The organism is Hydrogenophaga sp. A37 (genome assembly GCF_002001205.1).
Classification (GTDB): Bacteria; Pseudomonadota; Gammaproteobacteria; order Burkholderiales; family Burkholderiaceae_C; genus Hydrogenophaga.
Genome location: NZ_MUNZ01000084.1, coordinates 1 through 55,168 on the forward strand (window position 1 = coordinate 1; position 55,168 = coordinate 55,168).

A 55,168-nucleotide genomic window follows, 5' to 3' on the forward strand; every position below is an offset into this window, starting at 1 on the left:
GGCGGTGGTGCGGGCTCGGGCGAGACGCCAGAGGGTGAGCGGGCGGGCGGCGAACAGGCCGCTGAATGCGCCGTAGGCGGCGGCCAGGCCGAGGGCGAACGTCGCTTCGTGGCGCAGCCCCGGCTGCATGGCCAGCTCCATGCCCACGCCGTACTTCACGAAGAAGATCGAGAGGATGGTGAGCAGGGGAACCACGCTGCCCGGCAGCTGAAAGCGCCCGGTGGTGGCGTCGTAGCGGGTGCCGGCGCGGGGTGCCCGCAGCGAACCGACGACCAGCATGGCGCTGGCGGCCAGCAGCCACACCACCAGCGCCAGGCCCGCCGAGGGGCTGGCCGACAGGTCGGCGCCGAGGCTGACCGCCGAAAACAGCGCCAGGCCCAGCGAAGGCAACGCGGCGCGGCGCCAGCCGATCTCGCGCTGGCGCAGCTGGATCAGTCCGAGCAGCACCAGACCAGCGAACAAGCCCCAGACCCACACCGGCGTGCGCTGCACGATGGTCAGGGCGGCGGTGGGCTGTTGGAGCAGCAGTTGGATCAGCATGTCGGGTCTCCTGGGGCGGTGTCGATGGGGTGCACTGTGCCGGCCGTGGGCGGACCTCGCCACGGGCCTGCGATGGATTGCGGATTTCCGGGCGCGAAACGCGGCTGTGGGGGAGCGAGCGGTGGGCGCTCCGCGCGCTTCCTACAATGCATCGGCACGCCAGCGCCACGCTTGGCTTTCCGCTTCATGTCATGAGGACCCTCCCACCATGCACACCCCGAACACCGCCCGCCGGCGTTTTGCCGCCGGCTCTTTGTTGCTCATTGCGCTGACCGGCTGCGGCCTGATGCAGCCCGGGCCGCGCCAGATCGACGTTTCCGAGGCCCAGTTGCAGAGCCGCATCGCCAGCCAGTTCCCGGTCAAACAGCGCCAGCTCGGGCTGTTCGACGTGACGCTGGAGCAGCCGCGCCTGCGCCTGCTGCCCGAAGAAAACCGGGTGGTGACCGAGATGACCTACGCCGTGGGCGTGGCGCTGACCGGTGTGGCGCCGGTGAAGGGCCAGCTGGAGCTGAGCTACGGCCTGCGCTACGAGCCCAGCGACAGCACCGTGCGCCTGCACCAGGTGCGGGTCGAGCGGTTGGGGGTGGACGGCCTGTCGGCCGCGCAGGCGGCCCAGGTGAAGAAGATCGGCGGGCTGATGGCCGAAGACTTGCTTAAAGAAGCCGTGGTGCACCGCGTGAAGCCCGAAGACCTGCAGTCACTCTCCGGGCGCGGTTACCAGCCGGGAGTGCTGAAGGTGGTGCCGGGCGGGCTGCGCTTGCAACTCGATCCTCTGGACACGAAGTAGATCGCCCCCGCGCTGACTGAAGTTTGTTGAAAACAGGAATCTGAAATGGACGTTGTGTTGTTGATCAAGGCCGCCATCATGGGCGTGGTGGAGGGCCTGACGGAGTTTTTGCCGATCTCTTCGACCGGTCACCTGATCCTGGCCGGGAGCCTGCTGGGCTTTCACGACGAGCGGGCCAAGGTGTTCGAGATCGCGATCCAGACCGGCGCGATCTTCGCGGTGATCATCGTGTACTGGCAGCGGCTGCGCACCACGCTGCTGGGGCTGAGCTCGCAGCCCACGGCGCAGCGTTTCACCCTGAATGTGGTCATCGGCTGCCTGCCCGCTGTGGTTCTGGGCTTGCTGCTGGGCAAGGTCATCAAGGCCCACCTGTTCACGCCGACCGTGGTGGCCACCGCGTTCATCCTGGGGGCCTTCGTCATCCTCTGGGCGGAGCGGCGCCAGCAGGCCAGCGTGCGTGTGCACGATCTGGACGACATGACCCCGATGGACGCGCTGAAGGTGGGGCTGGCGCAGTGTTTCGGCCTGATCCCCGGCACCAGCCGCTCGGGCTCCACCATCATCGGCGGCATGCTGTTTGGCCTGTCGCGCAAGGTGGCGACCGATTTCAGTTTTTTCCTGGGCATCCCGATCCTCATGGGTGCCGGCGCCTACAGCCTCTACAAGGCACGCGACATGCTCTCAGTGGCCGATCTGCCGCTGTTTGCCGTGGGCCTGCTGTTCGCGTTTCTCAGCGCCTGGGTCTGCATCCGCTGGCTGCTGCGCTACGTGGCCAGCCACAGCTTCGTGCCGTTCGCCTGGTACCGCATCGCCTTCGGTGCGCTGATCTTGCTGACGGCCCACTTCGGCTGGGTGGAATGGGTGGCTTGACGGCGCCTATTCAACGCCGTCGGGCAGCGTGAAGCAGAAGGTGGCGCCCTGACCGGGGACGCCTTCGGCGCGCATGGTGCCACCGTGTCGCTGCACGATGCGGCGCGCCGTGGCCAGCCCGATGCCCAGGCCCGAGAACTCGTGGGGCTGGTGCAGGCGCTGGAAGGGCTGGAACAGTTTGGTGGCACGTGCCATGTCGAAGCCAGCGCCGTTGTCGTTGACGCAGTAGTGCCGCTGGCCATGGGCGTCCTCCGTGAAGACGCGGATGTGCGCGTCGGGCACCTCGGCCGTGTACTTCCAGGCGTTGTGCAGCAGGTTCTGCATCACGGCCTCGATCAGGGCGGGGTCGGCCAGGACCTCCAGGTCGGGCTCCACCGTCCACGTCACCCGACGCCCTGGGTCGGAGGCGGCCAGCTCTTCCAGTTGCCGGGTGGCGATGCCGCTCAGGTGCACGGGAACCCGCTGCACCTCACCGCGCGTGTATTGCGAGAGCTTGAGCAGGCCGTCGATCAGCTCGCCCATTTTTTTGCTGGCGGCCATGATGCGTTGCAGGTGGGTGCGGCCGGTGGCGTCCAGCGCCGGGTGGTCTTCCTGCAGGGCCTGGGCAAAGCCGTTGATGATGCGCAGCGGTGAGCGCAGGTCGTGCGCCACGGCGTAGGAATAGCTCTCCAACTCGTCGTAGGCGCCCCGCAAGGCCTGGGTGCGCTGCCGGATGCGCTGCTCCAGCGAGGCATTGAGGCGCTGGATTTCGAGCTCGGTGTGTTTGCGTTCGGTCACGTCCTGCGTGACGCCCAGTGCGCGCACGGCGCGACCCTGTGCGTCGCGCTCGAATTCGGCCTGTACCGTGTGCCAGCGCTCCTGTCCGCCGATCAACACCCGGTATTCGACGTTGTAGGGCAGCTTGCCCTTGACCGCCAACGGCCATTGCCGCTGCACCAGCGGGCGGTCTTCCGGGTGGATGATGGCCATCAGATCTTCGGCGCCGTAGTCGGTGGAGGGCATGTCGAGAAACTCGGGCGCTTGCGACACGGTGGTGTAGCGCCCTGTGGCCATGTCGGCCTGCCAGGGTGCCAGACGTGCCATGTGCTGCGCCTGACGCAACAACTGTTCGCTGTCGCGCAAGGCCACCTCGATGGCCTTGCGGTCGCTCACGTCCTGCACCACCGCGATCAGGTAGTCGGGTTCCCCCGCGGGCGTGTGCACCAAGGACAGCGTGAGGTGCACCCAGACGGTGTGGCCCCGTTTGTGGACGTAGCGCTTCTCGATGCTGTAGTGGTCGACCTCGCCCGACAAGGTGCGCGCCAGCAGCTCCAGGTCCAGCCCCAGGTCGTCCGGGTGGGTGAAGTCCCGGAAGCTCATGGTCTCCATTTCCTGCCGGGTGTAGCCGACCAGATCGCAGTAGGTCTGGTTGACCCGGATCCAGCTCCCGTCCAGCCGGCTGTGGGCCATGCCGGTGGCGCTGTGCTCGAAGGTGTCTTCCAGTTGCCGGATGCCCCGTTTCACCGTTTCATTGGCTTCGCGCCACAGGCGGTTTTGCCGCTGCTTGAGCGCGATGGCCCCCACCACCACCAGTTGGGTGATGAAGTGCCAGAGATTGAGCCAGATCGCTTCGCGCAGGCCTTGAAACGCCAGCGACCCAGAAGGGCTGACCGGGAAGAAATTGACCAGCACCATGCCCAGCAGGGTGCTGAGCATGCCGGCCTGGAACCCGCCGTACAGCGCCGAGAGGGCCACCGCCAGGGAGAGGGTGATGAATCGCCCACCCGATTCGGCCGGCGCCAGGGCCAGTCGCAACCCGGCGGCCGCCAGCGTGATGACCACGGCGACGGCGCAGCGCCTCCAGAGGCTGTGGCGGTCGGGCTGCCAACCCGCGACCTGCCGCCAGAGGCGATGAATCGGGTTCGACGGCGTGTCGATGTAGGGCATGGGTGCTTGGGGGCAGGGTCCGGGGGTGGATGACCACTCCCGTCCGTTATACCGGAGGAAGCCCCAGGCCGGTGGCTCGAACAAGCGCAGGAATCCCTGCGTGTTTCACTTCAGCGCGACAGGCCGTGCAGTGCCCGTTCGATGGCCGCAGCCGTTTCCTGGGGGTTTTCCATCGGAAACAGGTGGCTGCCTTTCACCATGATCAGTCGCTCGGGGTGGTCCCGCCCCACGAGCCGGTGTGTCATGGTCATGCCAACCTGCTTCATCTCCTGCGACTCGGTGCCGCCCAGAAAGGCCACCGGGCATTGCAGCGGGTGGCGCCGCAGCAGGCGGTCGAGGTTGTGGGGCAGGGTGTTGTAGATCGCGGTTTCCACCTCGCGGTCGAACCCGAGCACGCGGCGCACGCCCTGCGCGGTGGCTTCGTCGTGCGTTCCGTGGGTGATGTAGTCGCGCAGCACCTGCGGGTCCCAGCAAGCGAAGGCCTTCTTGCGGGCGAAGTGCTCGTGTGCGGCGGTGGCGTCGGGCCAGGCGTTGCGGCGCTGGCGGCTGATCTTGCCCGGCGAGATCGAGCCCACGAGTTGGGTGCGCTTGACCAGCTCCACCGTGCGCGCGCGCCACCCACCGAGCACCGGCGAGTCGATCAGCAACACCCCTTTGACGGCGTGGCCACCGAGCTGCGGGTGGCGGGCGGCACACATGAGACTCAGAAATCCGCCCAGCGAATGCCCGACCAGCCAGGCGCCCTCGCCATGGCGTTCGATTTCGGGCGCGGCGAAGTCGGCCAGCTGCTGCACCAGATGCGGCCAGTTGCTGGTAACGGGGTACTTCGGGTCATGGCCGAACTTCTCCAGCGCCCGCACCGCATAGCCGCGGGCGCGCAGCGACTTGAACAGCACGCCGTAGGTGCTGGCGGGGAAGCTGTTGGCGTGGGAGAAGATGATTAAAGACATGCTGGAGGGATATTCAACGCAAACAGCTCCGGCGCGAGGTGTCCAACCAAGGACACCGCCGGGCCGGCTTTGCCGGACGGCCAGTGTCGCCCCCTGGGGGGTGACGCCACAGGCGGCGCGGGGGGGTTAAATCAACTTCTCTTTGGCGTTGGAAATCTTCCGAATGGGCTGGTTGCGCCCCGTGGTGCAGATCAGTGGCACTTCGGTGTGGGCGCCGTCCCAGGTCGGGTGTTCGATGCTGTCGAACACCTCGCGCAGCTTCTGGCCCCAGGTGTTGTGCACCATGCGAAAGTAGGGGTTGTTGTCGTCGATGCAGGTGATTTTGTCGCTCTGAAGCTGGTCGACCTCGTACACCGCCAGGTCCAGCGGCAGGCCCACCGAGAGGTTGGACTTGAGCGTGGAGTCCATGGACACGAGCACGCATTTGGCGGCCTCGTTGAGCGGGGTGTTGGGCGTGATCACGCGGTCGAGCACCGGCTTGCCGTATTTCGATTCACCGACCTGGAAGAACGGCGTCTCGGCCGTGGCCTCGATGAAGTTGCCCGCCGAATAGACCTGGAACAGGCGCATGCCTTCGCCCTTGATCTGTCCGCCAAAGATCATGGAGACGTTGAAGTCCACGCCCGCACGCTTGAGTGATTCGCCGTCGCGCTCGTACACATGGCGCACCGCCGAGCCGAGCACACGCGCGGCGTCGAACATGCTCTTGGCGTTCCAGATGGTGATGGGTTCACTGCCTTCGTGGTCCTCGACCTGCTCGATCTGCAGGATTTCGCGGATGGACTGGGAAATGCTCAGGTTGCCGGCGGACAGCAGGCACATGAAGCGCTCACCCGGCTTCTCGTAGACGATCATTTTGCGGAAGGTGCTGATCTGGTCCAGGCCCGCGTTGGTGCGCGAGTCGGACAGGAAAACCAGCCCGGCGTTGAGTTTGACGGCGACGCAGTAGGTCATGGTTGCAGGCTGAGTTTCTTGAGTTGGTAGAGCTGGTCCAGCGCTTCGCGCGGGGTCAGTGCGTCGGGGTCGATGCCTTGCAGCGCGGTTTGCAAGGGGTGGGCTTCGGGTTCGGCGCTCGGTGGCGGTGGAGCAAACAGGTCGACCTGGCTGCGGCTTTGTTCGCTGTGGTTCTCCAGCGCGGCCAATGCGTGGCGCGCGTGCTGCACCACCGCCGCCGGCACGCCGGCAAGCCTTGCAACTTGTATGCCGTAGCTGCGGCTGGCCGGGCCGGGTTCGATCTGGTGCAAGAACACGATGCCACTCTTGCCTCCGCCTTCGACTGCGCTCACATGCACGTTCACCGCGGCGTGGTGGCCGGCAGGGAACTCGGTGAGCTCGAAATAGTGGGTGGCGAACAGGGTGAAGGCCCGGGCCTTGTCGTGCAGGTGCGCGGCAATGCCGCCGGCCAGCGCGAGGCCGTCAAAGGTGGAGGTGCCGCGGCCGATCTCGTCCATCAGCACCAGACTTTGTGGCGTGGCGGCGTTCAGTATTTGAGCGGCCTCGGTCATCTCGACCATGAAGGTGGACTGCGCGTTGGCCAAGTCGTCGGCCGCGCCGATGCGGGTGTGGATGGCGTCGATCGGCCCGAGGCGGCAGGTCGTTGCTGGCACGTAGCTGCCCACGCTGGCGAGCAGCACGATCACCGCCACCTGGCGCATGTAGGTGCTCTTGCCGCCCATGTTGGGGCCGGTGATGACCTGCATGCGCTGTTTGGTGCCCATCAGCGTGTCGTTGGCGATGAAGCTGCCTCCGCTGGTCTCATTCAAGCGCGCTTCCACCACCGGGTGGCGCCCGCCGCGAATCTCGATGCAGGGCTCGGCCACGAATTGCGGCGCGCTCCAGTTGAGCGTGAGCGAGCGTTCGGCCAGGGCGCAGAGCGCGTCCAGTGCGGCCAGCGCGCGGGCCAGGCGGGTGAGCGGGTCGATGTGGGCCTGCAGTTGATCGAGCAGCTGCTCAAACAGCAATTTCTCGCGCGCCAGCGCACGTTCCTGCGCGCTGAGCGCCTTGTCTTCGAAGGCCTTGAGCTCGGGCGTGATGAAGCGCTCGGCGTTCTTCAGCGTCTGGCGGCGGCGGTAGTCGTCGGGCACCTTGTCGATCTGGCCCTGCGTGACCTCGATGTAGAAGCCGTGCACCTTGTTGAACTGCACGCGCAGGTTGGCAATGCCGGTGCGTGCGCGCTCGCGGGTTTCGAGGTCGATCAGGAAACCATCGCAGTTGGTCTGGATGCCGCGCAGCTCGTCGAGGTCGGCATCAAAACCGTTGTTGATGACGCCACCGTCGCGCACCAGGGCCGCCGGCTCGGGCAGCAGCGCGGCCAGCAACAGGTCGGCGCAGCCGGCGGGTGGCGTCAGGTCGGCGGCGATCTGCAACAACCGCGCCGGGCCGCCCGCGGGCAGGCCGTGTTGCAGTGCCTGGGCGAGTTGCTGCGCTCGGCCCAGCGTCTGGCCCAGGCCCACGAGTTCGCGCGGGCGCACCTGGCGCAGCGCGGTGCGCGCGGTGATGCGTTCCACGTCGCTCGCGCCTTTGAGCGCATTTCGCAGTGTCTGACCCAGGCCGTTGCGCAGCAGGCCGATGGCGTCGAGCCGTGCTCGCGCTTCCGTGCGCTCACGTTGGGGCTCCAGCAGCCAGCTGCGCAACGCACGGCTGCCCATGCCGGTCTGGCAGACGTCGAGCAGGGAGAGCAGCGTGGGGCTGGTCTCGCCGCGCAGTGTGTGGGTGAGTTCGAGGTTGCGCCGCGTGGTGATGGGCAGGTCGATCAGCTCGTCGCTGCGCGCCACGCGCAGGCTCTTCACATGGCTGAGCGCACGGCCCTGCGTGTGTTCGGCGTAGTCGAGCAGGGCGGCGGCGGCGGCGTGTGCGTCGCTCAGGCCCTGTGCGTCCCAGGCGGCGAGACTGGCTGCGCCCAATTGTTCGAGCAGCTTGCGTTCGCCCAGAGGGCCGTCAAACGCCCAGGCGGGCCGCAGCACGGCGACGGTGCGCTGGCCGTTCGCCAGCGGCTGGGCCGCGAGCGCCTGCAGGTTTTTCTCAAACGCAGGGGTGACTTCGGCGCTGTAGAGCAGTTCGCCGGGTGCGGTGCGCGCGATCCAGTCGGCCAGCTCGTCGCTGGCGCACTGGGCCAGGAACACGATGCCCTGCGTGACCGACATCCAGGCCAGGCCGACGCCGGTGCGCGCGCCCGCGTGCACGGCCATCAACACGGCCTCGGTCTTGTCGGAGAGCAGCTCGCTGTCGGTCAGCGTGCCGGGCGTGACCACTCGCACCACCTTGCGCTCCACCGGCCCTTTGGCCGTGGCCACGTCGCCCACCTGCTCGCAGATGGCGGCCGATTCACCGAGCTTGATGAGGCGCGCGAGGTAGTTGTCGATGGAGTGGAACGGCACGCCGGCCATCACCACCGGCTCGCCGGCCGACTGGCCGCGCTGGGTGAGGGTGATGTCGAGCAGGCGGGCGGCTTTTTCGGCGTCGCCGAAGAACAGCTCGTAGAAGTCGCCCATGCGGTAGAACACCAGCGTGTGTGGGTACCCGGCCTTGATGGCAAGGTACTGCTGCATCATGGGGGTGTGTTTGTCCAGCGGGGCGTTCAAGGCGGGCACGTGGGGTGTTTTGAAGACAGCCGGCTACTTTATCAGGCTGTTTTTGGTGGATCGAACCACCCTACCATGCCCCACAATCCTGCGTTTGCACCTCCACCGCTTGTATCCCCACGCATGGCATCAGCCGACTCCCATCCCGAGCCCCTCACCGGTGCCACCTTGCCCTGGGAGGCGATGTTCAATGGGTCCCCTGCGCCGACCAGCCTGAGCCGGGTGCGCGACGGCTGTTTGCTCGCCGTCAACGACGCCTGGCTGGGCACGGTGGGCCTGACACGGGAGCAGACGCTGGGCCGCACCACGGTGGAGCTCGGCCATTGGCCCAACGAGGCCGCCCGCCAGCGGTTCCTGGAGAGCCTTGGCCAAGGGCCGACCTACCAGATGCTGTGCCTGAGCGAAGGCCAGACGCTCCGCGTGCGCCTTCAGTCCACGGTGTTGGCGGTGGAGCCCGAGCCGCTGTTGCTGGTGGTCTTGAGCGAGATCTCCCATGAATACGAGGCTGAGCAGGTCTTGCAGCAGGTCAATCTGGAGTTGCAACAGCAGGTGGAGCTGCACGGGGAGATTGAAAAGCTGGCCCGTGTGGGCCACTGGACCCATGCGGCCAACGATCATGATGTGTTGTGGTCGGCCGGTCTGTCCGAGCTGACGGGGCTGCCACTTCAGTCAACGATCAGCCGTGACCGGGCGCGCAGTGGCATTCATGTCGAGGATCGACCCGCATGGCTCGCTGCGCGCGAGGCCATGGACGGGCGCACGGTGGAGTTCCGCTGGCTGCGACCCGACGGTGAACAACGCTGGTTGCGCACGCGCATGGGGCGCACCGCCGTGGCGGGCAACACGCAGACCGACTTCGGCGTGGTGCAGGACATCACGGCCGAGAAGCAGGCCACCCTGGCTCTGGCGGGTCAGCTCGAATTCATCCACAACATCACCGCGCGGGTTCCGGGCATCGTGTACCAGGCCCGGTTGCGGCCCGACGGCAGCAGCACGTTCCCCTATCTGAGCCAGGCCGCGGCCGACATGCTGGAAATCGATCCGGCGGCGTTGCAGAACGATGGCAAGCTGCTGTTCTCGCGCGTGCACCCTGACGACAAGAAGGCCATGGCTGCTTCGCTGGCGGAGTCGGCACGCGAGCTCTCCTTTTGGCGCCGGGTGTACCGCGTGGCGTTGCCGCGCCAAGGGGTGCGCTGGTACAGCGTGGAGGCGCTGCCGCAGCGTGAGGCCGACGGTTCGACGCTGTGGCATGGATTCACCAACGATGTGACCGAATCCAGGCTCGCTGAACAGGAGTTGGCGCGGCAGCACCGCCTGCTCGAAGCCGTGCAGCAGGCGCAGTCGGCGTTCATCGAGTCCGATGACCGGCATCAGGCCTTCGAGGGCCTGCTCGCCACCCTGCTGCGGGTGACCGGCAGCGAATACGGATTTGTGGGTGAGGTGCTGTACGACATGCACGACCAGCCCTATCTGAAGACACATGCCATCACCAACATCGCCTGGGACGAAACCACCCGCCGCATGCACGATGAACAGGTCAGCACCGGCATGGAGTTCCGCAACACACGCACGCTGTTTGGCCATGCCCTGCTCACCCACGAAACGGTGATCTCCAACGATCCCCGCAACGATCCGCGTGCGGGTGGTCGCCCGAGCGGACATCCGGGCATGTCGGCCTTTTTGGGCATACCGTTGGCGGTGGGCGACCGGCTGGTGGCCATGGTCGGCCTGGCCAACCAGCCGGGTGGTTACAGCGAATCCGATGTCGAATTCCTGCGGCCCTTGCTGGGCGCGGTGCGCCAGCTGGTTCTGGCCTGGCGTGGTCACGCCGAACGCCAGCGCGCGCGAGAGCAGTTCGAGGCCACCAGCGCCTTGCTGGCCGAAAAAAGCGCTGCACTGCAGGTGACGTTTGACAGCATGAGCCAGGGCCTGACCATGGTGGATGCCAATGGCATCGTGCGCTTCTACAACCGGCGCTTTCTGGAGCTGCTGGACCTGCCGGAGGCTTTGCTGGCGAGCCAGCCCGAGCACCGTGATGTGGTGACCTTTCAGCGCGACCGCGGCGACTTTGGCGAGAACTTCAACCTCATCGATTCTTCGGTTCGCGCTTATATAGGGCAGGAGCCGGCGGTGCTGCCGCCCGAGCGTTACCTGCGGCGGACCCGCGATGGCCGTGTGCTGGAGGTCCACACCCGGGTGCTGGCAGAGAGCGGCATGGTGCGCACCTACACCGACGTTTCCTCCTATGTGCAGGCAGAAGAAGCCTTGCGCGATGAGCGTCAGCGCCTGCAGTGGGTGCTGGAGGCCACACGCCCGGGCATCTGGGAGACCAATGTCGAGACCGGTTCGATGGCGATCAACGACCGTTGGGCCGAGATGCTCGGCTACACCGTGGCCGAGCTGCAACCCACCACTTTCGACACCTGGCGCCGGCTGGTACACCCGCAGGATCTGGAGCGCGCCGAGCGCGTGCTGCAGCGGCACTGGGCAGGTGAGCAGCCGTTCTATGAGTGCGACATCCGCATGCGTCACAAGGACGGTCGCTGGATATGGATCAACGACCGTGGCCGCGTGCACCGTCGAGGCACCGGTGGCGAGGCGCTGTACATGTCGGGCACCCATCTGGACATCCACGACCGTGTGGCCGCGCAAGAGCAGGTGCGCGCGCTCAACGCCAGCCTGGAGCGGCGTGTGGCGGAGCGCACCGCCGAGCTGGAGCGGTCGATGAAAGACATGGAGGCCATCTCCTACTCGATTGCCCATGACCTGCGCGCGCCGCTGCGTTCGGTCAATGGCTTTGCGGCGCTGGTGGCAGAGACAGATGGTGATCGCCTGAGTCCCGAGGGACTGCAGATGTTCGAGCGCATCACCCGCTCGTCGCGCAACATGGGGCAGATGATTTCGGACATGCTGGAGTTGCTGCGCGTGGTGCGCGTGGAGATCGATGCGGTGCCGGTGGACATGAATGCGCTGGCGCGCTCTGTGGCAGAGGCCCTGGCACCCGCCGTGCCGCACGCACACGTCCAGTTGCTGCCGCTGCCCGTGGTGCTTGGGGATGCGGCGCTGTTGCGGCAGGTGTTGGTCAATCTGATGGACAACGCGCTGAAATACTCGCGTCACCGCGACCAACCTTGGATGGAACTGGGCTTCGACAGCGAGCGCTCAGCGTTTTACCTGCGTGACAACGGCATGGGCTTCGACATGGCCCATGCGAGCAAGCTGTTTGGTCTGTTCCAGCGGCTTCATGCGGGTGCGGACGCGCCCGGCGGCACGGGCGTGGGGTTGGCGATCGTGTCGCGAACGCTGGAGCGCCACGGTGGGCGCATCTGGGCCGAATCGTCGCCGGGGCAAGGCGCCACTTTCTGGTGGACGCTGCCGCGGGTCTGAAGGGAAACACCCCCCGCGCCGCTTCGCGCAACCCCTCCAAGAGCGGCAGCACTGGCGGTCCGGCAAAGCCGGCCCGGCGGCGCCGCTCGTTGTGACAGCTTCAGAACGGCGCGGCGTGCTCCGCGGGCGGGGTGTCGTCGGCCGGCTTGTCGTCGCCGGCGCCATCGGGCTGTGCCGCCGCCAAGGATTGGCGCAGTGCGGCCTTGTCGCCTGCGCTCGCGAACTTGCTGTATTTGCCAGTGATGCCGACCAGTTGGCCGTAGATCTTGGGGTTGGCGGCCATGCATTCCTTCTGTTCCAGGAAGTTGGCCTCGCCGGTGAAGTTGCCCACCAGACCACCCGCTTCGGTGACCAGCAGTGCGCCCGCGGCCACGTCCCAGGGCGAGAGACCCATCTCAAAGAAGCCATCGGTGAAACCTGCGGCCACATAGGCCAGGTCGAGCGCGGCGGAGCCTGGGCGGCGCACGCCCGCGCATTTGGGCATCACGTCACCCAGCATCTGCATGTAGGTCTGGAAGGCGTCGCCCGGACGGAAAGGAAAGCCGGTGGAGATCAGGCAGTCGCGCATCGCGATGCGTTTGGCCACCCGGATGCGACGGTCGTTCATGTAGGCGCCGCGTCCCTTCGTGGCGCAGAAGAGGTCGTTGCGGCTGGGGTCGTACACCACGGCCTGTTCCAGCTTGTTGCCGATCATGAGCGCAATGCTCACGCAGTAGACCGGGAAGCCGTGGATGAAGTTGGTGGTGCCGTCCAGCGGGTCGATGATCCAGGTGTGGTCTGCGCCGCCGTGTTTGCCCGGGCGCTTGCCCGACTCTTCGGCCCAGATGGCGTGGTCGGGGTAGGCGGTGAGCAGGGTGTCGATGATCGCGGCTTCGGCCGCGTGATCCACCTCGGTCACGAAATCGTTGGTCTGTTTGGCGGAGACCCGGACCGACTCCACGTCCAGCGCAGCGCGGTTGATGATGGTACCGGCGGTACGGGCGGCCTTGATGGCCACGTTGAGCATGGGGTGGAGTGTGGACGACATGGGTTGTATACCTTTGCGCGGCAGCGGGGCTGCTCGCGGGACAGTGGAAGAGCGGTAAGGCTGAGCCCCAGGCGATGCAGGGCGGCGACAATCGAGGATTTTACCGGTTCAACACACCAAAACCCTGCTCGGCGCTCGCGCACCACCCACAAGCACACCGCAGAACCGCCCTTCGACAAGCTCAGGACGGGCTGCTGGTGTGGCCTCCTGGGGTGACGCGCAGCGGCGCGGGGGGATTCTTATGCGTACAAGATTCATCCTGATCCAGACCAGCCACGCGGGCAACGTGGGTGGCACCGCGCGCGCCATGAAGGTGATGGGTTTTGATGATCTGGTGCTGGTGGCGCCGCGCTGGGCCAACGTGCTGCGGCGCGAAGAAACCATCCAGCGCGCCAGTGGCGCCAACGACGTGCTCGACAATGCGCGCATCGTGGACACGCTGGACGAGGCGCTCGACGGCATGGACCACCTGTGTGCCACCGCCATGACGCCGCGCGACTTCGGGCCGCCGACGCGGCATCCACGCGAGCATTTCGCGTCGCTGCTGGAAGGGGCTGGTGCAGAGGTCGCCAGGCCGGGTGGCGTGGCCTTCCTGTTTGGCTCCGAGCGCTTCGGCATGCGCAACGAAGACGTGTACCGCTGCCACAGCTGCCTGAGCATTCCGACCGATCCGTTGTTTGGCTCGCTCAACCTGGCCGCCGCCGTGCAGCTGATCGCCTACGACTGGCGCCAGGCGCTGGGCGGCTACGCCTTGCCGCCGGCCAGTGCCCCCGAGCGCCCGCTGGCCGATGCGAAAGCGCTGGCCGGCATGCTGCAGCACCTGGAGCAGGCGCTGGTGGCGGTGGATTTCCTGGACCCGGAGGCGCCGAAAAAACTGATGCCGCGCCTGAACCAGCTTTTTAACCGCGCCGCACCGACCGAAGAGGAAGTCCACATCCTGCGCGGTGTCGCCAAGGCCATGCTGCAGACCGCCGATCGGGCGAAGCGATAGACTGACCGCCCGATTCCAGAAACAAGACCCCATGTTCGCCCGCATCCGCTCCGACATCCAGTGCGTCCTTGACCGTGACCCCGCTGCGCGCGGCACCTGGGAGGTGATCACCTGTTACCCAGGCCTGCACGCCGTCTGGCTGCACCGCCCGGCGCACTGGTGCTGGACGCATGGCTTCAAGTGGCTGGGGCGCTTCATCTCGCACATCGCGCGCTGGCTCACCGGCATCGAGATCCACCCCGGCGCCAAGCTCGGCGAGCGGGTGTTCTTCGATCACGCCATGGGTGTGGTGGTGGGTGAGACGGCCGAAATCGGCGACGGCTGCACGATCTACCAGGGCGTGACGCTCGGTGGCACCTCGCTCTACAAAGGCTCCAAGCGCCATCCCACCCTGGGCAAGGATGTGGTGGTGAGCGCGGGCGCCAAGGTATTGGGCGGTTTTGTCGTGGGCGACGGCGCCAAGATCGGCAGCAACGCGGTGGTGATCAAGCCCGTGCCTCCAGGCGCCACGGCGGTGGGCATTCCGGCGCGCATCATCCCGAGCAAGACCGGCGAGAGTGCCGATGTGACCGAGGCCCACCCCAAGTTCCAGGCCTACGGCATCACGCAGGAAGACGACCCGCTGTCGCAGGCCATGCGCGGCCTGATCGACAGCGCTGCCGGGCAGGAGCACCAGATCGCCTTGCTGTGGCAGGCGATTGAAACGCTCTCAAAGCAGCAGAAAGGTGACTGCGTGCCATCGGACGCGGCGCGCAGCGAGTGCTTCGAGGCGGAGAAGCTGAATCAGCTGGTGGGCAAGTGACCGCTACCGGGCAGCGACGCGGCGGTGGCCGGTGGGGTTTGCCCGTCTGTCATCACCTCCGCTGACAGCCATCCCCTCAGGCCGTTGTAGAAGGCCAGGCCGTCTGATCGAGCCAGATCCCCGAGAGTGAGCACTGCCTCCTGGAGGCGCCCCTCGGCCAGCAGCTCGGCGCGGTAGGTGCCACCCAACAAGCCGCTGGACAGCGCGGGCGTCAGCCACACACCGTCGAGTCGAAGCGCCACGTTGCCACGCGTGAACTCGGTGATTTCGCTGCGTTCGTTGATCAGCAGGTGGTCGAAGACGCCGGGGTCGGTGGGAGCCAGCGCCTCGTAGTGCGCGCGACGCGTGGTCTTGTACCGGATGAATTCCTGCAGCGCTCCGCTCGTGGGCAGGGGCGCGGGCGCCAGCGCCACGCGAACGGGTTGGGCGGTCTCGGTCATGGCGAAAGCCTGTATGTCGATCACGCCTTGGGCATCCAGGGTCAGGCGCACACGCCACAGGCCTTTCGAGTGCTCTGGGGCCAGTTCCGCGAGGCGGTCTTCCAGCGCGGAGCGGTCGCAGGCATAGCCAAAGTGCCGTGCACTGTCCTGCAGTCGCCGCAGATGGCGTTCCAGCAACCAGTACACGCCGTCTTCCAGTCGCAGGGTTTCCAGCAGCGAGAAGGGTTCGCTGACCCGGTGCAGCAGGTGGCTCTTGGTCATCAGTTCGTCCCATTCGGCCGCCGGATCGGCGCAGACGGTCAGCCCGCTGCCCACGCCGTACCGGGCCTGCCATTCGGTGGTGGTGTCTGTGCGCTGCAGGGTCAGGGTGCGGATCGGCACATTGAAGCTGGCGTGCCCACCCGGGCGGACCACGCCCAGCGCGCCGCAGTAGATGCCCCGGGGGCCCGACTCCAGGCGTTGAATCCAGCGCATCGCCTGCCGTTTAGGGGCGCCGGTGATGCTGCCGCAGGGAAAGAGGGCACGGAACACGTCGGTGAGCGTGGTGCCCGCGCGGGCCTGGGCCGAGAGGCTGGAGGTCATCTGCCAGACCGAGGGCCAGGCCTCGGCCGCCATCAATCGGTCCACCCGCACGGAGCCCGGCCGCGCGATGCGGTTCAGGTCGTTGCGCAGCAGGTCCACGATCATGACGTTTTCGGCGCGCTCCTTGGCGCTGGCCAGCAGGCGCTCGCGGGCGGCAGCGTCCAGGGCCGGGTCGGCCTCCCGGCGCGCGGTGCCTTTCATCGGGCGACAGCTCAGCCGACCACCCTGCGCGTCCGGTTGCCAGTCGAAAAACAGCTCGGGTGAGGCGCTCAGCACGTGACGCTGCCCGCCATCCAGCCACAGCAGGTAGCCCTCGGGTTGGCGTTCGCGCAGGGCACGCATCCAGGCCGACGGCTCGCCGGTGAGCGTTCCCTTCAACGCCGTGGTCAGGTTGATCTGGTAAGCCTCGCCAGCGGCCATGGCCTGCTGAGCTTGGTCCACCTGTGCCAGGTAGTGGGCACGGGACTCGGGCAGGGTCCAGTGCGCGGTCCCCCGTGTGGCTGACAAAGGGGTGGGGCTGGCCAGCGGGGCCTCGTACACACCGAACCACACCAGGGGCCAGTCGGTGTCGGGAGCGCGCGTGGGCAGTGCGGTGTCGAAGGCCGGCGCAGCCTCGTAAGACAGGCCGCCGACGCACCAGCGGCCCGCGTCCGCCTGGGCCCTAACCCGCTCCATGGCGGACAGCACCTCGGCCATCGACCACGCCTCGATCACCTCGATGGCGTCGCCAAAGCTGGCTTGAAACCGGTCGCCTGGCACCGCATGCGAGGCGGTGTCGGGGAAGTCGATGAAGGCCCGCAAACCGGGGCGCGGCGTGTCGGCGACGCTCAGTGGTGGTGCCCGTGGGCGCCGTGCGCGTGGCCGTGGGCCACCTCTTCGGTCGAAGCCGGCTGCACGTCCACGACCTTGACCGCGAAGTGCAGCGTCTGCCCGGCCAGCGGGTGGTTGCCATCCAGCAGCACCGTGTCACCCTTGATCTTCATGACCGTGAACACCTGCTGGCGCCCCTTGTCGTCCACCCCTTGCAACTGGCCACCCACCTTCACGCCGGGCGGGAACTCGCTCTTGGGGATGCTGGTGGCCAGGCTCTCGTCGCGCACGCCAAACGCGTCCTCGGGCGGCAATGCCAGCGTGGCGGCAAAGCCCTTCTCCTGACCTTCCAGGGCCTTCTCGATGCCCGGCAGCGTGTTGTTGTAGCCGCCATGCAGGTACGCACGCGGTTCCTTGCCGTCCTCCAGCAATTTGCCCTGCGCATCGGTGGCGCGGAAGGTGATTGTGACGATGGTGTCTTTGGTGATTTTCATGAGGGACTCTCGGAGTGAAATGCCTTCTTCGTGGGCACCCGTGGAACCGGCTTCGCCGGGCCACCAGGTGCGTCCCCCCACCGGGGGGAAGACGCGAAGCGGCGCAGGGGGGTTACCGTTTTGGTCTCCAGGCCTTGCAGACCGCGTCGTTCGTTTCCAGGTAAGGCCCTTCGATCAGGTCGATGCAGTAGGGAACGGCGGTGAAGATGCCGTTGACCTTCGGGCTGCCGTCGGCGTTCTTCAGGCCTTCCAGCGTTTCGGCGATGGCCTTGGGCTGGCCGGGCAGGTTGATGATCAGGCTCTGATCGCGGATCACAGCCACCTGGCGAGAGAGGATGGCGGTGGGCACGAAGGCCAGGCTGATCTGGCGCATCTGTTCGCCAAAACCGGGCATCTCCTTGTGGGCCACTGCCAGCGTGGCTTCGGGCGTCACGTCGCGCTTGGCTGGGCCGGTACCGCCGGTGGTGAGCACCAGCGCGCAGCCGGCGTCCACCAGCTCGATCAGGGTTTCGCTGATCTTTGCCTGCTCGTCGGGGATCAGTCGTGGTTCAAAGGTGATGGGGTTTTTCAGGGCGCGCGTGAGCCAGTCCTGCAGCGCGGGCAGGCCTTTGTCTACATAGACGCCGCTGCTGGCGCGGTCGCTGATGGAGACGATGCCGATGCGCACCGGCGCTGGGGCGAGGTTCTCGGTCACCGCTCAGTCCTCCAGCGGTTCTTCGGCGTTGTCTGCCGATGCGTCGTTGGGCGTGAGCGCGGTGCGCACGATCTGAAAGATCTCGCGGTAGGCCTTGCCGTGGCGCAGGGCTTCGCCCGGGCGCTCGGTCACAGCCTGCGCGTCTTTGCGCGCCTGGCGGATCAGCGCGCGCAGGTGCTGCACGTCGGCCGCCGGGTCTTGCTCCAGCCAACGGGTGAGCGCATCGTCGTCAGCCACCAGCTTGTCGCGCCATTGTTCGGCCTGGTGCAGCGCCAGCGTGGCCTGGGCCGAGGGCTTGCGCTGTTCTTCGAGCGCGGCTTCGACGGCGCTGATCACGCCGTCATCGAGCTTGCGCATGAGCTTGCCGATGAACTGCATCTGGCGGCGGCGGCCTTCGAAGTTGGTGATGCGTTTGGCATCGGCCACGGCATCGACCAGCTTCTCGGAGAGTCCATGGGTTTCGATCAGGCGCGTCATGAGGCCGGCGTTGAGCGTGAGCAGGTTTTCGCCGAGCAACTGGAGGCGGTCGCTTTCCTTTTTCAGGTCGGTCTTGCTCATGTCGACCGAACCCTTGAGCTCGCGCTTGAGCTCCAGGTCGAGTTCGCTGCCCTCGGCAATGAACTGGCCACGGACGAAGTAGCCTTTGGTGGGTTTGCGGGACATCGGGTTTCTTCAAATGGGCTTGTGCAGGGCCTGCAGCAGCCAGAGGGGGCGGCAAGTATCATAGCCGTCGACATGAAAAAAGCCCCCAACACCCCGTCCCAAGCCCCTTCCTCCACCGCCAGCCAGCCGCTCGCCGGTTTCCAGTACGCACGCAGCCAGTTCGAGGAACTGGTGGACCTTGCGCTGGGCCATGCCAAAAAGCTGGGTGCCACCGACGCGGGGGCCGAGGTGTCCGAAGGCGCCGGCCTGAGCGTGTCGGTGCGCAAAGGTGAGCTGGAAAACGTGGAGCGCAACCGCGACAAGTCGCTCGGCGTCACCGTCTACCTGGGGCAGAAACGCGGCAACGCCTCCACCTCTGATTTTTCACCCGCTGCCGTGCGCCAGACGGTGCAGGCGGCCTACGACATCGCCCGCTTCACCGCCGAAGACCCTGTGGCCGGTTTGCCCGACGTTGAAGACATCGCCGACAGCTACCCCGATCTCGACCTGTTCCACCCTTGGGCGATCGGTTCCGAAGAGGCGCTGCGCATCGCCCTCGAATGCGAGGCCGCGGCCTTCGCCACCAGCAAGAAGATCAGCAACAGCGAGGGCGCGGGCGTGTCGGCCCAGCAATCTCACTTTTTCACCGCCCACATGCGCGGCGGCGAACGCGGCCAACCCGGCATCTTCAGCGGCGGTTACGCCAGCTCGCGCCACAGCCTGTCGGTGGCGCCCATTGCCGGCAAGGGCGCGAACATGCAGCGCGACCATTGGTACAGCTCGATGCGTTCGCCCGAAGACCTCGCCAGTCCTCAGGCGGTGGGCCGCTACGCTGCCGAGCGAACGCTCGCGCGCCTGAACGGTCGCAAGATCGCCACCACCGAATGTCCGGTGCTGTTCGAGTCGCCGTTGGCCGCCGGTCTGCTGGGCGCCTACGTGCAGGCCACCAGCGGTGGTGCGCTGTACCGCAAGACGACCTTCCTGAACAACAGTCTGGGCAAGCGGGTGATGGCGAAACACCTTGACATCGTCGAAGACCCGCACGTCATCAACGGCAAGGGCAGCTCGCCGTTCGACGACGAAGGCGTGCGCACCGTCCGGCGCAAGGTGCTGAGCGCGGGCAAGGTGCTGGGCTACTTTCTCTCCACCTATTCGGCGCGCAAGCTCGGCATGCGCACCACGGGCAACGCCGGCGGTTCGCACAACCTCACACTCACCAGTCGCCTGACCCAGCCCGGTGACGACCTCAAGGCCATGTTGCAGAAGCTGGGCCGCGGCCTGTTCGTCACCGAACTGATGGGGCAGGGCGTGAACTACGTGACCGGCGACTATTCGCGTGGCGCCTCGGGCTACTGGGTGGAAAACGGCGTGATCGCCTACCCGGTGCACGAAATCACCATCGCGGGCAATCTGAAGGACATGCTCCGGGGCATCGAGGCCGTGGGTGCCGACGCCTACAACTACGGGGCCAAGACCGTGGGCTCGATTCTCATCAACAAAATGAAGGTCGCGGGGAGTTGAAAGCCCCCACGCTCCGCCGCTGCGCGGGTCGCTGCCCCCCAAGGGGGCTGGGCCGCCTTGGGAGCGGCCCGGCGGCGGCCCTGTTCCGTTGATTCGGTTCCTTGGTCATGCGTCCTGAAGCACTGGCGCTGCTGGCCGCCGCCTGCTGGGCCGTTTCCAGCCTGTTCTCTGCGCCGCCCGCCCAACGCCTGGGGGCGTTCGCCTTCAGCCGCTGGCGCATGGTGTTTGCCTCGCTGATCCTCTGGGGCCTGGCGCTGGCCAGTGGTGGCTGGCGCAGCCTGGACATGGCCACCGTCGCCCTGCTCGGGCTCTCGGGCGTGGTGGGCATCTTCATTGGTGACACGGCGCTGTTCTCCTGCATGAACCGGCTCGGGCCACGGCGTTCGGGCGTGCTCTACGCCACCCACGCGCTGTTCTCAGGCGTGCTGGCCTGGGCGCTGCTGGGTGAGGTTCTGTGGGGCTGGGCCTTGCTGGGCAGTGGCCTGTTGGTCGGCGGCGTGATGGTGGCTGTGGCCTGGGGCAAACGCGGCGACGAAACCCATGTCTGGGAGCAGACGCGCGGGCCGCTGGCGATCGGCGTGGCGCTGGGGCTGCTCTCGGCGCTGTGCCAGTCGCTGGGCACGTTGATGATCAAACCGCTGATGGGCACGGGCATCGACCCGGTGGCGGCATCGGCCACGCGCATGAGCCTGGCCCTGGCGGCGCACACGCTGCTGTTCGCATCGGGTTGGTCGGGCGCCCGGGCAAAGGCGCCGCTTCGGCGGCACGATGGGTTCCTGATCTTCATGAGCGCGGCCGTGGCCATGGCGCTCGGCATGACCCTGATCCTGATCGCGCTGCGCGACGGTCAGGCCGGCCTGGTCGCGGTCATGTCCTCGGTCACGCCGGTGCTGATCCTGCCTTTGCTGTGGCTGATCTATCGGCGCCGTCCCGGAGCGGGCGCCTGGCTGGGCGCGGTGCTGGCCGTGGTGGGCACGGCATTCATCCTGGTCTGAGTGGCCGCAACGCAGCGGCGGAGTGCGGGGGTAAACGATCCACCGCTGGGCCGCCCCAAGGTGGATCCGCCCCCTTGGGGGGCAACGACCCGCGCAGCGGCGGAGTGTGGGGGTTCTATTTCTTGCGTTGCACGAACAGGTTGCGCTTCGCGTCCTCGGGGTAGGCAAAGGTCACGGCGCCGTTGCGCACCTTGCCCATCACCAGCATGTTGGGCGTGACGGCGTCCTTGTCCTCGGCGCTGAACGGTTTTTCGTAGGTGGCCACGACGCCGTAGTAGACGCGCGGGATGTTCTCCAGCGCGGCCTTGACCGCTGGGCCGCTGAATTTGCCATCTCGGATGCCGAACAGCGCATAGGTCAGCAGGTAGGTGCTGTCGTAGGCCTGGGCCGCCGCCATCGGCACGGCGATCTTGTGTTTGTATTTGCGTGAATAGGCGCTCAGGAAAGCCGCCCGCCGCTCGTTGCTGGGCTCCGCGATGAAGGTCTGCGCCATCAGCGCGCCTTCGGCGGCCTGTTTGGCGCCCTCAATGAAGAAGGGGAAGGACAGGGGCCATGCCCCCACCTGATGCACATCCCACTTGAGCTCACGCCGGCCATTGGCAATGGCCGCGTTCTCCGGGCCCACGGTGTAGCTGAACACCACGTTGGCACCGGCGGCTTGCGCGGCTTTCAACGGCTCCTTCAGGTCTTTCACGCCGAGCGGAAAACGCGACACGTGCACGGCTTTGAGGCCTTTGGCGGCCAGCGCGGCCTCCACATCCTTCAAACCGGCCTCGCCATAGCCCGTGGTGTCGGCAAAGATTGCCACCTGGGTCCAGCCACGTTTGACCAGATCGTCCACCACGAACGGCGCCTGGATCGAGTCACGGGCCGAGGTTCGGAAGATGTAGCTCTGTGGCGCGGGAAATTTGGCGGTGAGCGGGGTACCGGTCGCGCAGGGAATGATCAGCGGCACCTGGCTGTTCTGGAACACGTCCAGCGACTGGGCCGCCACACCGGTGTTGCAGAAACCAATGGTGGCGACCACGCCCGCGCTGACCAGCTCCTGGGAGCCCTTGAGGCCCACGTCGGGCTTGCCCTGATCGTCCTTGACCACCAGTTCCAGAGGACGGCCCAGGTAGCCACCGACCGCGTTGATCTCTTCAACGGCCAGTTGCACACCGTGCAACATGGGGTTGCCAAAGTCGGAAGAGGGGCCGCTGAAGGGGCCGATGAGGCCGATCTTGACGGAGGTTGGCGCTTGGGCCGTGGCCGAGCAGGCGAGCACGGTGGTCAGCACCCCGACGGCCAGGGAGATACGGAGACGCGTTCGCTGCATGGGGCACCCCTTGAATGTGCCGCGAGTGTAGGGAGGCCCGGGCGCCCGGAGGGACGCGGTTTTCCCTGAGAAGGGCTGTTGTGGTCAGCGATCCGTCAGCCTGCGGCACCCGTCGGTCGGCTGCCGTGGCTCAGCCCGCGAGCGCAGCCTTCACGGCGGCCGAGACCTGGCCCATGTCGGCCTTGCCCGCCAGACGGGTTTTGACCGCGCCCATGACCTTGCCCATGTCGCCGGGGCCTTTTGCGCCCAGTTCGGAGACGATGGCGCTGACTTCAGCGGCCACTTCCTCGGCCGACAGGCGCGCCGGCAGGTAGGCCTGCAGCACCTTCATCTCGGCGCTTTCTTTGTCGGCCAGGTCCATGCGGTCGGCCTTGGTGAAGGCCTCGATGCTGTCCTTGCGCTGCTTGATCAGCTTGTCCACGATGGCGATCACCATGGCGTCGTCCAGCTCCACGCGCTCGTCCACTTCCTTCTGCTTCATCGCAGCGGTCAGCAGGCGGATGGTGCCCAGGCGCTCACTGTCCTTGGCGCGCATGGCGTTCTTCATGTCTTCGGTGATCTGTTCCTTGAGGCTCATGGTGTGCTTTCTGTGGTTCGGTGAACCGGGAATTCTCTCAGACCCCATCCCGTGACCCCACGCTCCGCCGTTGCGCGGGTCGCTGCCCCCGAGGGGCTGATCCGGCTTGGGGCGGCCCGGCGCCGGATCGCGGTTTACACCGCTTCCAGCGAGAGCAACTCCTCCACCGTCTGCCGGCGGCGGATCAGGCGGTGGCTGTCGCCATCCACCAGCACCTCGGCCGCGAGCGGGCGCGTGTTGTAGTTGCTGGACATGGACGCGCCGTAGGCCCCCGCGTCGTGCAGCACCAGCAGGTCGCCCACGCGGGCTTCGGGCAGCTCGCGCGTGAGCACCACGCCGCCTTCGGCCTGGGTGAACACGTCGCCCGACTCACACAGCGGGCCGGCGACCACGGTCTCCATCGTCGCACGCTGTGTGTCGTCGGCAGGGATCAGGCTCATGCCATGGAAGGCGCCATACATGGACGGGCGCATCAGGTCCGAAAAACCCGCGTCCACCAGGGTGAAGTGGTTGCCGCCCATGGCCTTGGTGGCGCGCACCTCGGTGAGCAGCACGCCGGCCTCGGCCACCAGGTAGCGGCCGGGTTCGATCTCCAGGTGCACGGCGTGGCCCAGGTGCGTGGCGATCTCGCGCCGCGCGGCGTCCCAGAGGCTGAAGTAGTGCGCGGTGTCGATGGGGGCCTCGCCCTCGCGATAGGGGATGGACAGGCCGCCACCGGCCGAGATGGCCTGCAGGTCCGCGCCGCAACCCTTAACCAGATCCACCATGGCGCTGCACACCTGCTGCAGGTGGCCGTAGTCCACGCCCGAGCCAATGTGCATGTGCAGGCCCACGAGCTGCAGACCGTGCTGTGCCACGGCGGCCAGCGCGGCCGGCAACTCGGTGTGCCAGATGCCGTGTTTGCTGTGTTCGCCGCCGGTGTTGGTCTTGTTGCTGTGGCCGTGGCCGAAACCGGGGTTGATGCGCAGCCAGACCGCGTGGCCGGGCGAGACGGCGCCCAGTTGGTGCAGCATGTGAATGGAGCCGGCGTTCACCGGCACCCGGTGCTGCACCACGGTGGCCAGGGTGGCATGGTCGAACAGGTCGGCGGTGAAGACGATGCCGGAGGCACCTTGCTCGTCGGGCGCCGCGGTGTAGCCCGCGGCCAGCGCGCGCTCGATCTCGCCGCGGGACACGGCGTCGACCACCACGTCCTGCTCGCGCATCAGGCGCAGCAGGTGGGTGTTGGAGTTGGCTTTCTGGGCGAAACGGACCGTGTCAAACACACGCAGGTCGGCAATGCGCTGGCGGATGGTGGCGGCGTCGTAGACCCAGAGCGGGGTGCCGTGCTGGCGGGCGAGGGACTGGAGGAGGGTGGGGGGGAAAGGGTTCATGGCGCCGATGATCCAGGTTCTGGTCATATTGAGCAATGCCAGATAATCCAACGAGCATTCAGTATTGATATGAAACTGACCCACCGCCAGATCGACTTCTTCCGCGCCGTGATGGGCACCGGCCACGTCACGCGCGCGGCCGAGCTGCTGCACACCTCGCAGCCCACCGTGAGCCGGGAGCTGGCGCGGCTGGAGCAGGTGCTGGGGTTTGCCTTGTTTGAGCGCATCAAGGGGCGCCTGAAACCCACCGTGCGGGCGCTGGCGCTGATGGAAGAGGTCGAGCAGTCCTACGTGGGACTGGAGCGCATCGCAGCCACGGCGGTGGCGCTACAGGCCTATGCCCAGGGACGCTTGCAGCTGGTTTGTCTGCCGGCGCTGTCGCACGCGCTGTTGCCCGACGCGGTCCGGCGTTTCGTGCAGCGCCAGCCCGAGGCGGCCGTGAGCCTGACGCCGATCGAATCGCCCCAGCTGGAAGCGGCGCTGGCCGAGCAGCGTTTCGACCTGGGCCTGAGCGAACGCCACGAGGCACCCGCGGCCTGCGGCCTGCAGACGTTGCTGGTGGCGGACGAGGTGTGTGTGCTGCCCTCGGGCCACCCGCTGGCGTTGCGCGCGCAGTTGCGGCCTGCCGACTTCGAGGGTGAGCCCTTCATCAGCTTCGCCCCGACCGACCCCTACCGGCAGCAGGTGGACGCGCTGTTCGCTGCGGCCGGTGTGCAGCGTGGCCTGCGGCTGGAAACGCCGAGCGCGGTGTCGGTGTGCGCGCTGGTGCGCCAGGGTCTGGGCCTCGGCATCGTCAACCCGCTGACGGCGCTGGAGCTGGCGGGTAGCGGGGAAGAAGGGGGTTTGGTGGTGCGCCCGCTGTCCTTCAGCATCCCGTTCCACGTGGCGCTGATCCGGCCCAGCTGGCGGGCGGCCCACCCTTTGCGCGAAGACTTCGAGGCGGCGCTGGTCGAGGCGGCTCAGTCCTTGAAGGCACGGCTGGCACAGACCGAACAGGCGTAAAAAAACCCGCTGCAGCGTCCTGAGCGGGTTTTTCGAAGGGCTCTGAAAATCAGAACAGCTTCTTGGGCAGCTGCATCGAGCGGATGCGCTTGTAGTTGCGCTTGACGGCGGCGGCCTTCTTGCGCTTGCGCTCGGCGGTGGGCTTTTCGTAGAACTCACGGGCGCGCAGGTCGGTCAGCAGGCCGAGTTTTTCGATGGTGCGCTTGAAGCGACGCAGAGCGACGTCAAAGGGCTCGTTGTCTTTTACACGGATGGTCGTCATTGAAGGAGAAATTCCAGAATGCACAGAAAGAGGATGAACGGGAAGATCGGGCCCAGGCATCGTTTCTGCAAAGTTCCCCCGCCTGTTAACTAGTATTGGCCGACGGGGGTTTGCCAGCAAAGCCTTGGATTATAGCCTTGTCGGCCCGGTTTGCCAGCCCTTGGCCGCTTTTCGAGCACGGCGATTCGCCGCCGGGCCGCCCCAAGGCGAATCAGCCCCTTCGGGGGGCAGCGACCCGCGCAGCGGCGGAGCGTGGGGGTCACAGTCCCACGCCACAAGCGTGCGCGCTGGCCCAGGCCCATTGGAAGTTGTAGCCGCCGAGCCAGCCGGTCACGTCCACCACCTCGCCGATGAAATACAGCCCGGGCTGCTTCGATTCCATGGTCTGGGACGAGAGCTCGCGCGTGTCCACGCCGCCGAGCGTGACCTCGGCCTTTTTGTAGCCTTCGCTGCCGGTGGGGGTGAGTTCCCAGCGCGAGAGGCGCTCGGCCAGCCGGGCCAGGGCCTTGTCCGAGGCCTCGCTGATGGGCCGTTGCCACTCCTTGTACTGCGCCACCCAGGCGTCGGCCAGTCGGCTCGGTACCAGCGTGGCCAGTTCGTTGGCGATCAGCTTGCGCGACGTGGCCTTGGCGCGCGCCAGCGCCGCGGGCAGGTCCACCTCGGGTGCGAGGTTGAGGCGGATCGGTGTGCCTTCGCGCCAATAGCTCGAAATCTGCAGCACCGCCGGGCCCGAGAGGCCGCGGTGGGTGAACAGCAGGTCTTCGGCGAAGCTCATTCTGTTCTTCTTGTCGCCGGTCTCGATCAGCACGGGCAGCGAAAGGCCAGACAGACCCGCATACGGGGCCCAGGCGTCGCCGTCAAAGGTCAGCGGCACCAGGCCGGGGCGGGGTTCGACGGTGCGCAGGCCGAACTGCTTCGCCATGCGGTAACCGAAATCGGTGGCGCCGATCTTGGGGATGGACAGGCCGCCCGTGGCGACCACGACCGCCCGGCTTTGCACCGTGCCACGCTCGGTATCGATCAGGTACGAACCGTCGCCGTCCACCCGCACGGCTTTCACGCCACAAGGCTGCCAGCGCTGCACGCCGCCGGCCTCGCATTCGGCCAGCAGCATCTGGATCAGGTCTTCGGCGGAGCGGTCGCAGAACAACTGGCCCTTGTGTTTTTCGTGGAAGGCAATGCCGTGCTTCTGCAGCAGGGCGATGAAGTCGGCCGGTGTGTAGCGCGAGAGCGCCGAGCGGCAGAAGTTGGGGTTCTCGCTGACGAAGTGTTTGTGCGGCTGGCGCACGTCGATGTCGCGGTTGGTGAAGTTGGCCCGGCCGCCGCCCGAGATGCGGATCTTTTCGGCCACCTTCTCGCTGTGGTCAAGCACCAGCACGCGCAGGCCGCGCTGACCCGCGACGCAGGCACAGAAAAGACCGGCCGCACCCGCGCCGATGACGATGGCGTCGAAATTTTGCATGGCGCGGAGTGTAGGCGCAGGGACCGGTGAGCGATCCGACTCGAACGAGGTGACCAAGCCCAGGGGTACCGCGGAACCAGCTTCGCCGGGCCGCAGGTGCCGCCCCCTTGAGGGGGACGTGCGAAGCACGGCGGGGGTGTCTCCTTATCTTCTGCTGCGTTCCGCCAGCACCGCCGCCTTGCGCGTGAGCCGGTCGATTTCGCCGGTGATGTCCGACAGCACGTTGGCCACCACGGCGAATTCGCGGCCATGTTGCCCGGCCCTCGCGGCCATGACTTGTGCGTTGAAGCTCACCACCTTGGCTTCCTTGGCCACGCTCTGGATGTCGTCCACGATGCCCACCAGTTCTTTCATCAGGGCGTCCGAATGGGCTTTGGCGACTTCATCGAACGCAGTGGTTGCGGTGTTGAGGGCTTCGAGGATGCGATCGGTGTGACCGACCAGCTCGGCCGTGGTGGCCGAGACGCGCGGGCTGTGCGCCTCGATCTGGTCGAGCGCGTTGCGCATGAGCTGCATGAAAGCCTGCACGACCGGGCCGACCCCACGCGGGCCCTGGTAGGTTTCGGTGATCTTGCGGGCGCTGGTGGGTTCGAGCTGTTCGATGGTGGCCAGCAGGTGCTGCTGACTTTCGGTGAACATGCGCAGGCTGCGTTGGGCGGCGCGTTGCCATTCGGCGTCACCGCTGGCGGCCAGCACGGTCTGCAGGATCATGCGCTGCGAGAGCATGCGCTGGCGTGCGGCGAGGTTGACCAGCGACAGGCCTGCGATGTGGTCCGGCGTGTCCTGGCGCGATGGGGCGGGGCTTCGGTTGCCGAGGGGTGTCATGGCCAACACCAAGCAATCACCGGGCCAACGTTGAGCACTTCGGCGGAACGCTGCGCACCAGCGTGGCGCACGGCTTCGCGCCTTGTTCGACGCTTGAATGCAAAGCCGTATCAGGCGGCGCGGCGTGCTGCGCCGATGGCAGGTAGACACGCGGCGGCCGCGCCGCGCACGACATCACCCACCACGATCACCGACGGGCTGCCCAGGCCTTCGCGGGCCAGCGTGGCCGTGAGGTCGCCGAGGGTGCTCAGGGCGTGGCGCTGCTGCGGCAGGCTGGCGTGCTGGATGATGGCCAGCGGCGTGCTGGAGGGCAGGCCGGTCAGCAGGTCGGCCTGGATCTGCGCGGCGCTGGACACGCCCATGTAAATCACCAGCGTGAGCTTGGCGTCACGCGCGGTGGCGGCCAGGGCCTGCCAGTCGGTGCCGGCGTCACCGGGTTTGGCGTGGCCGGTGATGAACACCACGCCGTGCGCGTGTTCGCGGTGGGTGAGCGGTGTGCCCAGCGAGGTGAGCCCGGCCAGGCCGGCGGTGATGCCGTTGAGCACCTGCACCTCGATGCCCTGCTCGCGCAGGTGCTCCACCTCTTCGCCGCCGCGACCAAAGATGAACGGGTCGCCGCCCTTCAAGCGCACGACCACCTCGCCCTCGCGAGCGGCCATGACCATGAGCTTTTCGATGAAGGCCTGCGGCGTGCTCTTGCAGCCGCCGCGTTTGCCCACGTGCACGATGCGCGCGCTGGCCTGCGCATGCACCAGCACCGCGTCGCTCACCAGGTCGTCCACCAGCAGCAGGGTGGCCGCAGCGATGGCCCTGGCGGCCTTGATGGTGAGCAGCTCCGGGTCGCCTGGCCCGGCGCCCACGAGGGTGACGGTGCCGGGATTGAACTGGGTTTGTGAGGTGATGACGGTGGCGGGTGCGTTCATGTGGGGCTGACCGCGAGGACGCGGTTTGTCTCTGTGGTGGGCTGACGTTGCAACTCTTGCAGGATGTGTGCCACCTGCAGCGCGATCGGCGTGGGCACGGGCTTGCGACCGTGGAGCACGTCACGGATGTAGGCGGCGGTGCTGGCCGCGTCCACTTCGCGGGGCAGCTCGGGCAGGCTGGCGAGCGAGCCCGCTTGCGCGGCTTGCAGCAGGTGGCGCTCGCCGTCGCGGAAGGCGTCCATCTGCGGCGTGCGGCGCGCGTCGGCCACGGGCTCGCCTTCGGTGCCGCGCAGCAGCAGCGCGTGCGCGCCGGTCAGGGCAAAGGTCTGCGCCATCGACACCGCGTATTCAGGGTGGGTGTAGCTGCCCACGATCAGCGCCGGGCCGTTGCAGGGGTTCATGAGCTTGACCAGGCTGTGTGCCGGGTTGCGCAAGCCGACGGCGCGGCGCACGTCGAGCAGGCGCTTGAGGCCGGGGCTCAGCACCTCGGTGGGCAGGTAGGCGCAGTCGCCGGCGGCCAGGGCTTCAACCCGGGTGGCGGCGGGGTGGCCCAGCGCGGCGAACACCGCTTCGCTGGTGACGCGTTTGTCTTCGGTGGCGGTGCCGTGCACCAGCACCGCCGCACCCTCGCGCGCCAGCAGCAGGGCCAGTAGCGGGGTGAGCACCGGCAGCTTGCGCGCGCCGTTGTAGCTGGGCAGCACCACGGTGGTAAGGCCGCTGTTGGGCACGCACTTGAGGCGGGCGTGTGTCGCGTCCAGGAAGCCCGCCATCTCTTCGGGCGTTTCGCCCTTGATGCGCATGGCCAGGCAGAAGCCGCCGATTTCCAGGTCGGTCACGCTGCCGTCGAGCACCTGGCCCAGCAGGTCCGAAGCCTGGGCGCGCGACAGCGAACGGGCGCCGTCTTTGCCGCGCCCGATCTCTTTGATGTAGTGGCTGATGCTCATGGGCGCGATTGTCCGGCAAGACACATGACTTCGGGTGATATGGCCACTGCGCCTCAGGCGATCTGCAGCGGATGCCCGATGGCCGGGTGGGCGCGCACCAGGCGCCGCAGTTCGGGGATGCAGGAACCGCAGTTCGTGCCGCATTTCAGGCCGGCTTGCAGTGCGGCCAGGCGCTGGTCGTCGCTGCCGTGGTTGGACTTCAACTGCGCGCCGATGTCGTCTTCGCTCACGTTGAAACAGGTGCACACCTGCTTGCCCTTGGCCACCACCGCCACCGGCGCCTTGGCGCCGGGCATCAGCAGCAAGCGGCCGTAGGCTTCGGCCGGCAGCTCGTCTTGCAGCAGCGGCTTGATCCAGGCCTCGGCGCGCACGTCGCCCGCGAGCACGAAGCCTTCAAGCCGGGTGGCGCCTTCGGTGCGCAGCAGGCGCGCGGTGCGGCGCTGGCCCAGGCGTTTGTCCACATAACGCAGTGCGTCGGTGCCGCCCAGACCGAGCAGCGCCTCGATGCGCTCGACCGTGGCCACATCGGGTGCTTCGTGCGCCGCAGCGCGGAACAGCACGCCGGTGCGCTCGCGACCAAAGGGCACGCAGGAAGCGAACTCGAACGAGGGCATGAGCGCACGCAGCTCGGCCTGCGCGGCCAGCGCGCGGTCGGCCGGCAGCCAGGCCACGGCCAGCAGGTTCCAAGGCAGCTCGGCCTTGAGGATCTTGACCGCCGCGTGCTTGAGCTCGGGCTGTTTGGAGGTGGGGCAGTAGGCCGAGGTGGTGAGCGCGTTCACGCCCGCCAGCGGCTCGCCCATGCTGCTGCGACCACTCAGGTATTCCGCGCCCCAGTGCATGGCGATGAAGGCCTGCGACAGGCCGATTTCTTTGCTGGCCTGCACCGGCAGCACGATGGAGCCTCGCTTGCTGGTCACATGCACCAGGTCGCCTTCGGTGAGGCCGCGGCGCTCCATGTCTTGTGGGTGCATCTGCACCGCGGGCTCGGCCACGTGGCCGAACAGGCGGCCGAGCGTGCCGGTGCGTGTCATGCCGTGCCACTGGTCGCGCAGGCGGCCGGTGGTGAGCGAGAACGGGTAGCGCGATTCGCGCGGCTCGGCCAGCGGGCGAAAGGGCATGGCCGCAAAGCGTGCCTTGCCGTCGGTGGTGGGGAACACGCCGTCGGCGTAGAGCCGCACCTTGCCTTGTGTCTCGCCTTCGCGCAGCGGCCATTGTTGCGGGCCTTGCGCGTCCAGCATCTCGTAGGAGAGACCGGTGATGTCGAGGTCGCGGCCACGGGTGGACTCGCGGTGTTCGAGCCAGATGGACTCGGCGTCGGGGTAGGGGAACAGCGTGGGCTGGCCGGGGCGCAGCGTGGCTTCGAGCCGCTGCGCGAAGTCCACCACGGTGCGCCAGTCGTGCCGGGCTTCACCGGGCGCGGGGATGGCGGCGCGCACGCGGCTGATGCGGCGCTCGCTGTTGGTGACGGTGCCTTCCTTTTCGCCCCAGGTGGTGGCGGGCAGTAGCAGGTCGGCCCAGTCGCAGGTGGCGGCGGTCGCGTAGGCCTCCTGCACCACCACGAACTCGGCGCGTTCCAGCGCGCGGCGCACGGTGGCCTGGTCGGGCATGGACTGCGCCGGGTTGGTGCAGGCGATCCACAGCGCCTTGATCTCGCCGTCGGCCGCGGCCTCGAACATCTCCACCGCCGTCTTGCCGGGTTTCGAGGGCACGTCGGCCACGCCCCAGAGCGCGGCCACTTCGGCGCGGTGCGTGGGGTTGGCCATGTCGCGGTGCGCGCTCAGCAGGTTGGCCAGGCCACCCACTTCGCGCCCGCCCATGGCGTTGGGCTGGCCGGTCAGGCTGAACGGGCCCGCGCCGGGTTTGCCGATCTGGCCGGTGGCCAGGTGCAGGTTGATGAGCGTGGCGTTTTTCGCGGTGCCGCTGCTGCTCTGGTTCAGGCCCTGGCAGTAGAGGCTGAGCGTGGCGGGCGAGGTGGCGAACCACTTTGCGGCGGTGAACAGGTCGGCCTTGGGCACACCACACACCTGCGCCACCTGCTCGGGCGTGCACTCGCGCACCAGCGCCTTGAGTTCGTCGAAGCCGGTGGTGTGGGCGGCGATGTAGTCGGCCTTGATCCAGCCTTCCCACAACATGATGTGCAACAGGCCGTGGAACAGCATCACGTCGCTGCCGGGCTGAATGGGCAGGAACAGGTCGGCCAATTCGGCGGTGTCGGTGCGGCGCGGGTCGGCCACGATCACCTTCATGCCCGGGTTCTGCTTGCGCGCTTCCTCGATGCGGCGGAACAGCACCGGGTGGGCGTAGGCCGCGTTGCTGCCGACGATGAACAGGCACTGCGTGTGGTTCACATCGTCGTAGCACGCGGGCGGCGCGTCGGCGCCCAGCGTGGCCTTGTAGCCCGCCACCGCGCTGCTCATGCACAGGCGCGAGTTGGTGTCGACGTTGTTGGTGCCGATCAGGCCTTTGGCCAGCTTGTTGAAGACGTAGTAGTCCTCGGTCAGCAGCTGGCCGCTGATGTAGAAGCCCACGGCGCCGGGGCCGTGTGTGGTGATGGTTTGGGCGAAGCGGTCGGTGGCCAGCTCCAGCGCCGCGTCCCAACCCAGCGGTGTGGGCGCGGCTTTCCGCGTCAGGCGCTGCAGCGGCTGCAACAAGCGGGTCTGGCGCGTCAGCTCCGGCGTGGCCGTGAGGTGCAGTGTCGTGCCCTTGGTGCAGAGCTTGCCGAAGTTGGCCGGGTGGTCCGGGTCACCGCGCACGCCGGTGATCTGCTGGCCCTCGGTTTCGATGAGCACGCCGCAGCCGACGCCGCAGTAGGGGCATGTTGATCGGGTGACAGAGGGTTCCATGGTGGTTCTCAGGCGCAGGTGGTGCGACGGGCCGGACCGGCGATGGGGCGGGTTTGATCGGTGGCCTGGGTGGCCAGTTCGTTCGCGTCCAGGAACACCTGCCCGTCCTCCACCTTCACGGTGAATTTCGGCGTGCAGCCTTCGTCGGGCGCGGCGGCCTGGCCGGTGCACAGGCCAATCGTCCAGTTGTGCAGCGGGCAGGCCACACTGGTGCCGAACACGATGCCTTGCGACAGCGGGCCGCCTTTGTGCGGGCAGCGGTCGAGCAGGGCAAACACCTCGTCTTTGTCGTTGCGGAACACGGCGACATCGAGGCCCTGGTCGCGCGCCACGCGGCGTGAACCGAGCACGGGGATGTCTTCAACGCGGCAGATGGCTTTCCATGGGTTCATGTCAGGGTCCTCAGGTTTTGATGGCGGCGAACAGACCGGTCACCCGGTCCATCACGCTCAGCAGGTTTTCACTCGTCACGAACACGTCGGACAAAGGTTTGGGGGACGCTCCAGCGCTCTGCATGCGCTGCAGGGCCTGGTCGAAGAAGAACCACTGGCCGTCGGCCAGCTTCAGTTCGTCGCGGATGCGGTCGGTTGCCTCGGGGGCGTTGCGCAGCAGGTCCATGGCACTCAAGAACTCGGTGCGGGCCTTGCCGATCTCGGTGGCCGCGGTCGATGCATCGACCGGCAGCGTGGCGGCGAAGTAGAACTTGGCCATGCGCTGCGAGAGCATGCGCTGGCGGCCGGCCAAGTTGACCAGCTTGCCCACCGGGCGGCCCGAGGCGGCTTCGTATTGCACCGTGCCCTGGTGCGCCAGCGCCAGCACGCGGGCATCGGCCTGCAGCACGGCGGCCGCGCCTGGCTTGCCCGGCGCCACGCCCACGAGCGCGGTCTTGTAGTCGCTCCATGCGCCTTCGAGCTTCACGTAGGTGTCGCGGATGTCGTTCGATGGTGCGTAGGCCTTGAGCTCCACGAGCTGGCGGTCGAACAGGGCCATCGACTTGTCGAGCACCACCTGTGCGGTGGCGCTTTCGGTCTTGTGCACCAGCGCCAGCCAGGCCTTGCCCATGCGCTGGCTCAGCATGCGCTGGCGGCCTGCCTTGTTGATGGCATCCCCCAGGTCATTGACCTGGGCATGCACACTCAGCAGGGGTAGACCCACTGCGGCAACGATCAGCGTACGACGGTTCAACAGATTGGTTTTCATGATGCAGCTTTCAAAAAAAGACGCCAGTGTCCTGAATAGCGCCATTCTCAAAAATGCAGTAGTTGAAGAATTTCATGGATTGCCGTAGTCAGTGCTCACAGATTGATGTACATCAATCTCTGCTCAGGCGTTCACTGCCGCAAACTGGCGGGTATCGACTTGGGCTTCCTTGAAGTCGAACCACGGGTCGGGCTCACCGTCGAGCGCGAACTGCAGGCGCTCCCACAGCGCCTTGCGGCCGGCGGCGTCGTCGAGGATGCGCTTCTTCACGTAGTCCAGGCCCACGCGGTTGATGTAGTGCACCGTGCGTTCGAGGTACCAGCCTTCGGTGCGGTACAGCTCCATGAAGGCGCCGGTGTACTCCATCACCTCTTCGGCCGTTTTGAGCTTCACGAAGAAGTGCGCCACCTCGGTCTTGATGCCACCGTTGCCGGCCACGTACATCTCCCAGCCCGAGTCCACGCCGATGATGCCCACGTCCTTGATGCCGGCCTCGGCGCAGTTGCGCGGGCAACCGCTCACGGCGAACTTCACCTTGTGCGGCGCGTACATGCGCCACATGGCTTTCTCCAGGTCCTTGCCCATCTGGGTGCTGTCCTGCGTGCCCATGCGGCACCACTCGCTGCCCACGCAGGTCTTCACCGTGCGCAGGGCCTTGGCGTAGGCGTGGCCCGAGGGCATGCCGATGTCTTTCCAGACGTTGACCAGGTCTTCCTTCTTCACGCCCAGCAGATCGATGCGCTGGCCGCCGGTGACCTTGACGGTGGGGATCTTGTACTTGTCGACCGCATCGGCGATGCGGCGCAGTTCGTCGGCCGTGGTCTCGCCGCCCCACATGCGCGGGATGACCGAGTACGTGCCGTCTTTCTGGATGTTGGCGTGCGAGCGCTCGTTGATGTAGCGGCTCTGGGGGTCGTCCTTGGCTTCCTTGGGCCAGGTGCTGATCAGGTAGTAGTTGATGGCCGGGCGGCAGCTCGCGCAGCCGTTGGGCGTCTTCCAGCCCAGGTGCGAGAACACTTGCGCCGTGGTCAGCAGCTTGCCGCCGTCGGCCAGCGGCGTGCGGATCGCTTCGCGCACGGCCTCGTGGCCGTGGTCGGTGCAGCCGCACATGGCCTTGAGCTTGGGCGTGGCCGAGTAGTCGCCGCCGGCGGTGAACATCAAAATCTGCTCGACCAGGCCCGTGCACGAGCCACAGGACGCGCTGGCCTTGGTGTGCTTCTTCACCTCGTCCAGCGTGAACAGGCCCTTGTCGCGGATCGCCTTGCAGATGGTGCCCTTGGTCACGCCGTTGCAGCCGCAGACCTCGTCGCTGTCTTTCATGGCGGCGGCCTTGTTCTGGCCCTGGTGGCCCACGTCGCCGATGTTGCTCTCGCCAAACATCAGCTTGTCGCGGATGTCGGCCACGCTGCGGCCGTCGCGCAGCAGCTTGAAGTACCAGCTGCCGTCCACGGTGTCGCCGTAGAGGCAGGCGCCGATCAGCTTGTCGCCCTGGATCACCAGCTTCTTGTAGACACCGCCCGAGGGGTCGCTCATCACGATCTCTTCGGTGTCGTCGCCGCCGGTGAAATTGCCGGCGCTGAACAGGTCGATGCCCGTGACCTTGAGCTTGGTGGAGGTGAGCGAGCCGGTGTAGCGGCCGATGCCGAACTCGGCCAGGTGCGTGGCCAGCACCTTGCCCTGCTCAAACAGCGGGGCCACCAGACCGTAGGCGATGCCGCGGTGCGCCGCGCATTCGCCCACCGCGTAGATGCGCGCGTCGGTCATGGTCTGCATGGTGTCGCTCACCACGATGCCCTTGTTCACATGCAGGCGCATGCTCTCGGCCAGCGCCGTGTTGGGGCGGATGCCCACGGCCATCACCAGCAGGTCGGCCGGCAGCTCGGTGCCGTCCTTGAAGCGGATGGCCTTCACGCGGCCACCCTTGCCATCGTCTTTGTCGCCCACCAGCTCCTGCGTCTGCGCGCCGATCAGGAACTTCATGCCGCGCTCTTCCAGCGAGGCTTGCAGCATCTTGCCGGCCACGTCGTCGAGCTGGCGCTCCATCAGCCAGGGCGCCACGTGCACCACGCTCACCGTCATGCCGCGCTTCATCAGGCCGTTGGCCGCTTCCAGGCCCAGCAGGCCGCCGCCGATGACCACCGCGTGTTTGTAGGTCTTGGCGGCGTCGATCATGGCCTGCGTGTCGGCAATGTCGCGGTAGGCCAGCACGCCCTCCAGGTCTTTGCCGGGAATGGGCAGGATGAAGGGGTTGGAGCCCGTGGCCATGATCAGGCGGTCGTACTCGGCCGACACCCTTTCGCCGTTCGGGCCCACCGCATGCACCACGCGTTTGATGCGGTCCACCTCGGTCACCTTGTAGCCGGCGTGCAGGGTGATGCCGTGGTCGGTGTACCAGCTCCAGTCGTTCAGCACGATCTCTTCCAGCGTCTGCTCACCCGCGAGCACCGGCGAGAGCAGGATGCGGTTGTAGTTGGGGTGCGGCTCCGCGCCAAAGACGGTGATGTCGTAGAACTCCGGCGCGATCTTCAGCAGCTCTTCGAGCGTGCGAACACCGGCCATGCCGTTGCCCACCATCACCAATTTAGATTTTTTCATCGCGGCTACTCCAGTTGCGGTTCGCTAGGGTTGGGTGCGTGCCGGTGGCGTGCGCGATCCCGCGCAGGCAACATGGCACCAAGAAAGGTCTGAGGAAAAGGGTTTCAATGGCCGGCGGCCAAGGCCAGGCTTGCCAAGTTGCAAGTCCGGTATCACGCTGCACACGTCGTTGTATGCAGAGCCCACGACGCTGCGGTCGGGGTCGAGCGCTTCGTCACGCTCGCTTCGAGTTATGCAAAAGCTGTGCCATATGATCCGGCGCTCGCGTGTGGTGGCTCGGCGGGGTGCTGTTCTGGGTGGGCGCGCGCCTTGCGTGCGACCGGTGTGTTGGGTTCAAGTCCTTGATTCATATGACATCTGTGCTGGTTTTTCTGGCGGGTCCACGGGGCGCGACACCCTTGGTGAGCGACCTCGAAGCGGTGGGTGCCCAGGTGGTGGCGGTGATCGACACCAGCAGCAATTTGGTGCGGGAGGTGGTGCGCCATGCACCAGACCTGGTGGTGGCCGACCTGCCGTCGCCCGGCGACGCCTGGTTTGAAGCCTGCAAGAGCCTCGGCTCGGTGGCGCCCTGCCCGGTGCTGGTGTTCACCGCCGACGGCGATGCCGCCCACACCGAGCGCGCGGTGGCATCGGGCGTGCACACCTGGGTGGTCAACGGCTACGGCGCCCAGCGCCTGCGCCCGCTCATGCAACTGGCCCAGGCCCGCTTCAAGCGCGAGCAGGCCCTGCTCGAAGAGCTGCGCGACCTGTCCTCCCGCTTTGAAGAGCGCAAGGCCGTGGAGCGCGCCAAGGGCATCCTCATGAGCGCGCGCCAGGTGTCGGACGACGCGGCCTTCGAGATCCTGCGCACCGCTTCCATGCACAGCAACCAGCGCCTGGGCCAGGTGGCGCAGCACATCATCCAGTCGGCCCACTTCGCCGAGGGCGTGAACCGCGCCGGGCAACTGCGCATGCTCTCGCAGCGCCTCGTCAAACACTGGCTGCTGCGGCTCGCGGGCGTGCAGGCTGCGCACCACCTGGCGCTGCAGGCCGATTCGGCCGAGCGCATCGACGCCAACCTTGCGTTGCTCGGCAAAAACCTCTCACAACCCACCTTCGGCGACCTGCTGGCCCAGGTGGTGGCCACCTGGAAGGCGCTGAAGAAGGCGCTCAAGGCCGAGCCCGCGCCGGAGCAACTCGCGGCCATCAACGCGCTGGCCGAGCGCCTGCTGCAAGACGCCGAGCGCCTCACCGCCAGCCTGGAGAGCGCGGGCAGCGTGGTGCCGCTGCGCATGCTCAACATGGCCGGGCGCCAGCGCATGCACTCGCAGCGCTTTGCCAAGGCGGCGCTGCTCGGTGTGCTGGAGGCGGGTGAACAACAGCAGCACCAGGCCGACGGCGAGGCCGCGCGCCAGGCGTTTGAGCAGGGCCTGGCCTACCTGAATGGCCTGCCGCTCTCAACACCCGAGATCCGCCGCACGCTCGAATCCGCCGCCCAGGGCTGGCAACAGGTGGTGACCGGCGCCGACCACGTGCGCCGCCCCGCCGGGCGCGACCGCCTGCTGCGCCTCGAAGGCCTGGCCAGCGCCAGCGAAAGCCTGCTGGACGATTTCGAGCAACTCTCAGCCCAATACGAACGCAGCATGCAAATGCTCATGGGCTGAAGCATGGCTTTTCACATTGATATCGGTTTCGTCTGCCAGACCGGCCGCAAAGACAAGAACGAAGACTTCTGCGCCGCCATGCTGCCGCCTGCGGGGCAGGAAGACATGGGCTCCATCGTCGCCATCGCCGACGGCGTGAGCACCGGCGGCATGGGTGGCGAGGCGGCGCAGACCACGGTCACCAGCCTGGTGCGCAGCTACCACGACACGCCCGAAACCTGGGACACCACCGTCGCGCTCGACCGCGTCATTGCCGCGCAAAACACTTGGCTCGCCGGCACCAACCGCCGCCGCCAGCCCGCCATGGGCCTGACCACGCTCACCGCGCTGGTGCTGCGCGGCCAGTCGTACACCGTGGCCCACGTGGGCGACTCGCGCTGCTACCTGCTGCGCGAAGGCCAGACCCTGCTGCTCACGCACGACCACGTTGTCAACCACCCCGACATGCACCACCAGCTGCTGCGCGCCGTGGGCCTGGAAGACCACCTCGTGGTGGACTACCTGCAAGGCGACCTGCAGTTGGGCGACACCTTCGTCATGCTCACCGACGGCGTGCACGGCAAGCTCTCCGAACGCCAGCTTGCCGAGTGCGCGGCCCCCGCAGGTCTGGCCACAGGCGCCCAGCCCGCCGCCGAGCGCCTGGTGGCCCAGGCCCTGGCCGCCGGCAGCGACGACAACGTGACCGCCATGGTGGTGCGCGTACTCGACCTGCAAGGCCCCAACCTGCAAGACGCCAGCCGCGCCGCCCAGAGCCTGCCCGTGCCGGCCAAGCTCAAGGTGGGCGAGCGCATCGACGGCCTGGCCGTCACCGCCACCGTGGCCGACAACGGCATAAACCTGCTCTACCAGGTGCGCGACCCGGCCAGCCAGGCGCTCTACGCCCTGAAAACGCTGCACCCCGCGCGCGCCCACGACCAGGACGAACGCGCCATGCTCGCGCACGAAGCCTGGCTCGCCAAACGCATGATGTCGTCGCGCGCGGCCGGCCATCTGGTGGCCCTGCACGACCACCTGCCCAACAGCCAGCCGCGCACCGCGTTGTATGTGCTGTACGACTGGCACAGCGGCGAAACCCTGCAACAGCTGCTGGACCGCCAGCAAACGCTCGGACCGGTGCAGGCCGTGAGCGCCGCCATGCAGGCCCTGCGCGTGCTCGGCATGCTGCACCGCCAGGGCGTGATCCACCGCGACATCAAACCCGCCAACCTGCACCAGGGCGACGACGGCGTGCTGCGCGTGCTCGACCTCGGCGTGGCGCTCAGCGGGCGCGAGCCCGAGAGCATGCGCCGCCTGCACGCCGGCACACCCAGCTTCGTCAACCCCGAGCAATGGGGCCACAACAGCAAGGCCGGCGGCGGCAGCGCCACCGAAGGCGAGCCCGAGCTGCCCGACGCCCAGAGCGACCTCTTCGCGCTCGGCGTCACCCTCTACCAGTTGCTCACCGGCAAGCTGCCCTACGGCGAGGTGCTGCCCTACCAGGTGGGCCGCTACTACCGCGACCCCACCGCCCCCAGCCGCCACAACCCCGAAGTGCCGATCTGGCTCGACCACGTGGTGCAAAAGGCCGTGGCCCGCGACAAAAGCCAACGCTTCGAAACCGCCGAAGAGTTTTTGCTCGCGCTGGAGCGCGGCGCCTCACGCCCGCTTACCGTGCCCCCGGCTTCCGCGCTGCTGCAACGCGATCCGACGATGTTGTGGAAGCTGCTGCTGGGGTTGAGCGTGATGTTCAATTTGCTGCTGGTGTATTGGTTGTTGTTTTTGCCGAAGTGAGTGGGCGCGATTCGGCTGCCGCTTTCGGCGTGGGTGGGTGAATTGATCGCGCATTGCGATGGACAGCTTTCGGACTCCTATGCATAGATCGCAACTATGTTGAGTTCTCTGTCAGGCTGATCGTCCTATCGAGGGGGCGAGTGGACGATAAGTTTGTGTGTCTGTTTCGACCTGACTTATGGGCAGCATCGCATTTCGTGTGATCGTGACGCCTCTGGAGCAACCGATTGATTCGTGAAGCGCTAATGCCATTTCAAACTCCTGTCGCGCCAGATCAAAATCGCCATCTACCATAGCGAGCTTTCCTAGAGTGCCATGTGCATTGCCTTCCGCCTCCTTCAGGGTTAACGCCCTACGAAGGGCTGCTTCGGCGTCGCGATCAAACTCTTCAGCAAGTAGGTTACAAACCTCGATCTCATCGTCCTCTGGAGCAGCAATGGCCGTGCCATTCGCCAATTTCTGCTCATGTTGCTCACGACGGCGAGCGGCCTCCTCAACGCTGACAAGTTTGGTTCCGACGAATAGCCGTCCCTGAAGAGGATCTCCTTTGCACAGCACAAGGGCTTGAGCAATGTAGTCTCGCGCAGTGTTTGCCTGGCCTCGCATGCCGGCGATAGCACCTAGATTGCACAGGTAGACTGCCTCGACAACAAAGTCCTTTTGCTCGACAGACATTGTGCGTGCGCGCTGTAGGTATTCTTCACTCTTGTCGAGTTCGCCACGTTGACTAGCGACATGCGCCAGACCTTCGAGGATGCGGCGATGCTCAGTCGACGCAGCACTGGCGTCGATCACGCAGCCTAAGTTGTAGACCCGCTCACTGAAGAATTCGACTATCCAAGGTGCTTCAATCTCTGTTGGTGCTCGCTGCTCGCCTAACTGATCTACAGGCACAAGCCGCAAGACCCACTTCGAAATTAGCGATGGCTCACGCCGCAAAATTTCAATAATGTTGAGCCCGGCGATCATGATGCCTCTGATTGTCCATATGTATGCCTCGCGGCTGACACTTGGGTGATCAGTCGTGAATCGAGCGAGTTGCATTTCGGGCGAATCCCCTGCTGTGAAAAGCGTTGACAACCCTGCCGGTATCGAATACCACATCTGAGTAAAGGCATGCAGTGCCTTATCCAACTGACCAATCCACAAAGATACCTCACCCAGCCGACTCCAGCCTAAGGGGTTTGATGGGTCAATTTCGGTGCAGCGCTCGTAGGCATTTGCAGCTTGCAAATGATCTGAGACGAAGGAGATATCTCCCGCATCAAGCCACCGGGACGCAGCACGACCACGAGCCCCTTTCGCTGCGTTCTCGAGATGAACTGCAGCGTTGGCTTCGTCTTCAGCAAGGCGGATAGCTTCGATCGCGGCATCTGCATAGAGCCCGTCGTGGCTCAGCTGCATAGCAGCTGAGCCACGAACTTTGCCGCTTTCCGCGAGCCGCCTTAAGGCTTCCAATACGTGATCAAGGGGCTCAACGCCTATCTGACTTGATTTGCGTCCATTGGCAAGGTCCGCCTGAATGGAGTTCAGCTTGGCAAGTATTTCTCGCTGGGCTTGATCTTGCTGCGCGATGAGCAGTTGCGCCTGCGCTTGCAAATGAAAGTCTGTGAGGAGTGGTTTGCAAAATTCCTGCACAGCAGCAGTTTCAGCTGAAGCTTTCCATTCGCGCAGGTGCTCTGCTGAAAATGCTTCGCGGTTGTGATCGACCATGCGGGCACAAGCAACACAAAGCCAGATCCCGTTCTCGATGGATGATCGCTCCACCCCAGAAATGCTTTCGTCGTAACGAGGGCCCTTTGGTGAAGCTGCGGTAATGTGTGCCGCGTCGCCTCCTCGAAGTACACCAGCAAGCCCGGCTCCTGGAGCCGCTGTGGGGACTCGGCATTCTGGGTTGGAGCAGCGATGCGCGACGCGCTCCCGAAGCGAGGCCTTGATTGACTCCTTGAAATTGTCCCGTGGCATTTGTCAATTGTGCCTTCTCAGTGGTCACCAACTCCCAGACCCTCTCCTCCTTCAGCGCATCCGGAATTAACCCCATCCCGCGTCTTCAGGCTGGCCAAATCACCTACCTGCCGGTGGCCATCGGCGCGCGCCTGGCCAAGGAAGACCTCGCGAGTCGCGACCTGTTCGTGATCCTGGAAAACGACTACGGCATGTCGCTGGGCCATGCCGACCTGCAGATCGGCTCCACGCTGGCCGACGAACGCCTGGCCGGGCAACTGCAGGTGGAAGAGGGATCGCCGGTGCTGGTGATCGAGCGAACCACCCACACCAGCGACGGCACCCCCATCGACTACGAGCACCTCTATTACCGCGGCGACGCCTTTCAGTACAAAGGTGCGCGTCGATCGCGCGCCCATCTGAACCACGTTCTCAGACTTGAACAACACCGAAAGGTCAACATGAAAACCATCGAACTTGAGTACGACATTGTGGTGATCGGTGGCGGCACCGGCGGCCCCATGGCCGCGGTGAAAGCCAAGGAGAAAAACCCCAAGCTGCGTGTGCTGCTGCTGGACAAGGCCAATGTAAAACGCAGCGGCGCCATCTCCATGGGCATGGACGGCCTGAACAACGCGGTCATTCCCGGCCAGGCTACGCCTGAGCAGTACACCAAGGAGATCAAGGCGGCCAACGACTGCATCGTGGACCAGAAGGGTGTGTACGCCTACGCCGCCAACAGCTTCGCCATGATCGAAGAGCTGGACAAATGGGGCGTCAAATTCGAGAAGGACGAGACCGGCGACTACGCCGTGCGCAAGGTGCACCACATCGGCAGCCACGTGTTGCCCATGCCGGAAGGCTTGTGTTGGGCGCCATCGAGATGGCGATGCGACTTTAGAACCCCCCGCCTGGCCCACGCATCGTGATCGGCAGCTCAACCAGACGCTTGGGCGTCAGACAAACCGATGAGGGACTGACTGCGGCCCATGGGCAGGCTGAACCAGAACGTCGCACCGTCGCCGGGTGTTGCCTCTGCCCAGATCCGACCACCGTGGCGCTCGATGATTCTGGAGGTGATGGCCAGGCCAATCCCGAGGCCGGGCACGGTGGGGTCGCCATGCAAGCGCTGGAACAGGCCAAAGAGCTTGGGGGATTGGGTCATGTCGAACCCGATACCGTTGTCGCGAACAAAGTAGGCGTCTCTGGTGGCCTCGTATCCCAGGTGCACGCGCGGTGGTTGGCGATCGCGGGCGTACTTCCAGGCGTTGTCCATGAGATTGCGCAGCGCCTGCTTGATGAGTTTTTGATCCCCGATGGCGTTGGGCATCGGATCAAGCGTCACATCGACGCCCCCTGCTCGAAGTCCGAGCTGGTGGTCGATGTCTTTGGCCAAGGCGTTCATGTCCACGCTTTCCCCTCGGATCTCTGCACGAACGACCGCCAGCACATCGAGCATTTCGGTCAGCATCTGGCCCATGCGTGCCGACGAGCCCACAATGCGCGCCAGGGATTTGGTCCCAGCTTCGCCCAGGTGTTCCGCCTCGCTTTCGAGCAAAACGGCTGCGAAGCCGTTCACCGAGCGCAGCGGGGTTCGCAGGTCGTGGGCGATCGAATAGGCGATGGCCTCCATGTCGCGGAGCGTGCGCTCCAGATTCCGGGTGCGGTCCGCGACCAGGTGCTCAAGATTCTCGTTGAGTGCGTTCACCGCCTCCTGCGCCTTGACCCGTTCGGAGATGTCGATGTGGGTGCCGGACATGTACAGCGGCTTTCCGTCGCTGGCCCGCCGATGCACGCGGCCGCGCGTGTTGATCCACACCCAGTGCCCGTCTTTGTGACGCATGCGGATGTCGCATTCATAGAACGGGGCTCGCCCGGCAATGTGGTGATCCCTCGCCGCGTCGGCCCGAACCAGGTCGTCCGGGTGCACGAGCCGCTTCCACGTGGCATGGCTCACCTCTCCAAGCTCTTCGAGGGAATAGCCCACCATCTCGGCCCACCGGCAGTTGACCTTGAGTTCGGATGTTTCCAGATTGTTTTCCCAGGTACCGGTGCGCGTGGCTTCCAGGATCCAGGCCAGCCGCTGCCGTTCGGTCGCGAGCTCCTGCTGCGTCAGCATGTAGGGCGTCACGTCGGTGATCGTTCGAATCGCCCCCCCTTCAGGCAAGGCGCGGGTGCCCACCTCGAGGTACCGACCCTGCCTGGTTCGGCGCAGGTAGATCTCAGGCGCTTCGACATCACCCGTGGATTTCACATACGCCCGGCCAACAGGGTCCACCAATTCATACGATTCACCAAAGTCGCCTCGTTGTGCCAGGTGCGCCGCCACCTGGGCATGGGTCGGACCAGATGCCATGAAGGCGTCTGGCACATCGAGCAGTTCCAGTATCTGGCGGTTGTAGAACGAGATGCGTTCGTCTGATTCAAGCTTGGCCAGACCTTGGCTCATGCTGTCCAGCACGACTTGCAGGGCCCGTCGCTGGGTCGAGAGCTGATCGGTGGTATCGGCCAGCCGCTTCAAGGTGCTGGCTCGCTCGCTGTGCGCTCGCCAGGCCAACAACATCTGAGCGGCCGCCCGGGTCAATGGTTCGAGAAAGCCCAGTTCATTGATCACGGTGTCGGGCTCGGAATGTTCGAGGCCGATGAGTCCTATCAGTTCCGACTGGGCCAGCAGCGGCACCAGCACCATGGGGTCACCCGTGCGAGAACCCTGGTGCAGCGCCGCGTGGCTGGGATGCCTGGCTTCCAGCACCACCGCCCGTCCATCCGCCAGCATGTCGAGGGTGGCCGTGTCGTCCAGGCTGAAAGCTTGCGGCTGGCCTGCTGCGCTCAGGAAAACGCCCTCCAGCTTGGTTGGGAGCTGTTGCACTTCGTTCGCCCTGGTCGCCATTTCGGCAAGGAAAGAGGCTGAGGGTCCTACGACTTCGCCAATGCTTTCCAGTAAATGAACGAACACTTCCGTCTTGCCGTCGGACGTGATGTAGAGGCTCAATGCCGTGCTCACCGCCTGCAGCAGCTGCTGTTGGCGCTCCATCGCCGAGCGCGCGTTCCGCTCATCGGTCACGTCGGCCACGTAGCCATGCCACAACACGGATCCATTGGCTTGTTTGCGTGGTGAGGCCTCGAAGCGGAGCCAGCGCTCGGCGCCCGACGGCAGGCAAATCCGGTAGTGTTCGCGCAGGTTGAGGCCCAGGGAGGCGCAGCGATCCAGGTCGTTCAGAAGGCGCGGGAGATCTTCGGGGTGGGCGCGCGCGAACAACGCGCGCGGGTCTGTCTTGTGCTCGTGGGGCCCGAGTTCGAGCATCTGTTCGGCCTGGTCACTCAGGAACGTCACCTCGGTCTGGCCGTCGGGGCTTCGATGGACCTGGTACATCACCCCGGGCACCCGCTGCGCGATCTCGTTGATCAGGTCGAGCTGCGACTGCAGTGCTTGTCTGGCCTCGATTTCAGGCGAGATGTCCTGCACCACGCCGAAATCGGCCTCGCGATTGCCTGGCACCCGGGATCGACCCATTCGGCCGCGCAGCCAGCGGGTCTGGCCCTGTGGCGTGATCCAGCGGAAATCGACCGACCTGCCGTCCATGGCCTCTCGGGCTTTCAACCAGGTCGGAAGATCTTCTGGGTGGATGCCGCTGCGAGCAGTGGCCTTGTCGAGCGGGGAGCAGCCTTGCAAGCCCGTGATCGCATGCAGCCCCTTGCTCCAGGTGAGTTCGTCTTTGCCAGCCTCATTGGTCCAGGCGCCCACCTGGGCAAGTTGCTCAATTTCATCGTGCAGCTCGAGGCGCGCGCGCAAAGCCAGATTGGCATGCGAGAGCTCATCGAGTGTGCGCTGCAGGTCCGTTCGGACCGCCGCCTCTTCAGACACCTCGGTCAAGCTGGACACCAGCAGCTCGGCGTTCTGGGTGCGCAGCACCCGGTTGCGGACGCGCACCAATTTTTGTCCGCCTGCGGCAGCGCGCAGCGCAAAAATGCGCTTGGTGTCATCCCGATGGGCCAGATAGATCTGTTGCTCGTCGTCGCACCAGAAACCGAGCTGCGTGAATGTGCTCCCCAAGACGCTGGCGCGCGGGATACCCGCCAGCGAGCACCATTCGCCATTGACCGCAAGGATCAGCCCGTCAGAAAGTCGCGAGACGGAGCACGCCACCGGGACGAGGTCAAACACCTCTTCATAGGATGGCTGCTGGATGCCCTCCGGCACGCCTGTGTCGCCCGCCATTGGCGACTCAGGTTTTTCGATGCTCGGCTGGTGGAGCCAGGACGACATGCTTGGGGCCGGTTTTCCTGCTGCCGCGACCCAGAGCCTTCAGCAGCAAGCCATACCCCCTGAGTAAATTGGTCTCATGCTTTGGCATTCATACCAAAAAATGGAACCTTTTGCACGAACTTTCGCTGCTTGCGGTGGTGGTGGATACATGTGAACCAGGGCGAAGGTGCTCGCTGGGCGGCGATGCAGCTTTGGGGGCAACACGTTTGAATTCGGGGCCGGATTCAAGCCTGAAATGCGGCGCCCGCCAAGGGTATGGTCTGGCAGATGTAGGCAACCCTGCCAAGGCCTGGGCTACGATCCCCGAAGGCTGCATTTCAGCCTTGCATCCACCCTGTCACAGGAGCTCAGCGTGCCACTCATTTGGTCATATTCCATTGACGGTGTCGACTGGAATGAACTCGCAGCGCTGTATGACGCTGCGCCGCTCGGAAAGAAAAATCCGACCGGCCTGAAGACAGCGTTCACCAACAGCATGTTCAAGTGCTTCGTCTATGAAGAACAAAAGCTCGTTGGCGTCGGGCGGGCGCTGGCGGATGGTGTGGACTGCTCATACATCTGCGACGTCGCGCTGCTTCCCAGCCATCAAGGGCTGGGTCTCGGCAAAGACATCGTGGCCCAACTGGTGGAGCTGTCCAAGGGGCACAAGAAGATCATTCTTTACTCGGTGCCCGGCAAAGAACCGTTCTACAAAAAGCTGGGGTTCAAGCGCATGAGCACCGCCATGGCGATCTTTGAAGATCAGGCTGCGGCCTTTGAGCGGGGGTATGTCAACGAGACCTGACGGGTCGCATCGACGGTGCATTCGCAGCCCTCGGATGGCAACGCAAAGAACCTATGCCGCCGTCGCGCCCCTCAAACCTTGAAGGAGATCGGTGCTCATGAGAATGCTTGTTGTGTTGTTGGCGCTGCTGGCCGTGGGGCTTCTGGTCGCCCGTCAACTCGGTGGCGGCTCACCCGCCCGCGTCGAGAAGCCGGCCACCGTGTCGGATGGGGTTGCTCCTACTGTCCCCGCCATGCCCGTGAGGCCGCAGGATGTGCCCGCGTTTGAGCGGCAGGTGGAGGGCTATGTCAACGATCTGGCGGCCGAGCGGGCCCAGCAGCTGGAGCGGGCGGAATCGGGGAAATGACGGGGTGACCGCCCGCTGGCCTCAATCCCCCGTGCTCCGCCACACCAGCCCCAACGCTTTGACTTTCTGCCACGCGCTGGCGCGCTCGTCCGAGAGCACGTCCAGAAAGTCCGACAGGCGTTTGGACTTGACCATGGTGTAGATGGTCAGCGCGGTGGTCAGCGCAAACACGGTGACGAAGATCAACAACTTGCGGTTCATCGGGGCCTCGGCTTCGGCCAGCAGGTTCATGCCCAGGAAGCCGGTGGTCACGGTGCCGATCAGGCCAAAGATGGTCACCACGGTCAGCCGCACCACGGTGTTGGCCTGGCGCCGCAGGCTGTCGGCGTCCAGGTACTGGTTCATTTCGCCAATGCGCTCCTTGACCTCGGTGTACAGCGGGTCCAGGCCGAGGTGGTTGGCGCACATGTGAAACAGGGCGCGCACCTGGGCCTGTTCAGACACCTCGTGAAACCAGTACCGGTGCGTGAAGCGCAGAAAACTGGCAAAGCTGTCGCGGATGGTGCGCTTGAAGCGGCGCACGCTGGCGGCGTCGGCAATGTCCAGGTTCTTCAGGGCCTCGGCCAGCCGGTCCGAAAACATCAGCAGCGCCGCTTTCTGAAAATGCGCAATCAGGAACAGCAAAAAGTGCTGGTGCCGGAACTGCGCCAGCACGCCCCGGTCGCGGCACACATAAAACGGGCTGTTGGCGTCGCCCAGCACCAGCAGCGAATGGCCGCTGCACAGATACCGCGTGTTGGGCGCGGCGCCGCCGTTGCTCCAGAAACGGTCGTAGCAAAAGCGCTTTTCGAAGTCGGCCAGGTGCTCTTCGGCATAGGGCAGGCTGGCGTCGTCGCTGGAGGTGGCCGCCCCGGTCACCAGCCCGAGGCGGATGACGTCGTTGCGGCTCAACGCGCGCGGGTTGTCGAGCGCCAGAAAGGCGAGTTGCGGCATGCGGTAGTACTCGATCTGGCGGTAGCGCAGGGGCCCGCTGCGCTCGGAATGGTCGCTCACCAGAGGCTCCAGCAGCCAGGCCCAGTGGGCGGCAATGCGCGGGGCGCGGTGGCTGCTGACGTGGGCCATGAAGAGGTCGCGCTGGTTGGCATCGGACTGGGCCAGCACCTGCCCGGCGGCGTCCAGCCACTCGGCGCTGTAAAGGCAGTGCTGCGCATGGCCGTTGGCGTCCCAGCCGGCGGGGTAGCCGCGGCCAAAGCGGTACAACAGCTCTTGCGCCTGGGCCAGCGTCAGGTCGCTGGCGCTGACCTCGACGTTGAGCAGCACCAGATCGAGATCGAGAAAAAAGTACAGGTCCACATGCACGATGTCGAGCGTGATCGGCGGTGCACCGGGGCGCAACACCGCCCGCACGGCGCTGACGTCGCTGCGCCTGAACACCCGCATCGGCGAGCCGGTGGCAAGGCTGCCTTGTTGCCCGCGTCCTTCGCCATAGAGGAACCGCTGCACATAGGGCAAGAAGGTCACGAACTCGTTGTAGTGGCGCTCATGAAAACGACCGCTGTCACCGGTGAATTCGTCCACCACCTCGCGCCAGGGTGAGGCCTCACCCATGTCCGCCAGCAGCTGCCAGGGCTTGGCATGCCGGCCCTCGGAACCCCGCACCGGCATCAGGCGCAGGGGCCACAACAAGACCTGGCGAAACGCCCGCACGCTGGCGGGCTGGGACTCAACTGACATGGGTGGCCTTTCGTTCTGGATCACGTTTGCTGGCACAGCGCTTGCAGCGCAAGCGCCGTGCGTCGAATGATAGGAAGTTCGGCCCTCATTGCGTGAGTGCGCGCGCGCATTTCACTGAGACAGCCGTTTAGACTGCCGCAAGCGCGCGAAAGGACCCGCAGAGGTCGCTGGCTTCCCAGCCGCCCCACCGTCACAAAGGGACCCAGATGCAGATACTCACAAGCTTGTTGACGCTGATCGTGCTGGCGAGGGTGCTCGGGCACCTGTTCACGCGCTGGGGCCAGCCCGCCATCGTCGGCGAGATGCTGGCGGGCATCGTGCTCGGGCCGGCGGTGTTGGGCTTTGTTGCACCGAACCCGGCGCTCTCGGGCATTGCGTCGCTGGCGATCTTTCTGGTTGTGCTCGACGCCGGCCTGGAGATGAGCTTCAAGGACGTGCAGGCCGCCATGCGCGGCCGGGGCTTCATCGTCGCCATGATCGCTTTCTTCCTGCCCTTCGGCGCGGGCGCGGCCGTGGCCTGGGCCTTCGACCAGGACCTGATGCGCACCATCTTTCTGGGGCTGTGCATTTCCATCACGGCGATGCCCGTGGCGGTGAAGATGCTCGACGAAATGGGCTTGCTGCAGACGGCCATCGGGCGTTATTCGGTGTCCACGGCGGTGATCAACGACATCCTCGCGCTGTTCATTCTGGGTGTGTTGCTGGCGCTGCCGGCGCAGTCAAGCTGGGCGGCGATCCTGGCCACCGGTGGGGTGGTGGCGCTCAAGCTGCTGGTGCTGGCCTTGGCCGTGCTGGGCCTCAATGCGCTGCTCAACCTGCTGCACCGGCGCGGGGTCGAGGTGTCGGCCGGGCCCGAGAAGCTGGCCGCGATGTTCGGGCCCGAGGCCGTGTTCGGCATCGTGATCGTCTTCGTGTTGGCCTTCGGTTCGCTCAGCGAGAGCCTGGGTTTCCACTTCGTCATCGGGGCATTCTTCGCGGCCCTGCTGCTCGACAAACGCCAGTTCATGCCTGCGCGGTATGCCGACCTGCGGCGCACGCTCAGCTCGATCACGGGCGGCTTTCTCGCACCGGTGTTCTTTGCTTACCTGGGGCTGGAGTTTCAGATCTCGGCCCTGGCCGACATCGGCTTCGTTGCCGCGGTGCTGTTCGCCGCCATCGCGTCGAAGGTGCTGGCTGGCTGGCTGGGCGGGCGCGCCATCGGCATGTCCAGCCGCGAGGCCCTGGGCCTGGGCTTCATCCTCAACGGCCGGGGCGCGATGGAGCTGGTGGTGGCCAGCATCGCGCTGGAGCGCGGCTTCATCGGCCAGGGCATGTTCTCGGTGCTGGTGCTGATGGGCGTGGTGACCACGCTGCTGGCCCCCATCTCGTTCAACGCCATCGTGGACCAGAAGATGCGGGAGCGTTACCGCGAGACCGGCCAGTTGTGAGGACACCATGGGACTCTTGACCTTCAGCATCAACGTCACCCTGGACGGCTGCGTCGACCACCAGGAAGGTATCGCCGACGACGAGACACACGCCTTCTTCACCCGCCTTATGGACGAGAGCGGGGCCATGCTGTGGGGCCGCGTCACCTACGAGATGATGGAGAGCCACTGGCCAGCGGTCGCCCGCGGCGACGTGGAAGCACCGCAGGCAATGCGCGAGTGGGCGCTCAAGCTGGAAGCCAAGCCGAAGCACGTGGTGTCGTCGACGCGAAAGGACTTCCCGTGGACCAACAGCCACCACATCGCCGGCGACCTGCGCACGGGTGTGCAGAAGCTCAAGGACGCGACCCCGAACGGCGTGCTCCTCGGCAGCGGCAAGCTCGCGACCGAGCTGGACCGGCTGGATCTGATCGACGAGTACCAGTTGCTCGTCCACCCCAGGATCGCCGGCCACGGCCCGACCCTCTACGAGAGCGGGCTGCCCAGCACGCGACGGCTCGAGTTGATCTCAGCGAAACCGCTCCGCTGCGGCGCGGTCGCCATGCACTACCGGCGCGCACGCTGACTCGGCGAGTGGTCATGTCGCCTGACCAAGCGCGGTTTTCAGGCGTCAGTGCACCGTCGAGCTCATCGCTTCCATGGCCTCCGCACGCGCCGGAACCGCGTAGCTCAGGGGCGCCAGCGCGGCCTGGATGCGCGCCATCTGCGCCGCGCTGACCAGCCCGCCCAGCACCTTCTGGAAGCGCGGCTCCAGGGTTCCGGAGACGATGTACTGCCAGCGGTAGGCCTTCAGCAGCGTGGCGTTCACCTGCGCGGCGCGCTCGCCGTCGGGGGCCATTCCGCTGACGGCCAAAAAGTAGGCTGCGTCGGCCTGGGCCTGCCCTTGCAGGATGCCGTCGACGCCGCCGACCAGGGCGATCAGGTCGTCCACCGCCGCGTCGCGCTGGGCGTCGGACGCCAGCCGGGCGTCTTCACGCGCCCATTCCAGCTCGTCGATGATGGCGTGCTGCGACTCTTCTTTCCAGTGGAACAGGAACACGTCTTTGAACAGCGGTGACAGGTCTTGGGCGGCGTCGATGCTGGCGCGGTAGTGCGCCTGCGAGAACAGCTCGATGTGGCAGATCAGCGCCAGCACGGCCCAGGTGCTCTTGCCCAGCACGAACCCGGCCACGTCGTTGGGCGACACGTCGAAGCGGTAGCCGGCCGGCATGTCGGCGGCCACCAGCCGTTCGATGCGGCGGAACAGCTCCTGGTGCTTCAGCTCCTCGTCGGTGAAGCGCACGATGGCCTCCAGCGCGGTCTGGTCGCCGAGCCAGTGCTCGCGGCTCACCTCCAGCATCTTGGCGCTGATGAAGCGTTCGACCAGACCGAACATGTTGGCGTAGGTGCGGCCCTGCACCTGGCTCAGGAAGCGGTGCTCGGCCGGGCTCAGAAAAGGCAGTTCGTCGGCCAGCGACAGCCCATCGGGCAGGAAGGTGTGGGCCAGGTCGAAGCTGCGGCCACGGATCACGTCGCGGTCGATGTCCCAGCGGATGCGTTTGGAGACTTCGATGGTCTTGGCGTAGCGTGGGATGTCCAGGGTGGTGGGTTGGGTTTGCATGGTGTTTCCTCTCGGGGTTGGATACGTCCTGTCGACGTGATCGAAGGATCCACCGGCGCGCGCGCTGGCGCATGGGGCGGATGTCCCACGCCCTCCATCGGGTGGAGCACGGCGCGCCCCTGGCCCTAGGACGGGCGACCCATGCGCGAGACAATCGCGCATGCCCGCTGTCCAGCGTCCGCCACCGAACCTGCGCCAGAGCTTGCGTTTCTGCACCGCGGCCGACGGCACGCGCATCGCGATCGCCTCGATCGGTTCCGGCCCGCCGCTGCTGCGGGCCGCGCACTGGCTGAGCCACGTCGAACACGACCTGCACAGCCCCGTCTGGTGGCCCTGGCTGGCCGAACTCGCGCGCGATCACCACTACGTCCGCTACGACCAGCGCGGCTGCGGCCTGTCCGACAGCGCGGTGGTCGACTTCTCGCTCGACGCCTGGGTCGGCGATCTGGAGGCCGTGGTCGACAGCCTGGGCCTGCGCCGCTTCCCGCTGATCGGCATGTCGCAAGGCGGTGCGGTGGCCATCGCCTACGCCGTGCGTCACCCCGACAAGGTGTCTCACCTGGTGCTGCCGGGTGCCTACGCGCGCGGCGCGCTGCAACGCGCCAGCAGCGATGCCGAGCGGCTGGAGGCACAGACCCTGGTCAACCTGATTCGCCTGGGCTGGGGGCGCGACAACGCCGCTTTCCGCCAGGTGTTCACCAACCAGTTCATCCCCGGCGGCACGCCAGCGCAACACCAGTGGTGGAACGAGCTGGAGCGCCTGACGGCGAGCCCGGAGAACGCCGCGCGCACGCTGGAGGCCTTCCACCGCGTCGACGTGACCGAGCTGGCGCGCCAGTTGCGCGTGCCCACGCTGGTGCTGCACGCGCGCGGCGATGCGCGTGTGCCGTTCGATGAGGGGTTGCGGCTGGCGGCGCTGATCCCGGGTGCGCGCTTCGTGCCGCTGGAGAGCGACAACCACGTGCTGCTGGACACCGAGCCGGCGTGGTCCACCTTCCTGGCCGAACTGCGCGGTTTTCTGGGCCACGCATCAGCCGATGCCACCGACGGCGCCGGTGATGTGGCGCTGACACCAGCCGAGCGAGAGGTGTTGCGCCTGGTGGCCCAGGGGCTGGACAACCCGGCCATCGCGCAGCAGTTGAACAAGAGCGAGAAGACGGTGCGCAACCAGGTGTCGAGCATCTTCGACAAGCTGGGCGTGCACACGCGGGCGGAGGCGATCGTCTACGTGCGGGACCGCGCGCCCTGAGGTGCTGGAGGTATGCCAGCAGGGCGTCACTGCCCCCAGAAAGCATCTTCTTGCGTTGGGTCGCTGGAGAACAGCCGCACTTCGACGATCTTGCCGCCCTCGATGCGGATGAGGTCCACACCCGGCTGCTTGAGCTGGATGCCGTTGGCCTGGCCGGCGAACTCGATGGTGATGGCCACCCAGTCGCCATTGGCCATGTAGTGATCGGCACGGGTGATGGCGAACGTGCCCTGGGAGACTTCCATCATCTTGCCCAGCATCGGGCCCACGGCGGCCATGCCGCGGTGCGTGCCGGAGAACGGGTTGCTGCCTGGCTGGTGCCAGATCACGTCGGGCGAAATGAGGTTGCCCAGCGTGGCCTGGTCGCCGTTCTGTATGGCCTTGATGTAGGTCTTGGCGATGTCGATGGTGTTCATGCTGCGTTCCTGTATTGACTTGTTGTGAAAGATGGTCATTGTTGGACAAAACATCCCCGATGAAACGGTATATGCCGGACAATGAATGATACTTTTTGGCCATTCCCAACAAGGCCCGTGCAGGGCGGTCAAGCGGCACTGCTCGCGTCGATCAGCATGAAGACGAACACGGATATCGAGCGCCTGGGTTATCGACCGCAAGCGCCTTACCAACTCGACCTGGAAGTTTTTTCCATTGCCGACCTGAGGCAACGCGGCAAAGAGCAGGTGCGAATGACCCACCGGTACGAGTTCCACACCTTGGTGTGCGTCACGCAGGGAACCTGCACCCAGGTGGTCGACTTCAAGTCCATCGCCTGTGAGCCGGGCTCGCTGCTGGTGTTGCGAGCAGGACAGGCCCACAACTACGGACAGGGAGAGGATTGGGACGGCTGGAACGTGCTGTTCCGGCCTGAATTCGCCTTGCCCGTTTCGACGGCCTCTCACGATCTCAAGCTCGAGCCCGACTTGAAGAGCCTGCCTGAACACATGGTCCTAAGCAGCCCGGATCTGCAGAGAGTGACGGGCTTGGTTCAGCAGATGCGTGAGGACACGTTGATCGACGCCCCGCATGAGGACGTGCATGCCTTGCTGCGTCATCAGCTCTATGCGCTCTTGACACGGCTGAGCATTCTGCAAGGTGGACGACAAGCAAAAGAGGCGCCGGTCTCTCGAGCATTGCAACGTTTCAAGCGGTTCCAGCAGCTGGTGGATGAGCGCTTCGCGCAGTGGCATCAGGTGGGGGACTATGCCGACCCACTTGGCTTCACCGAGAAGAGCCTGGCGCGCGCCGTGGCTGCATCCACGGGCACCACGGCCAAAGCCTTCATCGCAGCACGGATCGTTCTGGAGGCGAAGCGCTTGCTGGTGCACACGGATTTGGCCGTCGCCACCATCGGCGACAGGCTCGGCTTCGACGAACCCACGAACTTCAGCAAGTTCTTCAAACGCGAGGCGGCGTGCACCCCGGCAGAATTCCGGCAGAGCCAAAGAAAGACAGGCTGATCTCGGGACATCCTCCCGTCGTCTCGATCAGGTTCTCGACTGGATTGAGTCGGTAACCGCGCGAAGCTTCATGAGGCCAAATCAGGCGCTCCCACTGGTCGCCCGGGCCAACAAAGAGGCATTGTCTGGCGGTGCCATCAGCTCGCCTGCATCGGTTGGAACCGGTCCGCGCGGTCGACCAGGCTGCGCATCTGCTCCGCCGCATGGATGGTGAGCGCGTGGGCCGTGTAGCCCGGTCGGGGTGAGATGTAGCTGGCCATCTCGCGCACCAGCGCCTGCTGCTCGGGCGGCGCGTTGGCCAACAGCGCGATGACCATGTTTTCCAGCGCGATCACGCGCACGCGCAGCTGCACCAGCTCGGCGTTGCTCAGGTCGGGGCTGTCGTTCGGTGCGGGGGGCAATGACTCGGACATGAGAGGCTCCTTTCAAAACAACACACGGCTGCGCAGGGTGCCGGGTACGCCCGCGAGCTCGGCCAGCGCCAGGTCGGAGTGCGCGGCGTCGATGTCCATCACCACGTAGCCCACGTCTTCGCGCGTTTGCAGATACTGCGCCGAAATGTTGATCTGGTGATCGGAGAAAACCCGGTTGATGCCGGAGAGCACACCGGGCACGTTGCGGTGGATGTGCAGCAGGCGGTG

General features: G+C 66.0%; 45 protein-coding genes and 2 pseudogenes. 18 read left to right on the top strand and 29 right to left on the bottom strand.

All coding sequences use genetic code 11. The features are described from left to right. Window positions 1-540, bottom strand: a 540-nt coding sequence (locus tag B0E41_RS07615; RefSeq protein WP_143433717.1) for a DUF6622 family protein, incomplete at its 3' end; no start/stop codon positions are given. 208 nt (window positions 541-748) lie between these two features. Between B0E41_RS07615 and B0E41_RS07620 the strand changes: the two genes are divergently transcribed. Continuing rightward, window positions 749-1,327 (top strand): DUF1439 domain-containing protein, encoded by a 579-nt coding sequence (locus B0E41_RS07620; RefSeq protein WP_171984699.1) that lies wholly within the window; start codon window positions 749-751, stop codon window positions 1,325-1,327. Between the two features lie 45 nt (window positions 1,328-1,372). Continuing rightward, window positions 1,373-2,197: an undecaprenyl-diphosphate phosphatase gene (locus tag B0E41_RS07625; RefSeq protein ID WP_077330485.1), complete on the top strand. Its 825-nt coding sequence runs from the start codon at window positions 1,373-1,375 to the stop codon at window positions 2,195-2,197. Between the two features lie 6 nt (window positions 2,198-2,203). Here the strand turns inward: B0E41_RS07625 and B0E41_RS07630 are convergent, their stop codons facing one another. The 4 genes from B0E41_RS07630 to mutS all read right to left on the bottom strand — a co-directional run bounded on the left by B0E41_RS07630 (window position 2,204) and on the right by mutS (window position 8,624). Then, complete coding sequence (locus tag B0E41_RS07630) at window positions 2,204-4,123, bottom strand: PAS domain S-box protein (RefSeq protein WP_077330486.1); 1,920 nt, start codon at window positions 4,121-4,123, stop codon at window positions 2,204-2,206. Between the two features lie 110 nt (window positions 4,124-4,233). After that, the gene (locus tag B0E41_RS07635; RefSeq protein WP_077330487.1) at window positions 4,234-5,073 is read right to left on the bottom strand and encodes an alpha/beta hydrolase; all 840 of its coding nucleotides are present in this window, start codon (window positions 5,071-5,073) and stop codon (window positions 4,234-4,236) included. A gap of 126 nt (window positions 5,074-5,199) precedes the next feature. Further along, entirely contained in the window at window positions 5,200-6,027 is an 828-nt protein-coding gene (locus tag B0E41_RS07640; RefSeq protein WP_077330488.1) for a proteasome-type protease, read from the bottom strand. Then, window positions 6,024-8,624 (bottom strand): DNA mismatch repair protein MutS, encoded by a 2,601-nt coding sequence (mutS, locus tag B0E41_RS07645; RefSeq protein ID WP_077330524.1) that lies wholly within the window; start codon window positions 8,622-8,624, stop codon window positions 6,024-6,026. The genes B0E41_RS07640 and mutS overlap by 4 nt, the downstream gene beginning before the upstream one ends. A 153-nt stretch (window positions 8,625-8,777) precedes the next feature. Here mutS and B0E41_RS07650 point away from each other — a divergent pair, with 153 nt between their 5' ends. After that, on the top strand, window positions 8,778-12,041 hold the full coding sequence (locus tag B0E41_RS07650; RefSeq protein ID WP_171984700.1) for a PAS domain-containing protein: 3,264 nt from the start codon (window positions 8,778-8,780) through the stop codon (window positions 12,039-12,041). Between the two features lie 100 nt (window positions 12,042-12,141). Here the strand turns inward: B0E41_RS07650 and B0E41_RS07655 are convergent, their stop codons facing one another. After that, on the bottom strand, window positions 12,142-13,068 hold the full coding sequence (locus B0E41_RS07655) for an inositol monophosphatase family protein (RefSeq protein ID WP_077330490.1): 927 nt from the start codon (window positions 13,066-13,068) through the stop codon (window positions 12,142-12,144). 241 nt (window positions 13,069-13,309) lie between these two features. Between B0E41_RS07655 and B0E41_RS07660 the strand changes: the two genes are divergently transcribed. After that, window positions 13,310-14,059: an RNA methyltransferase gene (locus tag B0E41_RS07660; RefSeq protein WP_077330491.1), complete on the top strand. Its 750-nt coding sequence runs from the start codon at window positions 13,310-13,312 to the stop codon at window positions 14,057-14,059. Window positions 14,060-14,090: 31 nt separating this feature from the next. Further along, complete coding sequence (gene cysE / locus B0E41_RS07665; protein ID WP_077330492.1) at window positions 14,091-14,861, top strand: serine O-acetyltransferase; 771 nt, start codon at window positions 14,091-14,093, stop codon at window positions 14,859-14,861. On the opposite strand, the gene B0E41_RS07670 is transcribed toward cysE, so the two are convergent. The 4 genes from B0E41_RS07670 to yjgA form a co-directional block, all read right to left on the bottom strand. Beyond that, window positions 14,843-16,684: a chorismate-binding protein gene (locus B0E41_RS07670; protein ID WP_077330493.1), complete on the bottom strand. Its 1,842-nt coding sequence runs from the start codon at window positions 16,682-16,684 to the stop codon at window positions 14,843-14,845. The two genes, cysE and B0E41_RS07670, sit on opposite strands and share 19 nt — an antisense overlap. 26 nt (window positions 16,685-16,710) lie before the next feature. Beyond that, window positions 16,711-17,187 (bottom strand): peptidylprolyl isomerase, encoded by a 477-nt coding sequence (locus tag B0E41_RS07675; protein WP_077330494.1) that lies wholly within the window; start codon window positions 17,185-17,187, stop codon window positions 16,711-16,713. Window positions 17,188-17,299: 112 nt separating this feature from the next. Next, window positions 17,300-17,881, bottom strand: a complete 582-nt coding sequence (gene mog, locus B0E41_RS07680) for a molybdopterin adenylyltransferase (protein WP_077330495.1) — start codon at window positions 17,879-17,881, stop codon at window positions 17,300-17,302. A gap of 3 nt (window positions 17,882-17,884) precedes the next feature. Beyond that, window positions 17,885-18,544: a ribosome biogenesis factor YjgA gene (gene yjgA / locus B0E41_RS07685; RefSeq protein ID WP_077330496.1), complete on the bottom strand. Its 660-nt coding sequence runs from the start codon at window positions 18,542-18,544 to the stop codon at window positions 17,885-17,887. A gap of 72 nt (window positions 18,545-18,616) precedes the next feature. Here yjgA and pmbA point away from each other — a divergent pair, with 72 nt between their 5' ends. Both pmbA and B0E41_RS07695 read left to right on the top strand, forming a co-directional pair. Beyond that, window positions 18,617-20,044, top strand: coding sequence for a metalloprotease PmbA (gene pmbA, locus B0E41_RS07690; RefSeq protein WP_077330497.1), 1,428 nt, complete (start codon window positions 18,617-18,619; stop codon window positions 20,042-20,044). Window positions 20,045-20,151: 107 nt separating this feature from the next. Further along, window positions 20,152-21,039: a DMT family transporter gene (locus tag B0E41_RS07695; protein ID WP_077330498.1), complete on the top strand. Its 888-nt coding sequence runs from the start codon at window positions 20,152-20,154 to the stop codon at window positions 21,037-21,039. A 115-nt stretch (window positions 21,040-21,154) separates the two neighbouring features. On the opposite strand, the gene B0E41_RS07700 is transcribed toward B0E41_RS07695, so the two are convergent. From B0E41_RS07700 to lysA, 3 genes are all read right to left on the bottom strand, one after another. After that, a complete protein-coding gene (locus tag B0E41_RS07700; RefSeq protein WP_077330499.1) occupies window positions 21,155-22,357 on the bottom strand; it encodes an ABC transporter substrate-binding protein in 1,203 nt (400 codons plus the stop codon). 130 nt (window positions 22,358-22,487) lie between these two features. Beyond that, window positions 22,488-22,934: a GatB/YqeY domain-containing protein gene (locus B0E41_RS07705; RefSeq protein ID WP_077330500.1), complete on the bottom strand. Its 447-nt coding sequence runs from the start codon at window positions 22,932-22,934 to the stop codon at window positions 22,488-22,490. Window positions 22,935-23,068: 134 nt separating this feature from the next. Beyond that, on the bottom strand, window positions 23,069-24,307 hold the full coding sequence (gene lysA, locus B0E41_RS07710; protein ID WP_077330525.1) for a diaminopimelate decarboxylase: 1,239 nt from the start codon (window positions 24,305-24,307) through the stop codon (window positions 23,069-23,071). 69 nt (window positions 24,308-24,376) lie between these two features. Between lysA and B0E41_RS07715 the strand changes: the two genes are divergently transcribed. Continuing rightward, window positions 24,377-25,309, top strand: coding sequence for a LysR family transcriptional regulator (locus tag B0E41_RS07715; protein WP_077330501.1), 933 nt, complete (start codon window positions 24,377-24,379; stop codon window positions 25,307-25,309). Between the two features lie 49 nt (window positions 25,310-25,358). On the opposite strand, the gene rpsU is transcribed toward B0E41_RS07715, so the two are convergent. The 9 genes from rpsU to nirB form a co-directional block, all read right to left on the bottom strand. Next, window positions 25,359-25,571 (bottom strand): 30S ribosomal protein S21, encoded by a 213-nt coding sequence (gene rpsU, locus B0E41_RS07720; RefSeq protein ID WP_077330502.1) that lies wholly within the window; start codon window positions 25,569-25,571, stop codon window positions 25,359-25,361. A 259-nt stretch (window positions 25,572-25,830) separates the two neighbouring features. Next, on the bottom strand, window positions 25,831-27,033 hold the full coding sequence (locus tag B0E41_RS07725) for an NAD(P)/FAD-dependent oxidoreductase (protein ID WP_077330503.1): 1,203 nt from the start codon (window positions 27,031-27,033) through the stop codon (window positions 25,831-25,833). 144 nt (window positions 27,034-27,177) lie between these two features. Beyond that, on the bottom strand, window positions 27,178-27,858 hold the full coding sequence (locus B0E41_RS07730) for a methyl-accepting chemotaxis protein (RefSeq protein ID WP_077330526.1): 681 nt from the start codon (window positions 27,856-27,858) through the stop codon (window positions 27,178-27,180). A gap of 110 nt (window positions 27,859-27,968) precedes the next feature. Further along, window positions 27,969-28,781 (bottom strand): uroporphyrinogen-III C-methyltransferase, encoded by an 813-nt coding sequence (gene cobA, locus B0E41_RS07735; protein WP_077330504.1) that lies wholly within the window; start codon window positions 28,779-28,781, stop codon window positions 27,969-27,971. Further along, window positions 28,778-29,725 carry a DNA-binding protein YbiB gene (gene ybiB, locus B0E41_RS07740; protein ID WP_077330505.1) on the bottom strand — a complete coding sequence of 316 codons (948 nt, stop codon included), beginning with the start codon at window positions 29,723-29,725 and terminating at the stop codon, window positions 28,778-28,780. The genes cobA and ybiB overlap by 4 nt, the downstream gene beginning before the upstream one ends. Before the next feature lie 53 nt (window positions 29,726-29,778). Next, complete coding sequence (locus B0E41_RS07745) at window positions 29,779-32,568, bottom strand: nitrate reductase (protein WP_077330506.1); 2,790 nt, start codon at window positions 32,566-32,568, stop codon at window positions 29,779-29,781. A gap of 8 nt (window positions 32,569-32,576) precedes the next feature. After that, window positions 32,577-32,960 carry a nitrite reductase small subunit NirD gene (nirD, locus tag B0E41_RS07750; protein ID WP_077330507.1) on the bottom strand — a complete coding sequence of 128 codons (384 nt, stop codon included), beginning with the start codon at window positions 32,958-32,960 and terminating at the stop codon, window positions 32,577-32,579. A 10-nt stretch (window positions 32,961-32,970) separates the two neighbouring features. Further along, on the bottom strand, window positions 32,971-33,768 hold the full coding sequence (locus B0E41_RS07755) for a type IV pili methyl-accepting chemotaxis transducer N-terminal domain-containing protein (protein WP_143433719.1): 798 nt from the start codon (window positions 33,766-33,768) through the stop codon (window positions 32,971-32,973). A 123-nt stretch (window positions 33,769-33,891) separates the two neighbouring features. Next, window positions 33,892-36,363, bottom strand: a complete 2,472-nt coding sequence (gene nirB, locus B0E41_RS07760) for a nitrite reductase large subunit NirB (protein ID WP_077330508.1) — start codon at window positions 36,361-36,363, stop codon at window positions 33,892-33,894. A gap of 350 nt (window positions 36,364-36,713) precedes the next feature. Here nirB and B0E41_RS07765 point away from each other — a divergent pair, with 350 nt between their 5' ends. Continuing rightward, window positions 36,714-38,006, top strand: coding sequence for a type IV pili methyl-accepting chemotaxis transducer N-terminal domain-containing protein (locus B0E41_RS07765; RefSeq protein WP_077330509.1), 1,293 nt, complete (start codon window positions 36,714-36,716; stop codon window positions 38,004-38,006). 3 nt (window positions 38,007-38,009) lie between these two features. Further along, window positions 38,010-39,776, top strand: coding sequence for a bifunctional protein-serine/threonine kinase/phosphatase (locus B0E41_RS07770; RefSeq protein WP_077330510.1), 1,767 nt, complete (start codon window positions 38,010-38,012; stop codon window positions 39,774-39,776). 111 nt (window positions 39,777-39,887) lie between these two features. On the opposite strand, the gene B0E41_RS26520 is transcribed toward B0E41_RS07770, so the two are convergent. Beyond that, window positions 39,888-41,489, bottom strand: a complete 1,602-nt coding sequence (locus B0E41_RS26520; protein WP_143433720.1) for a tetratricopeptide repeat protein — start codon at window positions 41,487-41,489, stop codon at window positions 39,888-39,890. Between the two features lie 341 nt (window positions 41,490-41,830). Here B0E41_RS26520 and B0E41_RS27080 point away from each other — a divergent pair. Together B0E41_RS27080 and B0E41_RS27085 are read left to right on the top strand one after the other, a co-directional pair. After that, window positions 41,831-42,112, top strand: a pseudogene (locus B0E41_RS27080) (UTRA domain-containing protein); the annotation flags it as partial. A 69-nt stretch (window positions 42,113-42,181) separates the two neighbouring features. Next, a pseudogene (locus B0E41_RS27085) lies at window positions 42,182-42,583 on the top strand (FAD-binding protein); the annotation flags it as partial. Between the two features lie 74 nt (window positions 42,584-42,657). Here B0E41_RS27085 and B0E41_RS07785 read toward each other — a convergent pair. Further along, window positions 42,658-45,939, bottom strand: coding sequence for a PAS domain-containing protein (locus B0E41_RS07785; protein ID WP_171984701.1), 3,282 nt, complete (start codon window positions 45,937-45,939; stop codon window positions 42,658-42,660). Window positions 45,940-46,339: 400 nt separating this feature from the next. Between B0E41_RS07785 and B0E41_RS07790 the strand changes: the two genes are divergently transcribed. Together B0E41_RS07790 and B0E41_RS07795 are read left to right on the top strand one after the other, a co-directional pair. Further along, window positions 46,340-46,771, top strand: coding sequence for a GNAT family N-acetyltransferase (locus B0E41_RS07790; protein WP_077330514.1), 432 nt, complete (start codon window positions 46,340-46,342; stop codon window positions 46,769-46,771). A 97-nt stretch (window positions 46,772-46,868) separates the two neighbouring features. Then, window positions 46,869-47,117: a hypothetical protein gene (locus B0E41_RS07795; protein ID WP_077330515.1), complete on the top strand. Its 249-nt coding sequence runs from the start codon at window positions 46,869-46,871 to the stop codon at window positions 47,115-47,117. Between the two features lie 21 nt (window positions 47,118-47,138). Here the strand turns inward: B0E41_RS07795 and B0E41_RS07800 are convergent, their stop codons facing one another. Then, on the bottom strand, window positions 47,139-48,791 hold the full coding sequence (locus tag B0E41_RS07800) for a hypothetical protein (protein ID WP_077330516.1): 1,653 nt from the start codon (window positions 48,789-48,791) through the stop codon (window positions 47,139-47,141). Between the two features lie 206 nt (window positions 48,792-48,997). On the opposite strand from B0E41_RS07800, the gene B0E41_RS07805 reads away from it, so the two are divergent. Both B0E41_RS07805 and B0E41_RS07810 read left to right on the top strand, forming a co-directional pair. Further along, on the top strand, window positions 48,998-50,218 hold the full coding sequence (locus tag B0E41_RS07805) for a cation:proton antiporter (protein WP_077330517.1): 1,221 nt from the start codon (window positions 48,998-49,000) through the stop codon (window positions 50,216-50,218). Between the two features lie 7 nt (window positions 50,219-50,225). Then, complete coding sequence (locus B0E41_RS07810) at window positions 50,226-50,783, top strand: dihydrofolate reductase family protein (protein WP_077330518.1); 558 nt, start codon at window positions 50,226-50,228, stop codon at window positions 50,781-50,783. 45 nt (window positions 50,784-50,828) lie between these two features. Here B0E41_RS07810 and B0E41_RS07815 read toward each other — a convergent pair whose 3' ends face one another. Beyond that, window positions 50,829-51,818: a hypothetical protein gene (locus tag B0E41_RS07815; protein ID WP_077330519.1), complete on the bottom strand. Its 990-nt coding sequence runs from the start codon at window positions 51,816-51,818 to the stop codon at window positions 50,829-50,831. 160 nt (window positions 51,819-51,978) lie between these two features. Here B0E41_RS07815 and B0E41_RS07820 point away from each other — a divergent pair, with 160 nt between their 5' ends. Continuing rightward, window positions 51,979-53,067 (top strand): alpha/beta fold hydrolase, encoded by a 1,089-nt coding sequence (locus tag B0E41_RS07820; RefSeq protein ID WP_077330520.1) that lies wholly within the window; start codon window positions 51,979-51,981, stop codon window positions 53,065-53,067. A gap of 26 nt (window positions 53,068-53,093) precedes the next feature. Here the strand turns inward: B0E41_RS07820 and B0E41_RS07825 are convergent, their stop codons facing one another. Then, complete coding sequence (locus B0E41_RS07825; RefSeq protein WP_077330521.1) at window positions 53,094-53,483, bottom strand: nuclear transport factor 2 family protein; 390 nt, start codon at window positions 53,481-53,483, stop codon at window positions 53,094-53,096. Window positions 53,484-53,564: 81 nt separating this feature from the next. Here B0E41_RS07825 and B0E41_RS07830 point away from each other — a divergent pair, with 81 nt between their 5' ends. Then, on the top strand, window positions 53,565-54,527 hold the full coding sequence (locus B0E41_RS07830) for an AraC family transcriptional regulator (RefSeq protein ID WP_077330522.1): 963 nt from the start codon (window positions 53,565-53,567) through the stop codon (window positions 54,525-54,527). A gap of 137 nt (window positions 54,528-54,664) precedes the next feature. Here the strand turns inward: B0E41_RS07830 and B0E41_RS07835 are convergent, their stop codons facing one another. After that, window positions 54,665-54,940: a hypothetical protein gene (locus tag B0E41_RS07835; RefSeq protein ID WP_077330523.1), complete on the bottom strand. Its 276-nt coding sequence runs from the start codon at window positions 54,938-54,940 to the stop codon at window positions 54,665-54,667. A 12-nt stretch (window positions 54,941-54,952) separates the two neighbouring features. Beyond that, on the bottom strand, window positions 54,953-55,168 hold a 216-nt coding region (locus B0E41_RS07840; RefSeq protein WP_143433722.1), incomplete at its 5' end, for an ACT domain-containing protein.

Coding starts and splice junctions, on each gene's coding strand:
- B0E41_RS07650 (WP_171984700.1), top strand. CDS start 8,778: ATGGCATCAGCCGACTCCCATCCCGAGCCCCTCACCGGTGCCACCTTG.
- B0E41_RS07715 (WP_077330501.1), top strand. CDS start 24,377: ATGAAACTGACCCACCGCCAGATCGACTTCTTCCGCGCCGTGATGGGC.
- cobA (WP_077330504.1), bottom strand. CDS start 28,781: ATGAACGCACCCGCCACCGTCATCACCTCACAAACCCAGTTCAATCCC.
- yjgA (WP_077330496.1), bottom strand. CDS start 18,544: ATGTCCCGCAAACCCACCAAAGGCTACTTCGTCCGTGGCCAGTTCATT.
- B0E41_RS07700 (WP_077330499.1), bottom strand. CDS start 22,357: ATGCAGCGAACGCGTCTCCGTATCTCCCTGGCCGTCGGGGTGCTGACC.
- B0E41_RS07815 (WP_077330519.1), bottom strand. CDS start 51,818: ATGCAAACCCAACCCACCACCCTGGACATCCCACGCTACGCCAAGACC.
- ybiB (WP_077330505.1), bottom strand. CDS start 29,725: ATGAGCATCAGCCACTACATCAAAGAGATCGGGCGCGGCAAAGACGGC.
- lysA (WP_077330525.1), bottom strand. CDS start 24,307: ATGAACCCTTTCCCCCCCACCCTCCTCCAGTCCCTCGCCCGCCAGCAC.
- B0E41_RS07805 (WP_077330517.1), top strand. CDS start 48,998: ATGCAGATACTCACAAGCTTGTTGACGCTGATCGTGCTGGCGAGGGTG.
- nirB (WP_077330508.1), bottom strand. CDS start 36,363: ATGAAAAAATCTAAATTGGTGATGGTGGGCAACGGCATGGCCGGTGTT.
- B0E41_RS07730 (WP_077330526.1), bottom strand. CDS start 27,858: ATGACACCCCTCGGCAACCGAAGCCCCGCCCCATCGCGCCAGGACACG.
- B0E41_RS07795 (WP_077330515.1), top strand. CDS start 46,869: ATGAGAATGCTTGTTGTGTTGTTGGCGCTGCTGGCCGTGGGGCTTCTG.
- B0E41_RS07755 (WP_143433719.1), bottom strand. CDS start 33,768: ATGAAAACCAATCTGTTGAACCGTCGTACGCTGATCGTTGCCGCAGTG.
- B0E41_RS07620 (WP_171984699.1), top strand. CDS start 749: ATGCACACCCCGAACACCGCCCGCCGGCGTTTTGCCGCCGGCTCTTTG.
- B0E41_RS07725 (WP_077330503.1), bottom strand. CDS start 27,033: ATGCAAAATTTCGACGCCATCGTCATCGGCGCGGGTGCGGCCGGTCTT.
- B0E41_RS07660 (WP_077330491.1), top strand. CDS start 13,310: ATGCGTACAAGATTCATCCTGATCCAGACCAGCCACGCGGGCAACGTG.
- B0E41_RS07640 (WP_077330488.1), bottom strand. CDS start 6,027: ATGACCTACTGCGTCGCCGTCAAACTCAACGCCGGGCTGGTTTTCCTG.
- B0E41_RS07765 (WP_077330509.1), top strand. CDS start 36,714: ATGACATCTGTGCTGGTTTTTCTGGCGGGTCCACGGGGCGCGACACCC.
- B0E41_RS07835 (WP_077330523.1), bottom strand. CDS start 54,940: ATGTCCGAGTCATTGCCCCCCGCACCGAACGACAGCCCCGACCTGAGC.
- B0E41_RS07770 (WP_077330510.1), top strand. CDS start 38,010: ATGGCTTTTCACATTGATATCGGTTTCGTCTGCCAGACCGGCCGCAAA.
- B0E41_RS07800 (WP_077330516.1), bottom strand. CDS start 48,791: ATGTCAGTTGAGTCCCAGCCCGCCAGCGTGCGGGCGTTTCGCCAGGTC.
- B0E41_RS07705 (WP_077330500.1), bottom strand. CDS start 22,934: ATGAGCCTCAAGGAACAGATCACCGAAGACATGAAGAACGCCATGCGC.
- B0E41_RS07830 (WP_077330522.1), top strand. CDS start 53,565: ATGAATGATACTTTTTGGCCATTCCCAACAAGGCCCGTGCAGGGCGGT.
- B0E41_RS07745 (WP_077330506.1), bottom strand. CDS start 32,568: ATGGAACCCTCTGTCACCCGATCAACATGCCCCTACTGCGGCGTCGGC.
- cysE (WP_077330492.1), top strand. CDS start 14,091: ATGTTCGCCCGCATCCGCTCCGACATCCAGTGCGTCCTTGACCGTGAC.
- B0E41_RS07695 (WP_077330498.1), top strand. CDS start 20,152: ATGCGTCCTGAAGCACTGGCGCTGCTGGCCGCCGCCTGCTGGGCCGTT.
- B0E41_RS07825 (WP_077330521.1), bottom strand. CDS start 53,483: ATGAACACCATCGACATCGCCAAGACCTACATCAAGGCCATACAGAAC.
- B0E41_RS07810 (WP_077330518.1), top strand. CDS start 50,226: ATGGGACTCTTGACCTTCAGCATCAACGTCACCCTGGACGGCTGCGTC.
- mutS (WP_077330524.1), bottom strand. CDS start 8,624: ATGATGCAGCAGTACCTTGCCATCAAGGCCGGGTACCCACACACGCTG.
- B0E41_RS07635 (WP_077330487.1), bottom strand. CDS start 5,073: ATGTCTTTAATCATCTTCTCCCACGCCAACAGCTTCCCCGCCAGCACC.
- B0E41_RS07625 (WP_077330485.1), top strand. CDS start 1,373: ATGGACGTTGTGTTGTTGATCAAGGCCGCCATCATGGGCGTGGTGGAG.
- B0E41_RS07820 (WP_077330520.1), top strand. CDS start 51,979: ATGCCCGCTGTCCAGCGTCCGCCACCGAACCTGCGCCAGAGCTTGCGT.
- pmbA (WP_077330497.1), top strand. CDS start 18,617: ATGAAAAAAGCCCCCAACACCCCGTCCCAAGCCCCTTCCTCCACCGCC.
- nirD (WP_077330507.1), bottom strand. CDS start 32,960: ATGAACCCATGGAAAGCCATCTGCCGCGTTGAAGACATCCCCGTGCTC.
- B0E41_RS07630 (WP_077330486.1), bottom strand. CDS start 4,123: ATGCCCTACATCGACACGCCGTCGAACCCGATTCATCGCCTCTGGCGG.
- B0E41_RS07785 (WP_171984701.1), bottom strand. CDS start 45,939: ATGGCGGGCGACACAGGCGTGCCGGAGGGCATCCAGCAGCCATCCTAT.
- B0E41_RS07655 (WP_077330490.1), bottom strand. CDS start 13,068: ATGTCGTCCACACTCCACCCCATGCTCAACGTGGCCATCAAGGCCGCC.
- B0E41_RS26520 (WP_143433720.1), bottom strand. CDS start 41,489: ATGGTCGATCACAACCGCGAAGCATTTTCAGCAGAGCACCTGCGCGAA.
- rpsU (WP_077330502.1), bottom strand. CDS start 25,571: ATGACGACCATCCGTGTAAAAGACAACGAGCCCTTTGACGTCGCTCTG.
- B0E41_RS07675 (WP_077330494.1), bottom strand. CDS start 17,187: ATGAAAATCACCAAAGACACCATCGTCACAATCACCTTCCGCGCCACC.